The organism is Acinetobacter indicus CIP 110367 (genome assembly GCF_000488255.1).
GTDB classification, from domain to species: domain Bacteria; phylum Pseudomonadota; class Gammaproteobacteria; order Pseudomonadales; family Moraxellaceae; genus Acinetobacter; species Acinetobacter indicus.
Genome location: NZ_KI530759.1, coordinates 57,672 through 110,000, shown reverse-complemented (window position 1 = coordinate 110,000; position 52,329 = coordinate 57,672). Strand labels below are relative to the sequence as shown.

General features: G+C 45.7%; 45 protein-coding genes, 2 rRNA genes and 1 pseudogene (1 of these 48 cut by a window edge). 25 read left to right on the top strand and 23 right to left on the bottom strand.

What is annotated here, in order from left to right:
* Positions 1-313 precede the first annotated feature (313 nt).
* Positions 314-3,204 (top strand): 23S ribosomal RNA (locus P253_RS14910).
* Positions 3,205-3,395: 191 nt separating this feature from the next.
* Positions 3,396-3,510: ribosomal RNA gene (rrf, locus tag P253_RS14905) — 5S ribosomal RNA — on the top strand.
* A 122-nt stretch (positions 3,511-3,632) separates the two neighbouring features.
* On the opposite strand, the gene P253_RS14900 is transcribed toward rrf, so the two are convergent.
* Positions 3,633-5,009 (bottom strand): dihydrolipoyl dehydrogenase, encoded by a 1,377-nt coding sequence (locus tag P253_RS14900; RefSeq protein ID WP_016659556.1) that lies wholly within the window; start codon positions 5,007-5,009, stop codon positions 3,633-3,635.
* A 206-nt stretch (positions 5,010-5,215) separates the two neighbouring features.
* Here P253_RS14900 and P253_RS14895 point away from each other — a divergent pair, with 206 nt between their 5' ends.
* Positions 5,216-9,643 (top strand): hypothetical protein, encoded by a 4,428-nt coding sequence (locus P253_RS14895; protein ID WP_035363674.1) that lies wholly within the window; start codon positions 5,216-5,218, stop codon positions 9,641-9,643.
* Between the two features lie 154 nt (positions 9,644-9,797).
* Here P253_RS14895 and P253_RS14890 read toward each other — a convergent pair whose 3' ends face one another.
* Both P253_RS14890 and P253_RS14885 read right to left on the bottom strand, forming a co-directional pair.
* Positions 9,798-10,220, bottom strand: coding sequence for a protein tyrosine phosphatase family protein (locus tag P253_RS14890; RefSeq protein ID WP_016659554.1), 423 nt, complete (start codon positions 10,218-10,220; stop codon positions 9,798-9,800).
* Positions 10,213-10,548: a protein tyrosine phosphatase family protein gene (locus tag P253_RS14885; RefSeq protein WP_005182227.1), complete on the bottom strand. Its 336-nt coding sequence runs from the start codon at positions 10,546-10,548 to the stop codon at positions 10,213-10,215. Before P253_RS14885 ends, P253_RS14890 begins: the two co-directional genes overlap by 8 nt.
* Before the next feature lie 124 nt (positions 10,549-10,672).
* Here P253_RS14885 and P253_RS14880 point away from each other — a divergent pair, with 124 nt between their 5' ends.
* The 3 genes from P253_RS14880 (at position 10,673) to P253_RS14870 (ending at position 12,441) form a co-directional block, all read left to right on the top strand.
* Positions 10,673-11,569: an alpha/beta hydrolase gene (locus tag P253_RS14880; protein ID WP_016659553.1), complete on the top strand. Its 897-nt coding sequence runs from the start codon at positions 10,673-10,675 to the stop codon at positions 11,567-11,569.
* A complete protein-coding gene (gene trxC / locus P253_RS14875; RefSeq protein ID WP_016659552.1) occupies positions 11,570-12,001 on the top strand; it encodes a thioredoxin TrxC in 432 nt (143 codons plus the stop codon).
* A gap of 71 nt (positions 12,002-12,072) precedes the next feature.
* Positions 12,073-12,441, top strand: a complete 369-nt coding sequence (locus P253_RS14870; RefSeq protein ID WP_171525181.1) for an acyl-CoA thioesterase — start codon at positions 12,073-12,075, stop codon at positions 12,439-12,441.
* A 66-nt stretch (positions 12,442-12,507) separates the two neighbouring features.
* Here the strand turns inward: P253_RS14870 and P253_RS14865 are convergent, their stop codons facing one another.
* Together P253_RS14865 and P253_RS14860 are read right to left on the bottom strand one after the other, a co-directional pair.
* Positions 12,508-13,014, bottom strand: a complete 507-nt coding sequence (locus P253_RS14865; RefSeq protein WP_016659551.1) for a DUF4442 domain-containing protein — start codon at positions 13,012-13,014, stop codon at positions 12,508-12,510.
* Between the two features lie 28 nt (positions 13,015-13,042).
* Positions 13,043-13,531, bottom strand: a complete 489-nt coding sequence (locus P253_RS14860) for a YajQ family cyclic di-GMP-binding protein (protein ID WP_005182257.1) — start codon at positions 13,529-13,531, stop codon at positions 13,043-13,045.
* Positions 13,532-13,622: 91 nt separating this feature from the next.
* Between P253_RS14860 and P253_RS14855 the strand changes: the two genes are divergently transcribed.
* Positions 13,623-13,937, top strand: a complete 315-nt coding sequence (locus tag P253_RS14855; protein ID WP_005182260.1) for a rhodanese-like domain-containing protein — start codon at positions 13,623-13,625, stop codon at positions 13,935-13,937.
* A 186-nt stretch (positions 13,938-14,123) separates the two neighbouring features.
* Here P253_RS14855 and mnmC read toward each other — a convergent pair whose 3' ends face one another.
* Genes mnmC through P253_RS14835 form a run of 4 tightly spaced genes read right to left on the bottom strand, consistent with a single transcriptional unit; the run spans position 14,124 to position 17,465 of the window.
* Complete coding sequence (mnmC, locus tag P253_RS14850) at positions 14,124-16,001, bottom strand: bifunctional tRNA (5-methylaminomethyl-2-thiouridine)(34)-methyltransferase MnmC2/FAD-dependent 5-carboxymethylaminomethyl-2-thiouridine(34) oxidoreductase MnmC1 (RefSeq protein WP_035363677.1); 1,878 nt, start codon at positions 15,999-16,001, stop codon at positions 14,124-14,126.
* A 30-nt stretch (positions 16,002-16,031) separates the two neighbouring features.
* The gene (locus P253_RS14845) at positions 16,032-16,514 is read right to left on the bottom strand and encodes an SH3 domain-containing protein (protein ID WP_005182267.1); all 483 of its coding nucleotides are present in this window, start codon (positions 16,512-16,514) and stop codon (positions 16,032-16,034) included.
* A gap of 5 nt (positions 16,515-16,519) precedes the next feature.
* A complete protein-coding gene (locus P253_RS14840; RefSeq protein WP_016659549.1) occupies positions 16,520-16,822 on the bottom strand; it encodes a YciI family protein in 303 nt (100 codons plus the stop codon).
* 31 nt (positions 16,823-16,853) lie between these two features.
* Positions 16,854-17,465, bottom strand: a complete 612-nt coding sequence (locus P253_RS14835; protein WP_005182273.1) for a septation protein IspZ — start codon at positions 17,463-17,465, stop codon at positions 16,854-16,856.
* 44 nt (positions 17,466-17,509) lie between these two features.
* On the opposite strand from P253_RS14835, the gene P253_RS14830 reads away from it, so the two are divergent.
* Positions 17,510-18,385, top strand: a complete 876-nt coding sequence (locus P253_RS14830; RefSeq protein ID WP_016659548.1) for a PHP domain-containing protein — start codon at positions 17,510-17,512, stop codon at positions 18,383-18,385.
* Positions 18,386-18,433: 48 nt separating this feature from the next.
* On the opposite strand, the gene P253_RS14825 is transcribed toward P253_RS14830, so the two are convergent.
* Both P253_RS14825 and radC read right to left on the bottom strand, forming a co-directional pair.
* On the bottom strand, positions 18,434-19,345 hold the full coding sequence (locus tag P253_RS14825; RefSeq protein ID WP_005182277.1) for a bestrophin family protein: 912 nt from the start codon (positions 19,343-19,345) through the stop codon (positions 18,434-18,436).
* 70 nt (positions 19,346-19,415) lie between these two features.
* The gene (radC, locus tag P253_RS14820) at positions 19,416-20,111 is read right to left on the bottom strand and encodes a RadC family protein (protein ID WP_005182279.1); all 696 of its coding nucleotides are present in this window, start codon (positions 20,109-20,111) and stop codon (positions 19,416-19,418) included.
* Positions 20,112-20,224: 113 nt separating this feature from the next.
* Between radC and coaBC the strand changes: the two genes are divergently transcribed.
* Positions 20,225-21,499, top strand: a complete 1,275-nt coding sequence (gene coaBC / locus P253_RS14815) for a bifunctional phosphopantothenoylcysteine decarboxylase/phosphopantothenate--cysteine ligase CoaBC (RefSeq protein WP_005182280.1) — start codon at positions 20,225-20,227, stop codon at positions 21,497-21,499.
* Between the two features lie 73 nt (positions 21,500-21,572).
* Here coaBC and secB read toward each other — a convergent pair whose 3' ends face one another.
* The 4 genes from secB to rsgA all read right to left on the bottom strand — a co-directional run bounded on the left by secB (position 21,573) and on the right by rsgA (position 23,912).
* Positions 21,573-22,031 carry a protein-export chaperone SecB gene (secB, locus tag P253_RS14810; RefSeq protein WP_005182282.1) on the bottom strand — a complete coding sequence of 153 codons (459 nt, stop codon included), beginning with the start codon at positions 22,029-22,031 and terminating at the stop codon, positions 21,573-21,575.
* 40 nt (positions 22,032-22,071) lie between these two features.
* On the bottom strand, positions 22,072-22,329 hold the full coding sequence (gene grxC, locus P253_RS14805) for a glutaredoxin 3 (protein ID WP_005182284.1): 258 nt from the start codon (positions 22,327-22,329) through the stop codon (positions 22,072-22,074).
* A gap of 20 nt (positions 22,330-22,349) precedes the next feature.
* The gene (locus P253_RS14800; protein WP_005182291.1) at positions 22,350-22,757 is read right to left on the bottom strand and encodes a rhodanese-like domain-containing protein; all 408 of its coding nucleotides are present in this window, start codon (positions 22,755-22,757) and stop codon (positions 22,350-22,352) included.
* A 96-nt stretch (positions 22,758-22,853) separates the two neighbouring features.
* Complete coding sequence (rsgA, locus tag P253_RS14795; RefSeq protein WP_016659547.1) at positions 22,854-23,912, bottom strand: small ribosomal subunit biogenesis GTPase RsgA; 1,059 nt, start codon at positions 23,910-23,912, stop codon at positions 22,854-22,856.
* 125 nt (positions 23,913-24,037) lie between these two features.
* Here rsgA and orn point away from each other — a divergent pair, with 125 nt between their 5' ends.
* The 4 genes and pseudogenes from orn to P253_RS14775 form a co-directional block, all read left to right on the top strand.
* Entirely contained in the window at positions 24,038-24,592 is a 555-nt protein-coding gene (gene orn, locus P253_RS14790) for an oligoribonuclease (protein ID WP_005182297.1), read from the top strand.
* A gap of 255 nt (positions 24,593-24,847) precedes the next feature.
* Positions 24,848-25,582 (top strand): Bax inhibitor-1/YccA family protein, encoded by a 735-nt coding sequence (locus P253_RS14785; protein WP_016659546.1) that lies wholly within the window; start codon positions 24,848-24,850, stop codon positions 25,580-25,582.
* 148 nt (positions 25,583-25,730) lie between these two features.
* A complete protein-coding gene (locus P253_RS14780) occupies positions 25,731-26,534 on the top strand; it encodes an enoyl-ACP reductase FabI (RefSeq protein WP_005182307.1) in 804 nt (267 codons plus the stop codon).
* 139 nt (positions 26,535-26,673) lie between these two features.
* Positions 26,674-28,800, top strand: a pseudogene (locus tag P253_RS14775) (type VI secretion system Vgr family protein); the annotation flags it as partial.
* Positions 28,801-28,853: 53 nt separating this feature from the next.
* Here P253_RS14775 and P253_RS14770 read toward each other — a convergent pair.
* From P253_RS14770 to P253_RS14735, 8 genes are all read right to left on the bottom strand, one after another.
* A complete protein-coding gene (locus P253_RS14770; RefSeq protein ID WP_081402527.1) occupies positions 28,854-29,786 on the bottom strand; it encodes an IS5 family transposase in 933 nt (310 codons plus the stop codon).
* Positions 29,787-29,851: 65 nt separating this feature from the next.
* Positions 29,852-31,270, bottom strand: a complete 1,419-nt coding sequence (locus P253_RS14765; protein WP_016659543.1) for an efflux transporter outer membrane subunit — start codon at positions 31,268-31,270, stop codon at positions 29,852-29,854.
* A 10-nt stretch (positions 31,271-31,280) separates the two neighbouring features.
* The gene (locus P253_RS14760; RefSeq protein WP_005182346.1) at positions 31,281-33,260 is read right to left on the bottom strand and encodes a MacB family efflux pump subunit; all 1,980 of its coding nucleotides are present in this window, start codon (positions 33,258-33,260) and stop codon (positions 31,281-31,283) included.
* A 2-nt stretch (positions 33,261-33,262) separates the two neighbouring features.
* Complete coding sequence (locus P253_RS14755; protein WP_016659542.1) at positions 33,263-34,606, bottom strand: MacA family efflux pump subunit; 1,344 nt, start codon at positions 34,604-34,606, stop codon at positions 33,263-33,265.
* Between the two features lie 118 nt (positions 34,607-34,724).
* Positions 34,725-35,714: a DNA polymerase III subunit delta gene (holA, locus tag P253_RS14750; protein WP_005182351.1), complete on the bottom strand. Its 990-nt coding sequence runs from the start codon at positions 35,712-35,714 to the stop codon at positions 34,725-34,727.
* A complete protein-coding gene (locus P253_RS14745) occupies positions 35,711-36,238 on the bottom strand; it encodes an LPS-assembly lipoprotein LptE (protein WP_005182353.1) in 528 nt (175 codons plus the stop codon). Before P253_RS14745 ends, holA begins: the two co-directional genes overlap by 4 nt.
* A 196-nt stretch (positions 36,239-36,434) precedes the next feature.
* Complete coding sequence (gene leuS / locus P253_RS14740; RefSeq protein ID WP_016659541.1) at positions 36,435-39,056, bottom strand: leucine--tRNA ligase; 2,622 nt, start codon at positions 39,054-39,056, stop codon at positions 36,435-36,437.
* A 127-nt stretch (positions 39,057-39,183) separates the two neighbouring features.
* Positions 39,184-39,537 (bottom strand): DUF4124 domain-containing protein, encoded by a 354-nt coding sequence (locus tag P253_RS14735; protein WP_016659540.1) that lies wholly within the window; start codon positions 39,535-39,537, stop codon positions 39,184-39,186.
* A gap of 707 nt (positions 39,538-40,244) precedes the next feature.
* Here P253_RS14735 and P253_RS14730 point away from each other — a divergent pair.
* The 12 genes from P253_RS14730 to rlmN all read left to right on the top strand — a co-directional run.
* Entirely contained in the window at positions 40,245-41,972 is a 1,728-nt protein-coding gene (locus P253_RS14730) for an acetolactate synthase 3 large subunit (RefSeq protein WP_035363671.1), read from the top strand.
* The gene (gene ilvN / locus P253_RS14725) at positions 41,969-42,460 is read left to right on the top strand and encodes an acetolactate synthase small subunit (protein WP_005182370.1); all 492 of its coding nucleotides are present in this window, start codon (positions 41,969-41,971) and stop codon (positions 42,458-42,460) included. Before P253_RS14730 ends, ilvN begins: the two co-directional genes overlap by 4 nt.
* 104 nt (positions 42,461-42,564) lie before the next feature.
* On the top strand, positions 42,565-43,581 hold the full coding sequence (gene ilvC, locus P253_RS14720; RefSeq protein WP_005182373.1) for a ketol-acid reductoisomerase: 1,017 nt from the start codon (positions 42,565-42,567) through the stop codon (positions 43,579-43,581).
* A gap of 1,143 nt (positions 43,582-44,724) precedes the next feature.
* Positions 44,725-45,246 (top strand): hypothetical protein, encoded by a 522-nt coding sequence (locus P253_RS14715; protein ID WP_016659538.1) that lies wholly within the window; start codon positions 44,725-44,727, stop codon positions 45,244-45,246.
* Positions 45,247-45,315: 69 nt separating this feature from the next.
* Entirely contained in the window at positions 45,316-46,020 is a 705-nt protein-coding gene (locus tag P253_RS14710) for a fimbrial biogenesis chaperone (RefSeq protein WP_016659537.1), read from the top strand.
* 20 nt (positions 46,021-46,040) lie between these two features.
* Positions 46,041-48,332, top strand: coding sequence for a fimbria/pilus outer membrane usher protein (locus P253_RS14705; protein WP_016659536.1), 2,292 nt, complete (start codon positions 46,041-46,043; stop codon positions 48,330-48,332).
* 14 nt (positions 48,333-48,346) lie between these two features.
* Positions 48,347-48,766, top strand: a complete 420-nt coding sequence (locus P253_RS14700) for a hypothetical protein (protein ID WP_005182377.1) — start codon at positions 48,347-48,349, stop codon at positions 48,764-48,766.
* Between the two features lie 167 nt (positions 48,767-48,933).
* Entirely contained in the window at positions 48,934-50,217 is a 1,284-nt protein-coding gene (locus P253_RS14695; RefSeq protein ID WP_016659535.1) for a glycosyltransferase family 4 protein, read from the top strand.
* Between the two features lie 32 nt (positions 50,218-50,249).
* Complete coding sequence (locus tag P253_RS14690; RefSeq protein ID WP_016659534.1) at positions 50,250-50,801, top strand: phosphatase PAP2 family protein; 552 nt, start codon at positions 50,250-50,252, stop codon at positions 50,799-50,801.
* 94 nt (positions 50,802-50,895) lie between these two features.
* Positions 50,896-51,096 carry a Fe-S cluster assembly protein IscX gene (gene iscX / locus P253_RS14685; protein WP_005182385.1) on the top strand — a complete coding sequence of 67 codons (201 nt, stop codon included), beginning with the start codon at positions 50,896-50,898 and terminating at the stop codon, positions 51,094-51,096.
* 108 nt (positions 51,097-51,204) lie between these two features.
* Positions 51,205-51,636, top strand: a complete 432-nt coding sequence (gene ndk, locus P253_RS14680) for a nucleoside-diphosphate kinase (protein WP_005182388.1) — start codon at positions 51,205-51,207, stop codon at positions 51,634-51,636.
* 122 nt (positions 51,637-51,758) lie between these two features.
* Positions 51,759-52,329: the beginning of a dual-specificity RNA methyltransferase RlmN gene (rlmN, locus tag P253_RS14675; RefSeq protein ID WP_016659533.1), read on the top strand. It continues 665 nt past the right edge of the window; 571 of the gene's 1,236 nt are visible here — the first part of the coding sequence; its start codon is at positions 51,759-51,761; its stop codon lies beyond the right edge, outside the window.

Here is a 52,329-nt window from a genome sequence, read left to right as displayed (position 1 = left end):
TCTGTGATTTATCACAGTTGACTGCAGTCCGACGAGGATGCAGTGAATCATTAACAGATTGGCAAAATTGAGTCTGAAATAAATTGTTCACTCAATCAATATACGTTAACGCGTTGTTATGACGGGTTGATGAACGTAGATTGAATTGAGAACTAGCAAATTAACTGAATCAAGCGTTTTGGTATATGAATTTAGATTGAAGCTGTACGGTGCTTAAGTGCACGAGACTTCGAACTGTAGATTAAATAGATCATTGATTTATTTAATTGTCTTAATCCTACTTGTAGGGATTAACGACTGTTTGGGGTTGTATAGTCAAGTAATTAAGTGCATGTGGTGGATGCCTTGGCAGTCAGAGGCGAAGAAAGACGTGATAGCCTGCGAAAAGCTCCGGGGAGGCGGCAAATATCCTTTGATCCGGAGATGTCTGAATGGGGAAACCCACTTACCATAAGGTAGGTATTGCAACATGAATACATAGTGTTGCAAGGCGAACGAGGGGAAGTGAAACATCTCAGTACCCTTAGGAAAAGAAATCAATTGAGATTCCCTCAGTAGCGGCGAGCGAAAGGGGAACAGCCCATTAAGTTATGTGTGTTTTAGTGGAATGCTCTGGGAAGTGCAACCATAGTGGGTGATAGTCCTGTACACGAAAGGGCACACATAATGATGACGAGTAGGGCGAGGCACGTGAAACCTTGTCTGAATATGGGGGGACCATCCTCCAAGGCTAAATACTCCTGACTGACCGATAGTGAACCAGTACCGTGAGGGAAAGGCGAAAAGAACCCCTGTGAGGGGAGTGAAATAGATCCTGAAACCGCATGCATACAAGCAGTGGGAGCCGACTTGTTCGGTGACTGCGTACCTTTTGTATAATGGGTCAGCGACTTACATTCAGTAGCAAGGTTAACCGCATAGGGGAGCCGTAGGGAAACCGAGTCTTAATAGGGCGTATAGTTGCTGGGTGTAGACCCGAAACCAGGCGATCTATCCATGAGCAGGTTGAAGGTTGGGTAACACTAACTGGAGGACCGAACCCACTGTCGTTGAAAAGCCAGGGGATGACTTGTGGATAGGAGTGAAAGGCTAATCAAGCCTGGTGATAGCTGGTTCTCCCCGAAAGCTATTTAGGTAGCGCCTCGGACGAATACCATTGGGGGTAGAGCACTGTTTCGGCTAGGGGGTCATCCCGACTTACCAAACCGATGCAAACTCCGAATACCGATGAGTACTATCCGGGAGACAGACTGCGGGTGCTAACGTCCGTAGTCAAGAGGAAAACAATCCAGACCGCCAGCTAAGGCCCCAAAATCATAGTTAAGTGGGAAACGATGTGGGAAGGCATAGACAGCTAGGAGGTTGGCTTAGAAGCAGCCACCCTTTAAAGAAAGCGTAATAGCTCACTAGTCGAGTCGGCCTGCGCGGAAGATGTAACGGGGCTAAAACTATGTGCCGAAGCTGCGGATGTATACATTGTATACGTGGTAGGGGAGCGTTCTGTAAGCCGATGAAGGTGGATTGAGAAGTCTGCTGGAGGTATCAGAAGTGCGAATGCTGACGTGAGTAACGACAAAACGGGTGAAAAACCCGTTCGCTGAAAGACCAAGGGTTCCAGTCCAACGTTAATCGGGGCTGGGTGAGTCGACCCCTAAGGCGAGGCCGAGAGGCGTAGTCGATGGGAAATTGGTTAATATTCCAATACTTCAGTGTAATGCGATGAGAGGACGGAGAAGGTTAAGTCAGCCTGGCGTTGGTTGTCCAGGTGGAAGGCTGTAGGCATGCATCTTAGGCAAATCCGGGGTGCTCTATGCTGAGAGCTGATAGCAAGCTAGTTTACTAGCGAAGTGGCTGATACCATGCTTCCAGGAAAAGTCTCTAAGCTTCAGTTACACTGGAATCGTACCCGAAACCGACACAGGTGGTCAGGTCGAGTAGACCAAAGCGCTTGAGAGAACTCTGCTGAAGGAACTAGGCAAAATGGTACCGTAACTTCGGGAGAAGGTACGCTGTTGACGGTGATGGGACTTGCTCCCTGAGCGGTTGACAGCCGCAGAAACCAGGCCGCTGCAACTGTTTATTAAAAACATAGCACTCTGCAAACACGAAAGTGGACGTATAGGGTGTGATGCCTGCCCGGTGCTGGAAGGTTAATTGATGGGGTTAGCGTAAGCGAAGCTCTTGATCGAAGCCCCAGTAAACGGCGGCCGTAACTATAACGGTCCTAAGGTAGCGAAATTCCTTGTCGGGTAAGTTCCGACCTGCACGAATGGCATAATGATGGCGGCGCTGTCTCCAGCAGAGGCTCAGTGAAATCGAAATCGCTGTGAAGATGCAGTGTACCCGCGGCTAGACGGAAAGACCCCGTGAACCTTTACTGCAGCTTGACATTGAACTTTGACCTTACTTGTGTAGGATAGGTGGGAGGCTTTGAAGTTGGAACGCCAGTTCCAATGGAGCCGTCCTTGAAATACCACCCTGGTAATGTTGAGGTTCTAACTCTGTCCCGTGATCCGGGACGAGGACCATGTCTGGTGGGTAGTTTGACTGGGGCGGTCTCCTCCTAAAGAGTAACGGAGGAGTACGAAGGTGCGCTCAGCGTGGTCGGAAATCACGCGTAGAGTATAAAGGCAAAAGCGCGCTTAACTGCGAGACCCACAAGTCGAGCAGGTACGAAAGTAGGTCTTAGTGATCCGGTGGTTCTGTATGGAAGGGCCATCGCTCAACGGATAAAAGGTACTCTGGGGATAACAGGCTGATACCGCCCAAGAGTTCATATCGACGGCGGTGTTTGGCACCTCGATGTCGGCTCATCTCATCCTGGGGCTGAAGCAGGTCCCAAGGGTATGGCTGTTCGCCATTTAAAGAGGTACGCGAGCTGGGTTTAGAACGTCGTGAGACAGTTCGGTCCCTATCTACCGTGGGCGCTGGAAATTTGAGAGGATCTGCTCCTAGTACGAGAGGACCAGAGTGGACGAACCTCTGGTGTACCGGTTGTGACGCCAGTCGCATCGCCGGGTAGCTATGTTCGGAAGGGATAACCGCTGAAAGCATCTAAGCGGGAAGCCTACCTCAAGATAAGATTTCCCTAGGACTTCATGTCCTCTAAAGAGCCGTTCGAGACTAGGACGTTGATAGGTTGGGTGTGGAAGCATAGCGATATGTGAAGCTGACCAATACTAATTGCTCGTGAGGCTTGACTATACAACACCCAAACAGTTGTTGTATCAAGCTGAATTCTAAACTAATCCTTGATTTAGTTAATGCGACACAATAAAATTCAGACCCAATGGCCAATCCGTTAATAACTCATTTGGAACAAAGTAAGGCATTACATGCAAAAGCATCAAGCTTAAGCAAAGTAACTAAGACCCGAACAAGTCCATAACAGTTGTGCTGGCGACAATAGCAAGAGTGAACCACCTGATCCCTTCCCGAACTCAGAAGTGAAACCTCTTAGCGCTGATGGTAGTGTGGGGTTACCCATGTGAGAGTAAGTCATCGCCAGCTCATTAATTCAAAATCCCCCTAGCTTAAACAGCAGGGGGATTTTTTTATGCAGAAAATTTGTGTGAGAAATAATGACAGTGAAATGAGAAAAATAGAGCAAAGAGAGAAGATTAACTTTCCTCTTAATCTCTTAGCTGTCGGCGAGCATGTTTTAAAGCCGTTCTTAAACCTTCTTCAAGCGTCGGGTGATAGAAAGGCTTAGCAAGAAGTTCATCTAACGTTACCCCTTCATCAATTAGCCAGGCAAAAGTATGGGCAAAATGTTCGGCAGATTTTACAAAGAGTTCTGCGCCTAATAACTGGCGTGTACGTTTATCAATATAAATTTCAACAGCACCCTTATTTTTAGCCAGAACCATCGCCCGACCTTGGCGCTCATAAGACACTTTTCCAATCACAAAGTCGATGTTCTTGTTTTTAAGCTGTTTATAGCTTTGGCCAGCAATTGCCATTTCCGGTTGACTAAACACAATACTCAGCGGTGTTAAGTCTTTTAAACTCTTCAGTTTTGGATAATTAAGGCAGTTATGCACTGCACCTCGGCCTTCATGGGCTGCTTCATGCTGAATGGGGGTAGAAGTATGCGCATCACCAACCACAAAAATTGGGTAATTTCCCAGTTGTTTGGTTTGTGGATCAATCGGTAGCTCTTTAAGATTACCAAATTGAGAGTCAATCTGTTGTAGATTCAGCGAATCTAAATGACTACGACGGCCGGTGGCCACCAATACATAATCAACCATAAGGTGCTGCGTTTGACCTTGCTCGCTAAACTCAAGCTTGACCTGATTGCCTATCTTTCGCACGTTTTGCGGTAAGACTTCAAACTTAATCTTTAATTCATTGCTGAGAAGTTCTTGGGCGAGTTGTTGCAGATCAGGGCTGGTCAGGGCACCAACACGACGGCTTCGTGCGAATATTGTCGTATCACAGCCCAACCTTTGCATGGCTTGAGCCAGCTCCAGTGCAATGACACCACTGCCAATCACGGCTAAAGATTTAGGGATGGCGTCTAGTTCAAAGATTTGATCTGAGGTAATCAGTCGTTCACCGAGCTGCTGCTTCCATTCAGCGTCATAGGTTGGGGTAGAGCCGACAGCCAGAATAAAGGCTTTGGCCTGATATTGCTGTTGGTTCACCTGTACGGTTTGAGCATCAATAAACTCTGCCTTGCCTTGAATTTTGTGTTGTGCATCCCAGCTTTCAACTTCTTTTAAAGTGGCCTGGGTGAAATGGTCACGTAAAGCGCGGACATGCGGCATCACCTGTGTGGTATCGACCTGGGCTTTGATGTTGAGACCAACTTTATCTGTTTCTTGCAAATCGTGTAGGCGATGTGCAGCAGAAATCAGCACTTTACTGGGCATACAGCCCACTCGGGCACAGGTCGTATCCCAGGAACCGTCATTAATAATAAGAATATTTTGTGTGTGCTTGATGGCTTCTTGATAAGCAGTGATTCCTGCTGTGCCTGCACCAATAATAATAATGTCGTACATGATAATTACGCTTATTTTATGAATAGTTAAATAATATGAATTTATTAAGTTTAATGTGAAATAGCTATGATTAAGCATAGATAAATGGCTTTAATTTGTAGTTTAGAAGATTTACATTGAATATTTTTGTAATTTTGAGTAAATTCCGTTAAAAGCCGTAACTTTAATGCGGAACTGTGACATTTATAAAAACTATGGGTACTTATATGACATATTTAATTAACTTAAAAAAATTAGGGGCAAAGTCTACAATATTGGCTTCTTCTATCGCATTGGTTGCATGTGGCGGTGGAGGAAGTGATGGTTATTACAATACGGATAATAGTAGTACAACTAATCCTCCAAATAGTGGTGGAGACAATACCTCAACAACAGACACGTCACAGGTAGCAACACATTTAACAAGAGATTTACAGAGTGCGAGTAGTCAGGAAATTCAATTTGCACCAGATAATTCAAAAGTTTACTTGGCGGTTAAAGCTTTAAATGAAGATAATGGTGGTATTGCCAACAAAAATATTCGCTTATCAATTGCGACAAATGAGTTTGGTGTAAGCAGTACCAACTCTGTAGTTGCGACTGATGAAAATGGTGTAGCTGTTTTTGAAATTAATGTTCCTGCATTAACAGAAGCTGAAGGTTCAGTACAATTAACAGCTACTGTTGATGGCACTTCAGTCAGTATTCCATACACTTTAAATATTAAAAAAAGTAGTACGATTGTCAGTGACTATAGAATCAATGTGACTCAGGGCACAGTATTAAATTTACCAAATGGCAGTGTGGATGTCACTGCGACTGTAACAGATGCTAAGGGTGGTATTAAAGCGAATCAGTCTGTTACTTTAAATATGCCTGAAGCGATGCACGGTAAATTTATTATCACTAATGGCGCAGCAACTCAACAAACAAATGCTCAGGGTGAGGTGAAATATACACTTAAAGCGAGTAGTAATTTTACATCAGCTGATCTTGCTACTTTTGCAGGTAAGTCTGAAACATTAAGTTTTTTGCTAATTGATGAACATAAGGCGGAAAAAACCGCAACAGCAGATTTAACATTTAAAGACACATCTCAGATTGTCTCAACTCTTTCAGTAATTAAGCCAGATCAGGCTGTTGCTGCGAAAAGTACAACACCCGTAAAAATCAAAGTATTAGCAAAGAATGATCAACATGAGCCATTAAGTGGAAAAGAGATTCGTTTGAGCTTTACAAAGGATGAACTCGCGTATGGCGTTAAACTCAATAATGCGACTGCTAAAACGAATGCGCAAGGTATTGCAGAATTTACGATTAGCACGGCCGATGTTACACATCCACTTGCTTTATCTAACACAGGGATGTCGTTAAGTGCAACCTATACAGATGGTATTAACCTTGCCTCTGGTAGCGTTATTGTTGATGTAGTAACAGAAAATACAAATGCTTCAGATGCGGAGGCTATTCAGCGTTTAGAAATTGCATCTTCATATAAAATGAATGCAAAAAATGACTCTGTTGCTGTAACTGTTAAGGCGATTAATAATAAAGGCTTAGCAGCAACTAAAGGTAAGGTTAAACTTGACTTAAATACTGAGGCGACATCAAATGGTGTAACATTCGAAGGGGCTGCGGAAAAAGACTTGGTGAACGGGTTTGCCACTTTTAATATTGAGACTAATGCCCAAACACCTGCTGCAGTAGAAGCATTGGTAAAAGCAGGAATTAAAGCTAATTTTACGACTGACAATGGTGTAAGCAATTCAATTGCTATTACAGTTTCTGATGAAGAAGTTTCTGAACAAGCGGTGCGCTATTTAGCTATAGATCCAATTACTTCTTCGACAGATCCAAAACTAGCGGTATTTGATTATACAAAAACTCAAACTTTCACAGTTAAAGTGAAGGCAGTCGGTGTAAACGGTAGTGCACTAATTGGCGAAACTGTGTCTTTAAATATTGCAGGGTCTTTAAGTGATGAACAGTTGCAAGATTTAGGCTTGAGTCATACAGGTCAGTCTTCCAAACAGACCGGTGCAGATGGATATGCAACTTTTACTATTGACTACAAGGCAAATTTATCGCCTGAGCAAGCTGCTTTAGCGATTCAAGGTGTACCGTTAGTTGCGACTTCAGCAAATGGTAAGACACAAACATTGCGTCTGAATTTCAAAGCACCGACAGAGCAAGGTGTGATTGATCTAGATCATTTTACTGTTGATATGTTGGGAGACATGACTTTAACAGTTGGTCAAGAGCAAACATTAACTGTTAATGTCACCGCAAAAGGTACAGATGGCGAATTACTTAAAAATCAGCTGATCAGTATTGGTTTAAATGATGCAGCATTAAATAATGGTGTGAGTTACGTTTCTACGCAAGCTATTCGCACAGATGAAAATGGTCATGCAAAATTTACAATTAAAGTAAAAGCGGGCAATGTTACTGAACTCACGAATCTAATTGCGAATGGTTTAACGGTAGTTGTTAAATCAACTCGTACAGATGGTTCCGCATTTACTGTTACAAAGAAAGTTGATGTTGCACAACCACCAGTCGTTTTACCAGACTTGGCTAACTTTCTGTTTACTACAATAGAAGATAAGCCATTAGATCCTATTTCTGTTCTCGGTGGTGAGACTCGCGTCAAAATTACAGCAGTTGATGAAAAGGGTAAGCCTATTCCAAATACACCAATTGCAATTGCTTTATCTAGTCTCACTTCTAGTCGTGTGTCATTAAGCAATATACCAACTCAAACGAATAGTGATGGTGAAGCTGAATTTACCGTGACCGTAGCCGAGGGAGAGTATGACCCTAGTTTGATCAAAAATGGCATTATCTTTGCTGTAGTAGGTACAAACTTAAATAATGGTGACCGTTTACAGCAAACAGGTGCAATTAATATTACTGCTCCTGCAAATGCGTTAAACCCACGTTTAACCTCAGATGTAAAAACAGTGACAGCTGGGCAAACAATTAAAGTGTATGCAGCTGTTAAAGATGAAATGGGAGTTAATACTGTTACAGGTACACCGATGCGATTAAGCTTGAATAAAGAAGCCATCGATGCTGGTGTTAAGTTAAAAGCCAATGGTGTTGATATAGAGGGTGTGCTTATACCAGCAAATAGTTCAATTGAATTTGCCTTAGAGGTACCAAAAGGTATAACGACGGATATATTACACTCTATTCGAGTTACAGGCGTAATTAGAGATCCAAAGGGTAATGAAATTCCTACTATTTTAACGTTTACAGTTGAAGATGTGGAAAATCCAAATCATCTCGAAATAACTAGTTTTAAAAACAATTTAAATCCAGGCGGAGACAGAACTATAGTCGTTGTGCGTCTACTTGATGCTTCTAATAACCCTGTTAGGAATGAAACCGTCAGCTTAGCTGTACGTAAGACAAATACGACAACAGGGAAAAATGTAGGGTTTATTACTGAAGAAAATACTTCTGATGAAAATAATCATCCTTTACCAGAAAATATTGCTGAGAAATGGACTGTCAAAACTGACGAAGATGGTCGAGGATTTTTCACGCTCTATATTCCAACAGAAGGTTTTGATAAGGATGCATTAATTGCTAGTGGTATTACATTAGATGCTACCAATACTACGAATGGTATTGATGTTAACCAAGTTATTCATTTAAATGTAACAGATCCGACATCGACTACACCAAGATACAGTCTGTTCATTAAACCTAGTCAATCAACTATTAATGTTGTAGATGGAACCGCCACAATTAATGTGAATTTACGTGATCAGTTTGGTGGTGCAGTGGCTAATGAATATGTTACATTGGCTTTAAAGAATTCAAACTTTAATGGGGCTTATATACAAGGTCCATCTGGGCTTGTAACTGATAATAATGGGGCAGCTACATTTAACATTAAAATTGATGAAAGTTTACGTCGTAATTATACTGAGACTGCTTTTATCAATGAAGATTTGGAGCTGAGTGCAAGTTTTTCAGGTGCTACCCAAACTTATATACTGGATGTAGTCAGAAAATCTCTTAACAATCTAGTAATTAATATTACAGATAATCATTTAGAACCTGTAGCCAATGGTAATGCTTATGAGCAAACGTTAAAAGCTACAGTAAAAGATGAACTTGGAAATTTAGTAAAAGAACAGAATGTAAGCTTTAAAATTAAACCTCAAAGTTATATTAGAGGGCAAAATTTATGGGCATTAGCACCAACAAATTCCATAACTCCTCCAACTAGTGAAATGAAATGGGTATTTGTTGGTCAAAATTATTATCAAGGTAATAATATTAATAACCCTGTACTAGTCAATCAAAGCTTGCTCTGTAACTTTGCTGTAGATGTTACCCACGTCACAAATGCGAATGTAGCATTAGATGTTGTTAAGTTTAAGGCAAGTAATGATGCGACATGGACTGGGGTTACAAATAATTCAGGTGAAATTAATTTTGTAATAACTTATCCAAAAACGTATGCTCAATGGTTAAATGTACGTATTGATGCTACAGCAGAATCAAATTCGTATAGAATGTCAAATAGTTATCCTCATCTTCTACGTAACCAGCAAGGTAATGATAAGGATTTCAATGGCATTTATTCGATTAATGCAATTAGTCCATTTGGTACAAATACCTCGGAGTGTACGCCATAATAATGAAATAAAAACAGCGCCTCGGCGCTGTTTTTTTATGGGAGTTGTCCTTAAAAATTAAAGGGCCGTTCCCACACTCACACCCACAGTCGGCTTGATATTCATTGAGCTGCAGCCCACAAATGTCAGACTTAAACAAAGAAGTAGTAAAACTTTATTCATGTATTAATCCTTGAGCTTTCGCCTGATTAAACAACGCTGCCGAGCGTGAACCACTACGACAGACCATTAAAATCGGTTTCGGTAGTTCATTATAGTATTTCGCAAACTCTTGCACATCGGCCTGGGAAATTGCACCGCTGCTGACCGGTTGATAAATCACGCTAACCCGTGATTTCTCGGCGATGTCACGCAATTGGTTCACTTTGACTGTGTTGCCTGCTTCCTGATCAGGGCGGTTTACAATCACCGATTTAAACCCATCTTGCAGCAAGATCTTAAATTTCTCAGGTGTCATTTGCCCAGAAACACTAAGATTGGCATTTAACGCACGGCTAAAATCACTGGTAGCAACGCATAGGGAGGTCGTGGTCATTGAGAGTGCCAAAACCATCCCCATCCACAACGACTTAGTCATCTAACAGGTCCATTTGTTTGGCCAGTTGATATAAGTTGTTTGAGCGGTTGCCGGTACGGCAGAACATCAGAACCGGTTTTGGCAATTCATTAAAGTGATTGGCAAAGGTGCGGACATCCAACTCGGTAATTTGCCCAGCCACCACCGGCTGATAGACATAATCTAGTCCTGCATTACGCGCTGCATCTTCAATTTGTGCGCTGGTCGGTTGTTCCGGGCCACCTTCCATGTCTGGACGGTTGTTAATAATTGATTTAAAGCCTTTTTCAACCACTTGGGTTACGTGTTCCGGGCCAATTTGACCTGCAAAGCCAACATGCTCACTCATAATGCCACTCCATCATCCATATCTGAATATTATGCTCTATAATACCACTAGCCAGATTTTCGCGCAGATTGTTCTGAAATATTTATAAACGATTACAACCATAAAACAACGCACTGGAGCAGCCATGCATGCCTATACTGTCGAGCCTCTCTATGTCAAAAGCGGTCAGGAGGTCATTGCTGCCGATTTTTACCTGCCAAAAACTTCCACTAAACCAGCCGTGATTTTAATGGCGCATGGTCTGGCCGGCCTGCGTCAGTTCAAGCTGGTGCAATATGCCAAACGCTTTGCCCGCGCCGGTTATGCGGTGGTGCTGTTTGATTATCGCTATTGGGGCGGCAGTACCGGGCGTCCGCGGGAGCTGGTGTCGTTGTCGTGGCAGCTGGATGACTGGCGTACCATGATTTCACATGTACAGGAACGGCAATCGGTGGATGGGCGGCGGATTATCCTGTGGGGTACAGCGCTAAGTGGCGGCTATGTTTTAACTTTGGCTTCGCAGTTAAACCATTTAAAAGCGGTGATGGTGCAGGTGCCATTTGTGGATGGTGCGGCCAGTGCCAAGCTGTATCCGATTCAGCAGCTGCCACGTGCCTTAAAAATTTCCAGTCAGGATTATATGGGCGCTAAAGTCGGCTTAATGCCAAAAACCTTGCCGGTAGTTGATCCGAAAGGGCTGTGTTTCTTACCGACGGCGGATAGTTATGAAGGTTATCTGTCGATTTTACATCCAGATTTTTACTGGAGTGGCGAGATTCCGGCACGGGCGCTGTTTCATCTGATCCGTTATCGGCCGATTCAGGATGTGCGCCAGATTAATATTCCGGTGCTGTTTATTGCCGCCAAACGCGACAGCCTGATCCCGATTGAATCGAGTCGTGAAACAGCCACCAATATTGCGCCTTATGTGCAATATCATGAATGGGATATGCAGCATTTTGATGTTTATCATGGCCAATATTTTGAAAAAGCCGTCAAGACTCAATTAGAATTTCTACATCAGCATATTGGAGTAAGCTAAATGATTGTTGTCTGTCCAGCCTGTAGTGCCAAAAACCGTGTTCCGGAGGATAAGCTAACTGCCCATCCAACATGCGGACAATGTCATCAGGCTTTAATTCCACTGGCGCCGATTGACCTGAATGAGCAGAATTTTAGCCAGTTTATCCAGCACAGTGATTTGCCAATCCTGATCGACCTGTGGGCAGAGTGGTGTGGACCCTGCAAGATGATGGCGCCGCATTTTGCCCAGGTTGCGGCGCAATATCCGCAAGTAATTTTTGCCAAAATTAATACTGAAGAAAATCCGCGTTTAAGCAGTGCTTTTAATGTGCGCAGTATTCCCACGCTGGTGTTGATGAATAAGACCACCGAAATTGCTAGAATAAGCGGCGCGTTAAGATCGACCGAACTGAAACAGTGGTTAGATCAGCACTTAACTTCAAACCCTTAATCACGCCCGGAGCGAATGTGTCAGATTCTCAACTAAAACCGGAAGGGACGCTCTCTCTTCAAACCATTGCTATGCCTGCCGATACCAACTGGAGTGGAGATGTGTTCGGGGGCTGGATTGTTTCGCAGATGGACTTGGCCGGGGCAATTCATGCCGAGCGTTTTACCCAAGGTCGCTGTGCCACCATTGCCATTAACCAGATGACCTTTCTGGTGCCTGTGAAAGTGGGTGATGTGATCAGCTGCTATACCAAAATCCTGAAACTGGGCAATACCTCAATTCAGATGCAGATTGAAGTCTGGGACAGCCATGACAGTTCACGTGCAGCAAAACGCGTTACCGAAGGCGTCTTTACCTTTGTCGCGGTAGATGTCAAAGGCAACAAGCGTCAGATTTCCGAGGAAGTGAAGCAGAAGTATCTGGAATCGCAAGCTGTATAATTTGTGCACTCAAAGATCAAAAATCCCAGTTCTGAAACTGGGGTTTTTTTTATGGTTTAAAGCGGGTTAACGGGCTTTTTTAAGCTGATCTTTACTGACCCAGGCCCAGAGCATTTCACATTGAATTGGTGCTTCACCCGATTCATCGGTCACTTCGACCGCAACCAGCGTTTCACCTTTTTCGGTGTGTTGCATCAAGTGCTGCTGTTCTGCTGTCAGTGTTGCGACTGCGGTCATGGCGCCTTGCGTCGGGCGTTTAAAATCAACTTTAAAGCTTTTAATTAACACAATCGAGTGATCGGGCACATTCATGCCGGTCACAAAGCCGGTGGCAGTTTCTGCAATTAGCGCCATTGCACAGGCATGTACCTGGCCAATATGGTTTTGCATGGCTTTATGATTGTCAATTTTCACCACCACTTTGGCCGAACTGACTTCGAGATATTTTAATTTGGCTGTCCCCACCATAGGCACGATCCGGCCAAAGGCTTTGCTCCACAAAGTGGTGCGAATCACCTGTGGAAATTTTGCTGTCGCTTTGACTAGTTTTGCTAAACGATTCGCTTGTGCCATGATCGATTCCTATGCGGGAGCAAAGAGCTTAATCTTTGAAGTTGTTAAATTGCAGTGGCAGGCCAAATTGCTGTTCTTTTAAAAACGCCATCACTTGCTGTAAGGTGTCGCGTTTTTTATCCGTCACACGGATTTTGTCGCCCTGAATAGAAGATTGCACTTTAATGCCGCTTTCTTTAATGGCTTTATTAATTTTTTTCGCGGTATCAGAGTCAAGACCATCTTTGAGCTTCACCGTCTGAATCACGTTTTTACCTGAGGCCGTGGCTTTTTGCGGGTCTAGCGCCTGCACATCAATCTTACGTTTATAAAAATGATTCTCCAGCATGGTATATACTTGCTCACATTGGAAATCACTTTCGGTTTTGATTTTGATCTCTTTGGCTTTCTCATTCAGTTCGATAGAAACATCTTGACCACGGAAATCGAAACGTGTTGCGATTTCTTTTTGAGTATTCTGAACTGCATGATTTACTTCAAAAATTTCTAATTCTGAAACAATATCGAAAGATGGCATAGTTTAGACCTTTACAAATGGAAAGAATATCTGAGATGCTAGGGATGTTTTCTTCATTTGCCAAGTGTTGTTTACATCAAAGGAGTGCACAATGATCCGTAAGCAAGAAATTACAACATTTGAGTTCCCAGAAAATGCAATCATCTGGGATGTCCGTGATGCAAGTGCTTATGCTGAAGCGCATATTCAAGGCGCAGTCAATCAGCCAATTGCCAACTTGTCAGCAGATAGCTTGACTCAGGTGTCAGCGGATCAACCGATTTACATCTTATGTGGCGGTGGCAGCAAAGCGCCGCGCGCGGCTGAATTGTTAGAAGAGCTGGACAGCTCACGTGAATATGTGGTGCTGATGGGCGGTACCCGTGCTGCACGTGATGCCGGTTTGCCTTTGGTTCAAGGGCAATAAGCAAAAAGCGCCGTCAGGCGCTTTTTTATGAACACTGTTGATCATTGACTAAAAAGATCAGAACATTCCCTCATATGATCAAGCATTTTAAATGAAGAAAATAAATGCTCTCCTCGACTTCCACACTAAGCCTGATCTTTCAAACTAAACCGGGCCATCATTCTCGATCTATACAACGTTTTTAGCTTAGGCCTTAAAATACGGTTTCTTGGCTTTGGCTTTCTTTTGAAAACGGCGGATGTTAAGTTTCTCCAGTACCTGCATCGGCACCGGGCAGGCCTCATTTAAAATCTGTGCGGCCAGAATTTCACTGCATAGCGGTGCAAACAGAAAACCTTTGGAACCGAGTCCAGTCAGGCTATAGACTTGCTGTCCGGTTTCAAGTGCTCCAAGCAGCGGGAAATAATCCTGACTTTGCGCACGGATTGACGCACGGCCTTGCCAGCTGTGTGGATCAGGCAGGGTGTCCGCATAGTCGGGGAAGACGCTACGGATCAGCGCCAGATTATGTTCATGATCTTCTCGTAAGACTTCGGCATCATCCCGACCCGGATAAAAAGACGCGCCTAAAATCAACTGCTCTGCATCGAGCTGCATACAGTAACCGCCATAACTATAGGCGCTATCTAAACGCAGCGGTTGCTGGGTATTCTTCAGCCAGCTGACCTGACCCCGAATCGGTTTTAACAGCGGATAATGTTCAAAAAACTGGCCAGATTCACGGGCTGTGCAGACAAAGACATGATCAAACTGGCCCAGAGATTGGTTGTCACTGAACAGTTCCGGTCGATCTGTCGGGTGAATCTGGGTGATTTTGGCCTGCTGATATTGAATCCGCTCATGCGCCAGAATCTCCGCACACAGTTGATGTGGCGACACCGCGCCAGCCTGTAGCAGACGCAGGGCAGGAAATTCTGATCGCAGCTGTGCGTCTAAATCTTTTTCCAGAATACCTGGCGGATATTCATCGGCCAGTGCCAGCAGCTGTTCCGGATTTTTTAGCCCAAGCTGATTGACCTGAATCGGGCGGAAGGCCTGAAACTTTGCATAATGATTTAAGGCATGTTGCCAGGCCAGGGTCATTAAATGGGTATGGCTCTGTTCAATAGCACAGAGCTTCGGATTGAGCAGGGCCAGTGGATTGCCCGAGCCACCCGCCAGTGGCGCGCTTTGATCATACAGAGAAACTTGATGCCCACGCTGAGCAAAAGCCCAAGCCAGACTTAAACCGGCAATACCGGCACCAATAATGGCAATATGCCGTTGCTGTACAGAGGTCGAAGGAACTGAGGTTGCTGGTTCAGTTTCCCGTTCTGGGCTAAGCGGTTCTTCTGGCGCTAACCAGATGCCTTTTAGCATTTCGCGTTTATGGCCAAACCCGCGCGGCCGGGAAATATGAATCCCGTGCTGTCTTAAACCTCGCTTTAACACCCCGGCTACACTAAAGGAAGCGAAGGTAGTGCCGACATCTGACAGGCGAATAATATGATTGAGCACCTGTTCTTCCCACATATCCGGATTGCAGGAGGGCGCAAAGCCATCTAAAAACCAGGCATTGACCTGTGTGGTTTTGGCCATCATCGGAAAGACATCGTGCGCATCACCGAGCCAAAGGTCGATAGAAAAACGCTGCTCCGGAAACGACAGGCGATGACAGCCGGCCAGTGGTAATGGGTACTGGGCAATCAGCTGATCGGCCTGAGGTTTTAGTTCCGGCCAGGCATTTAAGGCGCGAATTAAATCGGCTTTGGAAAGCGGAAATTTCTCCACCGAAATGGCATGTAAAAGGCTGTGATTATTCGGACGCACCTGTTGCCACAGTTGCCATAAGGCCAGAATATTCAGGCCAGTGCCGAAGCCGGTTTCTCCGACACAGAAATATTCATAATCTTGCAGGTCTGCCAGACGCTCGGACAGGTCATTACCGTTTAAAAACACATGCCGGGTTTCCAGCAGGCCATTGTCCTTGGAAAAGTAGACATCCCCAAACTGTTTCGATACCGGGACATCAATGCCCTCAATATGTTGCCAATCGAGATCGGCGGTTTGAATGCGATTAGACAACACCCAGATTACCTTTAATGAAGCAGAACATTACCACTGACGGCGACGTTTGGTATACACATAGCTGGCCACCAAAAAGCCCAGCAATACGCCGACAGCCAGCGTGGCAGCGCCGTAAAGAAACATCTGTGCGCTACGTTCACTTTGTAAGACCTGAACCTGTACACCCAGATTGTCATTTTTCAACTGCAGTTCCTGGTTTTGCGCCAGTGCTTCCAGATTGGCTTTTTCCAGCTGTTGCAGGCGGCTTTCCTGATCTTTGACCAGGGCCTTGATTTTAGCTTCCTGTGCCGCTTTATTCTTGGCTAGCTGCTCAGCGGTCAGCGGCTGGTTGGCCGTTGCCGGCGCTGTGGTGGTGGCCACAGCCGGTATAATCGCCGGTTTGGCTGGCGTTGCGACCGCTGGCGTGACTTGAGCCGTGGTATTTACAGCAGCGGGTGCAGCCGGTTCAACGGCCCACAGTGCAGAACAGAAGAAGGATAGACCCAGTAGACTCGGGACAACAACGCGCATGCAGCTTATCCTTTAGGAAATGCTTTATTAAAAGGTTTGACTTCAATCTGGCCATAGACGCCTGCTTTCAGGAATGGCTCATCTTGTAGCCAAGCATCAAGGGCTTCACGAGACTCAAAATCGACAATAATGGTACTGCCATAAAAGCCCGCTTGCGGATTGGTCGGATCTTTCGGCATCGCACCGGCGACAATCAGACGGCCTTCATCATCTAGCTGTTGCAGACGTTCAAGATGTTGCGGACGAATGGCCAGACGTTTTTCGACGGTTCCTTCGTTATCGGTACAGGTCACCACAAATAAAGGCATAAGGTATTCTCGCTCAAGCGGACTGAAGGATTTATTCGGCAGTTTTAAAGTATTTACGCAATACAATAAACTGAATAATGATAAAGGAAAACATCACAATCATGTCACCAAAAGCAGTGAATTCTCCCCAGTATTTTCCACCCATAAAGATATAGGCAAAGAAGCCGTGCAGGAAGGACATTAGCAGAAACATCCCGACCCAGGCATAGTTCAGTTTCATCCAGCCTTTGTCGCTTAAATTGAACACTGGTCCAAACAGGCGTTGGATTAATGGCTTACGATCTTTGCTGAACCATGGTGACAGCAGGAAGGCGCCAGCAAAGACCAGATTCAGCAAGACAGCTTTTAGGCGAATATAGAAGTCATCGCTCAGCATTAGGGTAATACCACCAAAAATCACGGTCATAAACAGCACAATCCACTGCTGTTTGTCCAAACGGAATTTTTGAGAGACAAATAATGCGCCATACACCACTAACATGGAAATGATCAGACCAGTGGTGGCCACAAGAATGTTATTGTTATCCACACCACCGGCAGAGCCGATCATTTGCAGCAAAGGATGGTGGGTATCTTTTGGATCTACAGTTTTATATAAATAAAAGAAAATAATGAGTGGCACAAAGTCTAAAAGTGCTTTCATGTTAGAGTATCTAAATCTGATCAAATAAATGTCATAGTATAGAGATGCACGGCGTAGATTTACATACACATAGCAATATTTCTGATGGAACTTTAAGTCCGCAGCAATTGATTGCAGCAGCAGCTGAACTGTCGATCCATACGCTGGCATTGACTGATCATGACAGCATGGATGGAATTGCACTGGCTCAGGAAGCGGCGAAAAATCACGGGATTAAGCTCATATCTGGCGTAGAAATTTCCAGCCAGTGGTCACGACCGGCGACCAAAAAAAGCTATGCTGTGCATATTGTGGCCTTGAATATGCAAAATCCGGCGCCGATGGCGGCACTACTGGCCCAGCAAAAAAATATTCGTGCTGCGCGCTCCAAACAGATTTGCGAGCTGCTAATTCCGCTGATTGGTGAAGATATTTATACCGATGTGATTGCCAAGGTAGATAATGTCCCGGATCGGGTGACCCGTACCCATATTGCCAAAACCCTGGTGGAAAAAGGCTATGTCAGCCGGCCGCAGCAGGCCTTTGATAAATACATTAAAGAAGGCAAAAAAGCCTATGTGAAATTTGAAGGCTTGGGCTTGGAGGAAACTATTCAGGTGATTCATGCCAGTGGCGGTTTTGCGGTGCTGGCGCATCCGACCCGTTATGATCTGTCGGCGACCAATATCCGTTACCTGATTGAAATTTTTGCCAAATTTGGTGGAGATGCCGTCGAGTTGCCGCCGGCGATTGATCCAAGTTCTACCCGGCAGATGGTGGACCGGATGATTGCCGAGCATGGCTTAAAAGTCTCGGTCGGTAGCGATTTTCATGGTGAAAATATGCCGTGGATGAAACTGGGCAATATTCCCAGCCTGAAACCGGGGCAGGTCGGAATTTGGGAAAGTTTTGTCAATCCATCACCGGCGCTGACTGCGTAAACGTATTTCAGCATCAAAAAAACCTCAGCTGGGCTGAGGTTTTTTGCTTTAGAGCAGGTTATTGTCCTGTGCCTGAATTGGTGGTGGTGTCGGTTTCCCCAAAGTCGAGAGTAATTCGATTTCAATGGTGCGCACCATCGCATCTAAAGGCAAGTCATTACTTTGCGTACCAAATGGCTCTTCAATTTCCGAGCTTAGGGCGTCCAACCCCAAGAAGGTATAAGCCAGAATCCCGACCAGCAGCGGTGTCGCCAGCCCCAGCGTCGAGCCCAAGCTAAACGGCAGCATAAAGCAGAAAAAGTACACGGTACGGTTTAGCAATACCGAATAGGCAAACGGCAGCGGGGTGGTGGCAATCCGGTCACAACCGGTTTGCACCAGGCTGAGTTCCATCACATGCTGGTTCATCTGGCTGTAAATAATATCGGAAATTTCACCTTCTTTTAGGGCCTGCATCAGTTCCCATTGAATCAGGCTGAGGGTATATTGCGGCGCATTGGCCTGTTGATACAGCTGGGTTACGGCCTGCTGGCTCATACCGCTGGTTTCTACCAGTTCAGTCGGATTGGCAGTTTGATGGCGCAGACGGTCACGCAACACATTGGCAAACACAATCACATGCTGAATCACCCGTTCCCGGCGGCCTTGGGCCAGCATCCGGCAGTCGCGGTCAAAATGGCGCGCATTGGCAATTAACATGCCCCACAGTTTGCGGGCTTCCCACCAGCGGTCATAACAGGCCGAATTTTTAAAGCCAAGGAAAATCGACAGCACCACCCCAATTAAGGTAAAGCCGATCAGGGGGAAATCAGAGAAGTGAAAATACCCGACATAGGACAGGCCGCCGACAATCGCCGACAGCAACATGACCACGCCCAAAGGTGGTAACACCTTCGGTAAGATGGTACCTCGCCAGGAAAATAACAGCCTAAATACGCTCGGTTGGTCACGTACAATCATGTCTGGGAATCAGCTTAAGTTTTTCATGATCTTCTGTGCTGGCCGGGTTTTTGTCAATATGTTGCGCTGCTTAAAATGTCGACTTGATGAGTTGATGTTCAGCAAAGGAAAAACTGCCTTCGGGAGCAATAATACAATGATCAATCAGGCGGATATCAACCAGCTGGCAGGCCTGCTGGATGCGCTGGGTCAATTGTAAATCGGCCGGTGAGGGCTGTGGCTGTCCCTGAGGATGATTATGACTGATCACCAGCGCCGTAGTGTTTTTCTGGATGGCAAAGCGTAGCAGCTGGTTGATCGAAATTTCACATGAATTGAGCGCGCCAAAAAACAGTTTCTTAAAACAGATTTTGCGCAGCTGCGCATCCAGACACAATACTGCAAATACTTCCTGAGTTTCACCGAGCAGTTCAAAGCGTAAATAGTCCAGTAGCAGCCGGGAGGAGCTGAGTTCCAGTTTGTCCTGCTGCAAATGCTGGGCGGTATAGCGCCGGCCCAATTCCTTGACCGCCATCAGCTGGCTGTATTTACTTGGACCCATGCCATGAAACTGGCTTAAATCGGGCAGGGCGGCATCGAGTACCGCATTCAGGCTGCCAAAGGCCTGTAATAAATGACGGGCCAGTTCAACGGCAGAGTACTGCTGGGAGCCGGAGCGCAGGAAAATAGCCAGCAGTTCGGCATCGGAAAGACTGTGCGCGCCGTACTGGATCAGGCGTTCACGCGGACGCTCCTGTTCCGGCCAATGTTTAATACTGAAGTTCATTGTTATTAGACTTATTGGTGATGAATTGTTATGGATTTCGCCCAGACATGTCTTGGGAATGACAATATTTAATGCTATTGTGAGCCCCACTGCAACAGAAAGGTAAGCTGTTCGTGAGTTTTGATTTAAGTGTCATTCCTAATAAAAATATTATTGTGGGTATTACTGGCGGTATTGCCGCCTACAAAAGTGCCATTCTGGTTCGCCGTTTAAAGGACGCTGGCTTTAACGTCCGGGTGGTGATGACCGAAGGGGCACAAGCCTTTATTACACCGCTGACCTTTCAGGCGTTGTCGGGCAATCCGGTGCATACCCAGTTGCTGGACCCGGAAGCCGAGGCCGGCATGGGGCATATTGAACTGGCACGCTGGGCCGATCTGGTGCTGATTGCACCGGCCAGCTGTGACACCCTGGCCAAATTTGCCGCCGGTCTGGCAGATGACTTGTTATCGACTTTATATCTGGCCACCAGTGCCCCGGTCTGGGTGGCACCGGCCATGAATCAGCAGATGTGGGCGGCCAAAGCTACGCAGCGCAATCTGGCGACGCTGGTAGACGATGGCGTGCATGTGATTATGCCGGAATCCGGCTCACAAGCCTGTGGTGATGTCGGTCTGGGCCGTATGCCTGAGCCGGAAGAGCTAGCGCGTCAGGTCACCGATTATTTCCATAAAGCGCAGCGTGCGATTGCTGAAAAATTTGGCTTACTGGCCAGCAAGCATGTGGTGATTACCGCCGGGCCAACCCGTGAAGCAATTGATCCGGTACGTTATATTTCCAATCATAGTACCGGGAAAATGGGCTTTGCCCTGGCAGCAGCCTGCTATGCAGCTGGCGCCAAAGTTACGCTGATTGCCGGGCCGGTCAGTCTGGATACACCAAACGGGGTCCGCCGTATTAATGTATCTTCAGCCGTGCAGATGCTGGACACCAGTATGCAGTTGCTGGATGAAGGCTGTGATGTGTTTATTGCCACCGCGGCGGTTGCCGATTATCGCGTGGCTGAAGTTGCAGAACACAAAATCAAAAAATCCGGAGATGAACTGGATATCGCCTTAATCAAGAATCCGGATATTGTGGCGACTATCGCGCAGCAGGACAAACGTCCGTTTATGGTCGGCTTTGCCGCTGAAACGCGCAATGTGGAAGAATATGCGGCCGGCAAACTGGTGGCGAAAAAGCTGGATATGATTGCCTGCAATGATGTGTCCCGTGCAGATATCGGCTTTGCCTCTGATGAAAATGCCATGACGGTGTTCTTTGCTGAAGGCTATCATCTGCCAAAACGCGATCTGGAAAAAGCCTCCAAGCAGGAAATTGCCCAGCAGCTGGTCGAAGCCATTCATGATGCCTTGCACCATGATCCGGCGCAGGATGAAGCCTTCTGATCTTGTCAGAACAAATAAAAAAGCCCTGCAAGTGCAGGGCTTTTTCGTGTTGGACTTAAATGCCTGAATACAATTAAGCCTGACCTTCTGCAGCAGCGGCTTGTGCGCGTTGCATGTTGGCTTCAAATTCAGCATCAAAGTTGATTGGCGTTAACAGCAATTGCGGGAAGCTGCCTTTGGTAACCATATCATTCACTGCTTCACGCAAGAACGGGAACAGGATGTTCGGGCAGTAGGCACCCAGAATATACGGCAGACGTTCTTCTTCTACGCCATCAATCAGGAAAATACCTGCTTGAGTGACATCTACAATAAATGCTGTATCACCGGCATTGTTAGCTTGAACAACAACTTTTAAAGACACTTCAAAGTGGGTTGGATCAATCTTTTCTGCAGAAGACGACAGATTGATATTCAGTTCAGGCTGCCATTCTTTGGTAAATACTTGTGCCCCTGGAACTTCAAAAGAAATATCTTTTGTATAAATACGCTCTAATGCCAATTGTGGTTGAGCTTGTTGTTGTTCACTCATTATTTATTCCTTAAAAATATGAACAGAAAATTAACTGAAATTATGACGCCAGTAAGTCATCGAGTTTGCCTTCACGCTCAAGGGCGTAAAGTTGGTCGAAACCACCAATAAACTGCTCGTTAATGAAAATTTGTGGAACAGTACGATGGTTGGTGCGCTGCATCAGTTCAGTGCGGACTTCTGGTGCTTCGTTGGATAAATTGATTTCTTTATAGACAACGCCTTTACGCTCAAGAAGCTGTTTTGCACGTACGCAATATGGACATACAGTTGTTGAATAAATCGTTACTTCAGCCATTGCTAATCTCCTCAAGCGGATTATTTGCTTTTTACTAAAGGTAAGCCTTGTGCTTTCCAGTTACTGATCCCACCATCCAGACGATAGCTATCTGCGTGGCCTACCTGTTGCAGGGCAGTGCCGGCAATTTGACCTAAATTGCAGATAAACACCAATGGACGGTCAGCGGTTTTTAACTCTTCAATATGGCTTGAAATTTTGCTGTAAGGAATGTTGCGGCTGCCGCTGATATGGCCTTCACGGAAGTCTTTGGCATCACGTAAATCAATCAGCATGGCATTTTTGGCTTTCACCAGAATCCCTAAAGATTGTGGGGAAATTTTACGCCCGTTACGTTGGCCTTCCAAAATGAAGAATAAAACCACCAAAACTGCCAGTGTTCCAAACAAGAAGGGGTGATTCCCCATAAACTCGAACCAACGTTCCACAAGTCACCTAAATTACAATTTCAAAAATTGTCACAGAGTATAGCCTATAAATATGGTGATCAAAATCACCGCTTCAAGGGTCGGGCTGCAATTAAACTAATTTTTTTGCTGGGCTTCGTTGACTTCATCAATCAGACGTAAATAACTGTCGAGCCGGCGCGTTAAAATCTCACCCGCTGCTGCCGCCTGACGCAAGGCACATTGCTTTTCGTGCTTATGGGTACAGTTACGGAATTGACAGTGACCGAGCAGATTTTCAATTTCCGGAAAACCCTGCTGGATTTTTTCAGTCGTCAAATGCCACAGGCCAAATTCACGGATGCCCGGTGAGTCAATGAGCGCCGAACCTTCACCAAACGGAATTAAGCGGGTGGAGGTGGTGGTGTGCTGACCCAGGGCCGAGTTTTCTGAGATGATATTGGTTTTCTGCGCCGCTTCCGGCACGATGGCATTAATCAGGGTGCTTTTACCCACGCCAGACTGACCGACAAAGGCCACAGTTTCATTTTTTAAACGGTTGGACAGTTCGGTCAGATCTGCATCAGACTGGGTCTGCATCACTTCATAACCCAAATCACGGTATTCTTGCAGTAAATCCAGAATCGGATCATTTTCGGTAAGTAGGTCGGATTTGTTCAGGATCAGCAGCGCCGGAATATTGGCATCGGCACAGGCCACCAGATAGCGGTCAATCAGACCTGGTGCCGGTTCTGGCAGCGGTGCAAACACAATCACAATCAGCGAGATGTTGGCCGCCACCGGTTTGACTTTGTGGTAACGGTCCGGGCGCGTGAGCAAAGACTGACGCGGATGAATCGCGCTAATAATGCCCAGACCGGTATTTGGATCGGCCTGCCATTTGACCCGGTCACCGGTGACCAGCAATTCCAGGTTGGTGCGGGTATGACAGCGCCAGATGCTGCCCAGTTCAATCGGTTTCCAGAACGGTTCAGGTTCACCTTCAGCCACCACGGGTTTTTCAGGATGCTGCTCCGGCATGGAGAGGGCTTGTACTTCCAGTTGGCGTCCATAATGCTGCACCACCAGACCTTCCAGATCATTGGAGCTGTCTATCTCTTCCTGCCGGGTTTGCTGCTGTTTCTGAATGCGGCGTTGTTGCTGTTCAGTCAGGCGACGCTTACGAATTAAAGCCATTCATATCCTAAAAAAACCATGAAATCTGGAGTGCAAAAATAGCATGAAGCACGGGCAGAATGACACCCAAGAACACAGAAATTTGCTACTATAGCCGTTTTTAAGACGAATAAGATTGCACATTTATGAGCAGCACGCCTGATACCCGCTTAATTTGGATTGACCTGGAAATGACAGGTTTAGATACCGATAATGATCAGATTATTGAAATTGCCACCATTGTGACAGACGATCATTTAAATATTCTGGCGGAAGGTCCGGTACTGGCCGTGCATCAATCAGATCGTATTTTAAATGCCATGGATGAATGGAACACGCGTCAGCACGGTCAGTCTGGCTTAATTGAGCGTGTACGTCGCAGTAAACTGAGCGCGCAGGATGCCGAGCAGCAAACCTTGGAATTCCTGAAAAAATGGGTCAATCCAAAAACCTCGCCGATGTGCGGTAACTCGATCTGTCAGGACCGACGCTTTTTACACCGGTTAATGCCGGAGCTGGAGCAGTTCTTCCATTACCGTAATCTGGATGTGTCTTCAGTCAAGGAACTGGCCAAACGCTGGCGTCCGGAAATCATGAGCGGCTTAAAGAAAAATGCTTCTCACTTGGCCATGGATGATATCCGTGACTCGATTGCCGAGCTAAAATACTATCGTGAATATTTCTTTATTATGAATAAATAAGTATCTGTTCATCATCCATCTATTTGCACTGTGGGGACTAGCGTATCCACAGCGCTTAAGAAGAGGCTTTGGGCCTCTTTTTTTATCTCTATCGTTTTTCATTTGCTGTTATTCGGATGTGATCCAGAGATATTACCCGTTATAAAGATGTAATCTTTTTGGTGATTATTTAGACAGGATGCAGCTGCGCGCTTATGATAGGAGCAATGAGTATTTCAAAACCCATTTGCCGCAATGATCGGAGTACCTTAAATCATGCAAAGTAATAACCCGATCCTGACACGCGTTGAGGTGTCGAGTGATTATGCCCAGCCGATGAGCGTGCAGGGAGCAATCCAAAAATCTGTCCTGCTGACTTTAATTGCCGCCGTGGTGGGCATCGGCCTGTTTTTCTACAGTTTCCTGACCGCCAATCTTTCTATTGCCTATGCTGGCGCAATTGTCGGTGCCATTGGCGGACTGATTCTGGCTTTGGTGGCCACCTTTAAGCCAAATACAGCGCGCACGCTGGCCATTCCCTATGCGCTGTTTGAAGGGGCCTTTCTGGGCGGGATTTCAGTGATCTTCCAGTTGCAGTTTCCGGGTGTGCCATTACAGGCCTTGCTGGCTACCTTTGTGACCACATTGGTGATGTTTGTGCTGTATCGTACTCGGGTAATTCGCGCCACTGAAAAATTTAAGGCGGTGGTGATGTCGGCCTCAATTGCGATTGCGATGGTGTTTGTGGTGCAAATCTTTCTGAGTCTGGCTTTGGGGTCGAGTATTCCTTATCTGTTTGAAAGCAACTGGCTTGGAATTGGCTTTGCAGCATTTGTGGCCGTGATTGCCTCTTTAAACCTGATTCTAGACTTTGACCTGATTGAAACCGGTGCAGCACAAGGTGCACCGAAAAGCATGGAATGGCTGAGCGCCATTGCCTTATTGGCCACCTTGGTCTGGATGTATTATTCCTTCCTGCGTTTGCTGGGCTTATTGCAAAGCAATGATTAACTTCCCGGCATTTATCGACATTAAAATCGCGCAACCTTTGCGCGATTTTTACTTTCTTCGGAGGAATTGAAAAAAAGGCGCATTATGCAATTTCCGAATTGGCTCAGAATTGGCATGATACTGCAAAATCAATATGAGTGAGATTCACATGGCACAAGGACTATTAGCGGGTAAACGCTTTTTAATCGCGGGTATTGCGAGTAAATTATCCATTGCATTTGGTGTTGCTCAGGCTTTACATCGTGAAGGTGCAGAGCTGGCTTTTACCTATCCGAATGAAAAATTGAAAAAACGTGTGGATGAATTTGCAGAACAGTTTGGTTCTAAAATTGTTCTTCCTTGTGATGTTGCGGTAGATGCTGAAATTGAACAGGTCTTTGTCGATCTTGCTCAACATTGGGATGGTCTGGATGGCGTGGTGCATTCAATTGGTTTCGCACCAGCCCATACCTTAGATGGTGACTTTACTGATGTGACCGACCGTGAAGGTTTTAAAATTGCGCATGACATCAGCGCCTACAGCTTTGTTGCGATGGCGCGTGCCGCAAAACCATTATTACAGGCGCGTCAAGGCTGTTTATTAACCCTGACTTATCAGGGTTCTGAGCGTGTAATGCCAAACTACAACGTGATGGGCATGGCCAAAGCTTCGCTTGAAGCAGGGGTGCGTTATTTAGCCTCTAGCTTGGGTGCTGAAGGCATTCGTGTTAATGCCATTTCTGCCGGTCCAATCCGTACATTGGCTGCATCAGGAATTAAATCATTCCGTAAGATGTTGGATGCCAATGAAAAAATTGCCCCATTAAAACGTAATGTCACCATTGAAGAAGTGGGCAATGCCGCTTTATTCCTGTGCTCACCGTGGGCCAACGGGATTACCGGTGAAATTCTGTATGTAGATGCTGGCTTTAATACCGTGGGTATGAGCGCCGCCATGATGGACGCAGAATAAGTCGGAATGTTTCAACCTGTGCCGGCTTTTTATCGGATAGTTACATATTGATAAACAAGCGGCCGGGTTGAAGCGATGTTTTATGTGGTTATTTTGTATAAAATAGCCACACTTTTTTTTAGCTATTTATTACAGAACAATGATGCCAAGCAATATATTTGCAGCACTAGAAAAATTAGGCCTCAGCCCACAAAAACGTGCCCTCCATATTCAATTTTCTCAGCCTGCCTTAAATACCGATGTTTTTTTACAGCGCATCGACGGTGAACACCAGCTCAATGACGGTTTACATGCCGAACTGATCTGTCTTTCGACCAATGCCCAGATTCCGTTAAAACAGTTTATCGGCGCGCAGGTTGCCGTCGATCAGGTCACTGACCAGGGCCAGCTATTTCGCAGCAGCGGTATTATCACCGCAGCCGCGCAAGGCCAGAGTGATGGCTCTCTCACCCTCTATAAACTTACGCTAGAAGATCCAACCGCACTCTGGCATAAACGCCGTAACAGCCGTGTGTTTATGAATAAAAGCGTGCGTGAGGTCAGCGAGATCTTATTTAAAGAATGGCAAAACAAAAGCCCGCTCTTTGCCGCCAGCCTGACCCTGGACTTAACCGGACTGACCCAGGAACTGGATGTGCGTCCCTTTATCATGCAGTCCAATGAAACCGACTATGACTTCCTGACCCGGCTCTGGCGCAGTGAAGGCATTAACTGGCTGATTGATGAAGCCCAGTTACAGGTCGTACATTCCAGCAGCCCGATACAGGCCCAGAAACTGCGCCTGATTGATGACAACAGCCAGTACAGTGCCTTAAATCGTCGCAGTATCCGCTTTCATCGCTCCAGTGCCACCGAACAATTAGACAGCATCACCCAGTTGATTGCCCAGCGCAGCCTGCAACCGACCGCCGTACATCTGCAACGCTGGCAGTCAGATAGCCTGAGCCAGGAAGAAGGCGCCGGTTCAGTGCAAAGCAAACACCAGCACAGCCATAATCAGGACAATGCCAGCTTGAGCCTGGAACAAGCCTGGCAGATCAGCCCGGCCTGGATGCAGGATTTAAATGGCGAAGACCAGGCCACCGCATCCTCTAATAACCAGCTGGACAAACTGAACCAGAACCTCAGTCACTACAACGACCTGCAATCCAAATACTTTAGTGCCCATTCCACCGTCCGTGATGCCCAGGTCGGCTACTGGTTTGAACTGAATGAACATCCCGAAATTGACCAGCACAGCGCAGCCGACAAAGAATTCTTAATCACCGGCAAACAGTTCTATAACCAGAACAACTTACCCAAAGACCTCAATCAGCAGATTAACCAGCTACTCAGCCAGAGCCACTGGCATAGCCATTTTAGTTTTCAACAAAAACAACACCCGGATGAACGTCAAGGCAATACCTTAACCTTACAACGTCGCAACATCCGCACCGTACCGGAATACCATCCACTACAGCACCGACCGGCGGCTCATCCACAGCGCGCCCGGGTAGTCGGTCCTGCTGGCGAAAGCATCCATGTCGATGAATGGGGACGGATTAAAGTCCGCTTCCTGTTTACCCGCAGTGATGACCATCAGCATGATGGTGGGGCCGGTAGCAATGACAATGACACCGATTCCGCCTGGGTCGATGTACTGACACCTTGGGCCGGAGAAGGCTACGGGGCACGTTTCCTGCCACGGATTAATGAAATTGTGGTGATCGACTTCTTTGACGGTAACATCGACCGGCCTTTCGTGGTTGGTCGTTTACATGAAGCAGAACGCTCGCCAACCCAATTCGACCAACAAGGCCAACTACCCGACACCAAAAAACTCAGCGGGATCCGCTCACAGGAAATTGAAGGCAGTGGTTTTAACCAGCTGCGTTTTGATGATACTCCGAAGCAGATTTCAGCCCAGCTGCAAAGCAGCCATGGTGCAACACAACTAAATCTGGGGAACTTGAGCCATCCCAAAGCCAGCGCCGAAAGTGACGGTCGTGGTGAAGGTTTTGAACTCAGAACCGATCAGTGGGGGGCGGTTCGTGCTGGAGAAGGATTACTAATTTCCACCCATCCACAGACACAAGCCGAAGGCAATCATCTCGATGCCAATGAGGCCAAGAGTCAGATTGAAGGCTCACTGAACAATGCCCAAGCCTTAAGTGAAGTGGCCAAAAACCAGCAGACCGATCCTTTAGAAGTTCTCGATAACTTAAAGAACTTCTTAGAGCAGATCGAACAGCAGGATGAAAATAAAGCTGCTGCTTTTAAACAGGCACGGTTTTGTTGCACAAAGATTTGAAATGCAAAGCGCCCCTAATTGAGCCAAATTTAAGGCGTAACTTGGGTAAGTGGTCGACCTAATTCCGTAAACCTGTTGAGGACTGCTACACGTGCATGAATTTCATTCACCTGACTAGGAAAGCTTCTTGCCATTAATTTATCGCCTAATAATTTAATGCAATGCATCTTGGTTTCCACCAAACTTCGTCGATGATAGCCTGACCATTTTTTCCATAGTCTCCTGCCTAAGCGTTTAACTGTTCGAAGTAATTCATTTCGTTCTAGCGAGCTGATCTTTGTATCTTTCCATGGTTTCGCATTTTTTCTAGGTGGAATCACCGCATGCGCTTGCCGATCTGCAATGACCTGACGGCATTGCTTGGTGTCATAAGCTCCATCGGTATAAACAGAGTTAATCTGCTCATCTTGTGGAATCTGATTAAGTAAATCACCAAGCACCTGTGAATCACTGATATTATTGGTTGTAAGCTGAACTGCTCGTATTTGTAGGGTTTTAGCATCTATACCAATATGAAGTTTACGCCATTGGCGACGATATTCAGGTCCATGTTTCTTGCGTTTCCATTCGCCCTCACCTAGAAACTTCATGCCTGTAGAGTCCATGAGTAGATGCAGCCCATCGCTACTTTTTTGGTAGCTGATTACAATATCAATATGCTTTTGTCTTCTACAAAGCGTGGTGTAATCTGGAGCTATCCAATTTAATCCGCAAAGTTTAATCAGACTTTGCACAAAGCCAGTGACCATACGTAAAGACAGACGGAATAAGGATTTAATCATTAAGCAGCATTGGATGGCTGCGTCGGAGTAGGTTTGATTTCGCCCTTGTTTGCCTTTTGATGGAGCATACCATTGCGTAGCAGGATCAAACCAAATGGCAATATTTCCGCGACTCATGAGTGCTCGGTTATATGCGGGCCAATTGGTTGTGCGGTAGATTTTGTGTGTAGGCTTCTTCATTTGAAAATTATATCGCTGAAAAAGCCTTTACAGATAGGTTTGTGCAACAAAGCCTTCTATAAAATTTAAGGCAACTGCTGAATCGGACTCCCACCCAGCGCTTGTAACAAGGTCACATAAGCATTGTATTGGCTCTGACGGGTTTGCACCAAAGATAGACGGGCATTACGCGTGGTTTCCTGTGCATCTAACAGATTTTTTAATGCCACTGCGCCGTTACGATAACGAACTTCAGTCAACCGTTCAGACTTTTCCGCCAGTTCAACATTACGTGCCTGCAAGGCAAGCTGCTTATCCAGCTCATTACGTGCCGATAATGCATTTTCCACATCTGCAAAGGCGGCATATAGGGTCTGGCGATACTGCAAAATCGCTTTTTCATATTCCAGTTCGTTGACCTGTAAATCGCGTTTCATGTCATTCCATTGTAAAAATGGCAGACTTAAACCTGCACCCAAGGTCAAGGCCGGATTTTGCAATGCACTGCTTAGTGAGGTAGAGGCACCCACACCAGTCGATAGCACACCAGTCAAACTGATCGATGGATAATAGCTGGCCCGATTGGCATCTTTATTGGCCAGGGCTTTGCGCAGGCGCAACTCAGCGGCCTGCAAGTCCGGACGACGCGCCAATAATTCTGCCGGCAAACCGGCACTAATCTCCGGCAGCGCCGTGCGTGGTAAACGCGGCGGTTCCTGAACATTCAGTTGCTGCACCGGCATGTTTAATAAAACTGCCAAGGCCGTCCGGGTTTCTACACGCTGCTGCTCAATCTGGCTTAAGGTCGATTTCTGGTTTTGTACCGCCTGTTCTGCCTGGGTTACATCCAGACCCGATACCGCGCCAGCCCGATACTGTACTTGTACCAGTTCATAGGTTTTTTGTGCGGTCGCCAGGTTTTGCTGCACCACCTGATAACGTTCATTTAAATAGCCCAGCTGCCAATACAGCTCTGCTGCTGTACCAATCAAACTCTGTGCTGTGGCCTGTAAATCCTGCTCGGTGGCTAAGGCTTCCCAGCGCGCAGCTTCGGTCTGGTTGGCCAGTTTGCCAAATAAATCCAGTTCATAACTCAAGCGTGGATAGCCCAGAGAAATTCCGGTCGAGGCATTACCATCGCCATCCAGACTAAAACGGTGCCCGGTTGAAATACTGGCATCTCCAATCCGGATTCCTTGCTGGCTTTGAGACTGTCCCGCCTGTAGACGGGCCTGTTGCAGATTAATCCCGGCAACCGCCAGATCGCTATTGCGCGTCAAGGTTTGTTCAACCAGGGCATTCAGCTGGGCATCCTTAAACAGCGTCCACCACTGATCGGCCTGAACCTGAGCATGCACCTGCTGGCTAACCGCTTTACTGTTCTGGAAACTGCCCGGAATAGTCACAGCGGGTGCCTGATATGGGGTTTTCACCACCGCCGCACAGCCGACCAAGCTGCTGCTCAATAGCAAGGCGGTTGTAAGCTTACTGAAATTCAATTGCATGAAAGTATCCTTATTCTCGAGACAGGGCATCGACGGGGTTTAAACGGGCAGCGTTACGGGCAGGAATAAAGCCAAACACAATCCCGATCAGGCTGGAACAGATAAAGGCCGCCACAATGGAGGTGGTCGAGTAGGCCATTTGGAAAGTCCCGCCGGCGAACTGGGTAATCAGTTGTCCAATCCCTAAAGATAAGAGCACCCCGAGAATACCACCTAAAATACAGACCAGTACGGCTTCAATCAGGAACTGCTGCAAGATGTCACTTTGTCGGGCACCCACCGCCATACGAACGCCGATTTCCTGCGTCCGCTCTGTAACCGATACCAGCATGATGTTCATCACCCCGATACCACCCACCACCAGAGAAATCACGGCAATGGCTGAAATTAGCAGGGTCATCGTCGCAGTGGTCTGCTGGATAGTTTCCCGAATACTGTCGGCATTCTGGGTAAAGACATCCTGCGCACCGTGGCGTTGGACCAGCAGGCTTAAAATTGCATTTTCTGCGGCGGCACTTGGATATTCATCTTTAATCCGGACAATGATGCTGCGCACATGCGATTGCCCCAGCATCCGGCTTAAAACGGTGGAGTAGGGTAGATAGACATTCAGGCTATCCGCATTACCGCCCATACCTTGCTGGGCATCGACCACCCCAATGATCCGACTGGGTACGCTGCCCAGTAAAATCACCTGACCTACCGGGTTAGAGCCGTCACTAAAGAAAGTCTTTTGGGTGTTGGTATCAATCACCACGTCTTGGGCTTGAGTGCGGACACTGCTCCGGTCAAAAGGTTGACCGCTGTTAAAATCCAGACCGCGTACATAGAAGAAGTCTTCACTCACACCATTCACGGTGGTCGAGGCTTCAATTTCCTTAAAGCGTCCGGTCACGCTGGTATTCACCGACGGGCTGACCCCATCGACATAGGGCTGTTCCGCCAGCGCATCGGCATCTGCGGGAATCAGGGTTCTGACCTGAGAGGAACGTGAATTGTCCCCGAAGCCCCGGCCCTGATACACGGTGATGGTATTGGTACCCAGACTGCTGATGTTTTCCAGAATCTGTTTTTGTGAACCATTGCCGAGTGCCACCACTGAAACCACCGAGGCAATCCCGATAATAATCCCGAGCATGGTCAGAAAGGTTCGCATCCGGTGTGCATTCATGGCCAGTAAGGCCATACGGAAAGCTTCTCCCAGACGGTCCACCGCAGAACGCCAAGACGAAATTTTCTTTTGTGTATTGCGTTGCAGTTGCTGTTTTTCTAGGGGCGCATCTTCAGTTTCTGGCGTATTCGGCTGATCGGAAATAATATTCCCGTCACTGATTTCAATAATCCGGCTGGCACTTTTGGCGACATTGTGGTCATGGGTGACCAGAATAATAGTATGACCCTGGGCATTCAGCTCGCGCAGAATCCGCATCACCTCGATGCCGCTATTTTTGTCCAGTGCACCGGTTGGTTCATCGGCCAGAATCACATCGCCGCCATTCATTAGCGCACGCGCAATCGAAACACGCTGTTGCTGACCACCAGAAAGCTGGCTTGGACGGTTCTGGGTTTTCTCACCCAGACCCAAATCGGTCAGCAGTTTTTCTGCACGCTGATGACGTTCATCGGCATCGGCACCAGCATAAATCGCCGGCACTTCGACGTTTCCCGCTGCGGTTAAATCGCCCAGCAGATGATAGCGCTGGAAAATAAAACCAAAATATTCACGGCGTAACTGGGCCAGTTCATCGGGTTCCAGTTCACGGGTTTCGCGGCCATTGACGCGGTAGCTGCCCGAGGTTGGTTTATCCAGACAGCCTAAAATATTCATCAGAGTCGATTTGCCCGAACCGGACTGGCCGACAATCGCGACCAGTTCGCCGGGGTAAATCGCCAGATCGACACCCTTGAGAATCTGCACCGTTGATTCACCTGCCGGGAATTCACGAGTCAGATTCTTGACCTCGAGTAGAGGTTGCTGTTGTTGACTCATGCTTACATTCTCATTGGGCCGGAAGGACCACCACGGTTACTACGTTTGGCGCCATCGTTTGAAGTATCTGAACCATCGGCAATAATGACCTGATCACCTTCTTTCAAACCTTTGATGATTTCAACGCTAACGCGGTTATTTAAGCCGGTCAGGACCTGTTGCGGTTTGGCGCTGCCATCGGCCTGTAAGACACGTACCATTGCCAGTGCAGCTTTGCCTTGATCAATCAGGGCACGTTCCTGTTCGGTCAGGGTTAAGCGCGCAGGACGGTCACCGGCCGGGCGTTGACCACGAGCTTCAGATGCACCGCGTTCAGCCGGCGCCTGATCTGCACCCGGGGCACGGCTACGCTGTGGACGGTTAGAGGCCTGAATGGCTGCGGCTGGAATCATCAGGACATTTTTCGCTTCATCCAGCACAATCGACACCTGTGCGGTCATGTCAATACGCAATTTGCCATCTTCATTCGGAACATCAAACAGGGCGTTGTAATACACCGCAGAGCTTGAAGTGGATGAACTGTTATTGGTCTCGGTATTGATTGAATTTGGTGCCGGTTCAACCTGACGCAAGGTGGCGTAGTGTTTTTTCTCACTGTTGCCCAAGGTGGTGAAGTACACACGCTGGCCTTCTTCCACTTTCATAACGTCGGCTTCAGAAATCTCCGATTTTACGGTCATGGTGTTGAGCTTGGCCAGTTTGACAATAGTCGGCGCACTCTGGTTGGCGTTTACAGTCTGACCTTCTTCCGTAACAATCGCCACGACCGTACCATCCATGGGTGCAACAATACGGGTATAGCCTAAATCTTCACGTGTGGTGGCTAAGGTTAAGCGGGACTGTTCAATCTGGGCATTGATAGCAGCAATATCGGCCTGTGCGGTTTTGTAGCTGGCCAGTGCGGCTTCCAGTTCTGCACGTGAGGTCGCATCCTGATCATACATGGCCTGTTGTCGGCGATATTCAGCTTCGACTTTGGCAAGATTGGCCTGACGCACCGCCAGTTGAGCCTGTTGGTTTTTAATGCTGGCTTCTGCGGTTTTTAATTCGTTTTCCTGACGTACCGAATCAATCTGGGCAATCAGCTGGCCCTGTTTGACCTGATCGCCGAGTTCGACATACATTTTTCTGACCTGTCCCGACACCTGGGCGCCGACACTGACCATTTTGGTGGCTTCCAGGACACCGGTGGCCAGTACTGAATTTTCAATATCGCCACGACTGACAGCAGCGGTAATGTACTGTGGCTGTTCCTGTTTAGGTTTTAAAAAGAACCAGGCTGCAGCAATAAGTGCCACAATGGCCAGCGCAGCAAGCGCGAGTTTGGTTGGTTTTATTTTAGGCATGATCATCGAAACAGGTAAAAAGAATTAAACGGAATTATAAAAGCGAATTAAGGATAAATCGTGAATATTTTGAAGACATTGCAAATGATAATTATTCTATGCAGGTCCGGATATCCGGTTAAACAGCAAATAAAGGCCGACCACAGAGACTGGCAATGGCTTGCTGCACCAGCTGTTCCGGGTTGTCCTGACTGACGCCTTTAATAGCCGCATCAATATTTAATAACAGCGCTGGCCAGCTTAAAAACGTCTGTGGCGATAAACGGCGTACTGCCTGCTGGTAAGTGCTGACCTTGTTTTTCCAGATGCCCAGTTGCAAGGCATTCTGTGGTTGCTCGAACAGTTGCATCAGAAGTCGCATTTCCTTGCTGATACTCCATAAGATCAGGCTCATCGGCTCGCCAGAGGCGGTCAGATACTGAAAAATCTTGATAGATTGAGCCAGATTTCCGGCTAAAAGGGCATCGCTTAAATCATAAGTGGTATAGCGTGACTGGTCTTGCAGGCAGGCATATAAATGCTCAATCTGAATCTGTTCAAGGTCCGGAAACGTATCGCGCACCCGCATCAGGCTGTTTTTGGCGGCCAGCAGGTTGTGTTCATGATGCTGTTCCAGCCATTGCCAGGCATCATTGGCCAGTTGAATCCCGAGTTTCTGCGCTTCAACCGCTAAAATCTGCTGCCGGTCACGTGGGTAATTTGCCGTTAAGGCGACGCAAACGCCATTGGCTTCCACTGTCTGGAAAAAGCTCGACTTGAGGCTACTGGCATCTTGCTTGGGCATGACCACCAGCAGCAGGTTATTGCTGTCTTGTTGTAAGTAGCTTTTCAGCAGTTTTAAGCTGCTGGCATCAGGCTTGATGTTGCCATGCACTTCAACTGCCAGTTGAGTGGAAAATAAAGACAGGCTGTTTAAGGCATTAAAGACATTTTTCCAGTCACTGACGCTGCTAATATCATAGCGCTGACGTTCAATGTCCTGCTTCTGCCAGCTTTGGCGAAAAGCATCAATCAGGTTTTGTTCCAGCAATGGCTCTTGACCATGCAGCACCCAGGCCCCCCGGGCATCATCAATCCGTTTCAGGGCCTGTAAGTAATCCAGTTTCATGGTGCAGCAGTTTGGCTGGTCGATGCGGCAGGTAAGCGGTTTGATGAAATCTGACGTACGATTTGCTGGGCCACGTCATCAATGATCACATCACGCAGGAATTTCTGTTCCTGATCATCGGTGTTCACTGTTGCGACATCATATTGATAGCTTCGGGTGGCGACTACGGTACGTGGTTCAGTTACCGGATTGCCTTGTGCATCTTCAATACGGAAAGTGACATTTAAACGCAGCATGGTTTCCACCAGCTTACCATTCAGTTCCAGACGACGCGGGCTATAGTCGAGTACCCGCAGCAGATAGGCATCATTACTATTGCTGAGCTGGACACCGGCGGCACCCAAATAAATCGACAGTTTTTCCTGTAATTCTTCCGCTTGGGCAGGCAGCGCCAGACGCATTTTCGAATAGGCCACTGGGGCGACGGTTGGGTTGGTGCCTTTCAGATGAAAACCACAACCGACCAGGCTAGTAGCTAAACCGCATGTAAGTACAATAGCTGCGACACGTTTGCCCAAATGCATGTGTTGTCCTCTGTGTTGGCCTGAATCAAGCGAAAAATAAAATGAGATTTTGATTGTATGTGCAAAGCCCGTTGACTGGCAACGGGCTTTGTGTTTTTTAAGCCTCCCTTTCTTGCGCTTCGATCTAAAGCGGTGCTTTATCTCTTGCTCAGGGAGGCTTTTCCCCTCTTTTTTAAAGAGGGGGTAGGGGAGATTCTTAAACCACCAAATTCACTAACTTATTCGGTACCACAATTTCTTTCTTGGTCGGACCAGTCAAGAATTGTTGCACTTCAGGCAATGCTTTCGCTTGTGCCAAAATGTCATCTTTCGATGCATCGACAGACACTTCTAATTTGCCGCGAAGTTTACCGTTCACCTGAACCACGATGGTTTGGGTATTACGTGTTAACGCAGATTCATCCACAGTCGGGAATTGAGCAGATGTTAACTCGATCCCAAACTGCGCCAATAAAGTCTGGCTTAAGTGTGGTGCAAATGGTGCCAGTAAAGTCAGAAGTGTGGTGATGGATTCACGAGCCACAGCCACGTCATTGTCATCTTTCGCTTCAAACTTGTTGTTTACATTTAGAAGCTCCATCATCGCTGCAATGGCAGTGTTAAATGCATGACGACGTTCGATGTCATCACCCACTTTTTGGATGGTTTCATGGGTTTTACGACGTAAGTCTTGCGCTGCTGTAGAAAGCGCAGCTTTGTCGATGTTTGATGCATTGTTGCCTTGTTCAAGGAAACCAGTTGCCAAACGCCATACACGTTTCAAGAAGCGGTTTGCACCTTCAACACCAGCATCAGACCATTCAAGAGATTGATCAGGAGGGGCTGCAAACATCATGAATACACGAGCCGTATCTGCGCCGTATTGGTCAATAATCGCTTGCGGGTCGATCCCGTTATTTTTCGATTTCGACATTTTTTCTTGGCCGCCAACAATGACGTCTTGACCATCACCTTTGTATTTCGCAGACGTGATACGACCTTTTTCGTCTTTTTCAAGTTCGATGTCGGCAGGGTTGAACCAAGTTTTCTTACCTGATTCAGACTCGCGGTAATAAGTATCGGCAAGTACCATACCTTGTGTTAACAAGTTGGTGAATGGTTCGTTGCCTTGTACCACGCCTTCGTCACGCATCAATTTGTGGAAGAAACGTGCATATAACAAGTGCAGAATCGCGTGTTCAACACCACCGATGTATTGGTTCACAGGCAACCAGGTTTGACCCGCTTCAGGTTTCACCATGCCATCTGTAAAGTCTGGAGAAGCATAACGTGCATAGTACCAAGAAGATTCTACAAACGTATCCAGTGTATCTGTTTCACGACGTGCGTCGCCGTTACAGCTTGGACATTTTGTTTCATAGAATTCAGGCATTTTGTTGAGTGGGTTACCTGAACCATCAGGTACAACATCAGTTGGAAGTACCACAGGAAGTTGATCTTCAGGTACTGGTACTTGACCACAGGTTGGACAGTTAATCATTGGAATTGGACAACCCCAATAACGCTGACGAGATACACCCCAGTCGCGTAAACGGAATTGAACTTTGACATTGGCAAGACCTTGTGGTTCAAGTTTTGCCAAGAATGCATCAAATGCACCCTGGAAGTCTAAACCGTCAAACTCGCCTGAATTAACCAGTTCGCCTTCTTTCGAGCCATACCATTCTTGCCATTCAGTTGCGTCAAATTCCGCATCATCTGCGCCTTTGGCATCAATCACTTGTTTGATGGTGAGGCCATATTTATTGGCAAATTCGAAGTCACGTTCATCGTGTGAAGGCACTGCCATCACCGCACCTGAACCGTATGACATCAGCACATAGTTTGCGATCCAAACAGGAACTTCTTCACCAGTCACAGGGTGTTTTACAGAAAGACCTGTTGCCATGCCTTTCTTCTCAGCAGTGGCAAGATCCGCTTCTGCAACTGAACCCATCCGACATTCTTCGATAAATGCAGCAAGTTCTGGATTCGTTTCAGCTGCTTTAAGCGCCATCGGATGTTCTGCTGCAATAGCAACATAAGTCACACCCATTAAGGTGTCGGCACGTGTTGTGAAGACTGTTAAGCCATCTGCATACACGTCTGGATTCGCTGAAGGGAAAGTAATTTCCATACCCTGTGAGCGACCAATCCAGTTACGTTGCATGGTTAACACTTGTTGTGGCCAACCGTCTTTCAGCGTGTCTAAATCGTCCAGTAATTCTTGCGCATAGTCAGTAATGCGGAAGTAGTACATTGGAATATCACGTTTTTCAACCAATGCACCTGAACGCCAGCCACGACCATTTTCAACCTGTTCGTTGGCAAGTACTGTTTGGTCGACTGGGTCCCAGTTCACCGTTGAAAGTTTACGGTAGATCAGACCTTTTTTATAAAGCTGAACAAATAACCATTGTTCCCAGCGATAGTATTCTGGTGTACAGGTTGCAAATTCACGATCCCAGTCAATCGATAGACCAAGTTTTTTCAACTGATTACGCATGTAATCAATGTTTTCAAAAGTCCATTTTGCTGGTGCAACCTGGTGTGCAATGGCTGCGTTTTCAGCAGGCAGACCGAAGGCATCCCAACCCATTGGTTGCAGTACGGTTTCGCCTTTTAAACGGTGGAAACGGCTGATCACGTCACCAATCGTATAGTTACGCACATGACCCATATGCAGTTTGCCACTTGGGTAAGGGAACATCGAGAGGATATAACGACGTGGACCTTCTACAGTGTCGGCAACTTTAAAGGCTTTGCGAGTTTCCCAGTCGCTTTGGACTTGAGGTTCAATCGCACTGGCTTGATATTCAGGGTCAATATGAGTAGTCATAAACGGATTAATGAATTACGGTTAAAAGTTTGTTGCACAGCATAGCGCAAAATGCAGCGAAAAGTGAATTTTGCGCGGCGGTTTCTGCTGGAAAAATTTAACTGATCAGGCCAGAGCAAGCAGAAACTTAAAAAACTTGCGGATTGGCACGTTCCTGTTGGGCTTGCTGCAGGGCAGCATTGGCTTCACGTTGCTGTGAATCCATCTCGGGAGCGGTTGCTGGCGTGTTCGCTGTCTGTGCTGTGGTTGGACTGTGGGTATTATTCGCTGCCGCCGTTTGCGCTGAAGTCGTTGGGGCAGAGTTGCGCCAGCCGTAAGTATCGACTTTGCCGTGTTTCTTGGCATTTTTCGGTGGCGGGGTGGTGGTGTAATGAGTTGAACCATTGGTATCGACCCATTTGTAGTACTGTTTGGCCATCACATTGGCGCTGGCCAGTGCGACTACTGAACATAATCCCCAAGTTAAAATAGAGCGATTCATCTTGTTATCCTCATGCTGTATTCAGCTGATCAATCTGCGCGTTTATCTTAGCAATAATTGGCGCCAAAGTTGATGAATTTTTAGGCTGGAAGATGAAAAATAACAGCATGAATCTGCGCCTGAATATCCTCGGCTGTTGTATCTGAAAGAACCATTTTACTGCTGCAGAATTATCCATTTTGATGGGTGAATTATAAATAAACGATTTTTTATTTAATAAAATTCATTCATTTTTTTTATGTATTTTATATTTAAAATTTATGTGAAATAAAGGCAAACACATGAAATATCATGTTTTATAACGGAAATTTAAATTTTTCTATGTAATGCTTGAAAACCAGATGTGTTTAAAAAACAGGCACACAGCCAAGTTTAGGAAAAAAGCCAATTTTTAAACTTGACTTTAGGGGACGAAACTACAAAAATGCTGTCTTTAGTTTTATATGCCTTAGATCGATCACCCTTCGAATAAGTGTCATGTCATGCAATGGGCAACTTCTCTAGCCGAGAAGCTGAACAAAGCTGTGAAACGTGTTTATCCCAACATGTTTTTAGATCTCATATTGCTCAATCAGCAATCAGATCACAAATTTTTCCTATTGCGATGAAAACTATGAAATATGTGTGCTATAACAGTGCAACAATGAATTAATGAAACGCTGCAAATGCCTCCCATTTCGCAGTGATTAAGATTAGGGTGAATCACGTTGGAACTTTTATCTGGTGGTGAAATGCTCGTTCGTGCATTAGCGGACGAAGGCGTTGAACATGTATTTGGATACCCAGGCGGCGCCGTTTTACACATTTACGACGCGTTCTTTCAACAAGACAAAATCAATCATTACCTTGTGCGCCATGAACAGGCAGCAGGCCATATGGCTGATGCTTACTCGCGCGTAACCGGTAAGACCGGTGTGGTGCTGGTGACTTCAGGTCCAGGTGCAACCAACACCGTTACCCCAATTGCAACAGCCTATATGGACTCCATTCCAATGGTGATTCTGTCAGGTCAGGTTGCTTCTCATTTAATTGGTGAAGATGCGTTCCAGGAAACCGATATGGTGGGGATTTCCCGACCAATCGTAAAACACAGTTTCCAGGTGCGTCATGCCAGCGAAATTCCATCAATTATTAAAAAAGCATTCTATATCGCGTCATCTGGCCGTCCTGGTCCGGTTGTGGTTGATATTCCAAAAGATGCGACCAATCCGGCAGAAAAATTTGCCTACGAATATCCTGAAAAAGTGAAGATGCGTTCGTATCAACCACCACATCGTGGTCACTCAGGTCAAATCCGTAAAGCGATTGATGAACTGATTCATGCCAAACGTCCAGTGATTTATTCAGGCGGTGGTGTGGTGCAGGGCAATGCCGCAGCACAGTTAACTGAGTTGGCGCATATTCTGGGTTATCCTGTGACCAATACCTTAATGGGCTTGGGCGCATTCCCGGGTGATGATCCGCAATTCATCGGCATGCTCGGTATGCACGGTACCTATGAAGCCAACATGGCCATGCACAATGCAGACGTGATTCTGTGTGTCGGTGCGCGTTTCGATGACCGTGTCACCAACAATCCGGCAAAATTCTGTCCGAATGCTAAAGTCATTCATATTGATATTGACCCGGCAACAATTTCTAAAACCATCATGGCGCACATTCCAATTGTGGGCGCAGTTGAACCTGTACTCCAGGAGATGCTGGTACAGCTGAAACAGATGAATGTGTCGAAGCCAAATCCTGAAGCGATTGCAGCATGGTGGGAGCAGATCAATGAATGGCGTAAAGTTCATGGTCTGAAATATGAAAAGCCAACTGATGGCACCATGAAGCCACAACAGGTGGTGGAAGCTTTAGATAAAGTGACCAATGGTGAGGCCATTATTACTTCTGACGTTGGTCAGCATCAGATGTTTGGTGCGCTTTACTACAAATACAAGCGCCCACGTCAATGGATCAACTCGGGTGGCTTGGGCACCATGGGTGTAGGTTTGCCTTATGCAATGGCTGCGAAACTGGCATATCCAGACCAGCAGGTGGTGTGTATTACTGGTGAAGCATCCATCCAGATGTGTATCCAGGAGCTGTCGACCTGTAAGCAATACGGCTTGAACGTGAAAATTCTGTGCCTGAATAACCGTGCCTTGGGTATGGTAAAACAGTGGCAAGATATGAACTATGAAGGTCGTCACTCAAGCTCATATGTAGAGTCTTTACCTGACTTTGCCAAGCTGATGGAAGCGTATGGTCACGTGGGAATCCAGATTGACCATGCCGATGAGCTTGAATCGAAGTTGGCTGAGGCCATGGCCATCAATGATAAATGTGTATTTATTAACGTGATGGTTGACCGTACTGAACACGTTTATCCGATGCAGATTGCCGGTCAGTCCATGAAAGATATGTGGTTAGGAAAAGGGGAGCGTACAGAATGAGACACATTATTTCCGTTCTCGTTGAAAACGAAGCTGGTGCGCTTTCTCGTTTAGTGGGCTTGTTCTCTCAACGTGGTTATAACATTGAGACGCTGAACGTAGCACCGACTGAAGACCCGACTTTGTCACGTTTGACACTCACTACTTATGGTGATGACCACAAAATTGAGCAGATTACCAAGCAGCTGAACAAGCTGGTTGAAGTGGTCAAAGTGGTAGATTTGTCTGAAGGCGCGCATATTGAGCGTGAACTGATGCTGATTAAAGTCAAGGCACTGGGTTCAGCACGTGATGAAATCAAGCGTACTGCCGATATTTTTCGTGGTCAGGTGGTCGATGTGACACCAACGACCTATACCATTCAAATTGCCGGTACCACAGAAAAGCTTGATGGCTTTATTGATGCGTTGGCTGAGAACACCATTCTGGAAGTGGTGCGTTCAGGCGTATCGGGTATCGCACGTGGCGAAAAAGTTTTAACTATTTAATTTAACAACGAATTCATCTCTCCCGGCTGGGAGAGGCGCTAGCAAGCTGAATAAAGAAATTGCCCTAGCGGACAGGAATCAAAAGCATTTAAGCGGAGACAGCAATGCAAATTTTTTACGATAAAGACTGCGACTTATCTATCATCCAATCTAAGAAAGTAGCGATCATTGGTTACGGTTCACAAGGTCACGCGCATGCGCTTAACCTTAAAGATTCTGGCGTTGACGTAACTGTTGGTTTACGTGCTGGTTCAGCTTCTTGGAAAAAAGCTGAAAATTCAGGTCTTAAAGTTGCTGAAGTTCCTGCTGCAGTTGCACAAGCTGACGTGGTGATGATCTTGACTCCAGACGAGTTCCAAGCGCAACTTTATCGTGACGTGATTGAGCCAAACATCAAGCAAGGCGCGACTTTAGCATTTGCTCACGGTTTCTCTGTTCTTTATAACCAAGTTGTTCCACGTGCTGACTTAGACGTAATCATGGTTGCACCTAAAGCACCTGGTCACACTGTACGTTCTGAATACCAACGTGGTTCAGGTGTTCCTGATCTTATCGCGATTCACCAAGATGCTTCTGGTAACGCACGTAACCTTGCACTTTCTTACGCTTCAGGCGTAGGTGGTGGCCGTACAGGTATCATCGAAACTTCTTTCCGTGAAGAAACTGAAACTGACCTGTTCGGTGAGCAAGCGGTTCTTTGTGGTGGTGCCGTTGAACTGGTTAAAATGGGCTTCGAAACTCTGGTTGAAGCGGGTTATGCGCCTGAAATGGCTTACTTCGAATGTCTACACGAACTTAAATTGATCGTTGACTTAATGTTCGAAGGCGGTATCGCGGACATGAACTACTCTGTATCAAACAACGCTGAATACGGCGAATACGTAACAGGTACTGAAGTCATCAACGAACAGTCTCGTGAAGCAATGCGTAATGCGCTTAAACGTATTCAATCTGGTGAATACGCGAAGATGTTCATCCAGGAAGGTGCGTTGAACTACCCATCTATGACTGCTCGTCGTCGTCAAAACGCTGCTCACGGTATCGAAGTGACTGGTGCTAAATTGCGTGCCATGATGCCTTGGATTCAAGCAAACAAAATCGTTGATAAAGAAAAGAACTAAGTTCTAATTTCTGAGCCAAAAAGCCCTTGTGTTTCACAGGGGCTTTTTTATGTCATTTAAAAATAGAGCTTACTGAGTTAAGTTAACTTCCGTGCCTTAAAGAAAAGAAAGCAGTGCTTTTCTTTCTTTGCACTTCACTCAGAACAGTGTTCTGAGCTTGCTCATACCTTGGATTCAAGCAAACAAAATCGTAGACAAAGAAAAGAACTAATTTCTCGAATCATTTGATTTGAACGCGAAGACCCACTCACTAGAGTGGTTTTTTTACATTTAATATTGTGTGCCTTGCTTCATTCAAAGGAGTGCTTTTCTTCCTTGTACTTCATACAAAACACTGTTTTTTTACTTCTTACGCTTCACTTAAAGTGCTGCTTTGACGTCGCTGCCAGATCATCTGCCCCAAAAATAACTACTGTACTGAGTGAGATGGCTAATCACGCTGGGTCACTAAATTGGCTGAAAAATACTTTTATTTAGAAGAATTATTTTTTACTCAGATTAAAAGTCGAGTGAAAAATGAATAAATGCAAAAAAAGTAAAAAATGAATCAGGAATAAAACAGATTGGGCTGCTTTGGTTTTTTCTGATGGGGTTTATGTATTTTATTATTTCTCCCTAACAGTTTATTGAATAAGGCTATCCCTATTACTAAGTATTTTATATTTAAAATAACAATCAAATAATCTGTTTAAATTGTCAGGCTTCTTAAGAATATGTGAAATTTCAACTAATTTTTGGTGGAAAATTCTAATATTTCGAGGAAAACTAAAAAAAAATGTAATAAATGTAAAGGAATGTTTATTAAGGGTATTTAATATTTTTTATAAAAAACATCTATTTGTTTTTATCTTAAAAAACTAGGTAGAAAAAAATCCCTAAAAATAGTGACCCAAGTAGCAAGGAGAATTTGGGTCACCAAAAAAAGAGAATTAGTCCAAAAACAGTCGATTAAAAAAGAAAAATAATTTTAAAAAATAAACACTTAGTCTTGTGTGAAAAATCCCGTATAGATGGTTTTTTCTGTGGAATACCTACAATAAAAGGACTTGCTCAGGATCGGGTTTTAATCAGTCTAAAGACATTCTGGTTTGGGTGAGTGATTAGAAAAATGGTTCTTATATTAAAGTTATGGAGAAACACGACATGTCTACATTAATTAAAACAGCTATGGCGGTATTATTTGCAGGTACTTGCTCATCAGCAATTTATGCAACAGAAGCTGAAACAGCTGGTAAACCAGGCGGTAAACATAACTGGAATAGCTGTACAGCTTTAGGTTGTGAAAAAGATATTCCAATTAAACTAGAAGTTCCAAAAAAATGTGAAATTAAAGGCGGATCAGCAATTGAGTTGAGCAAAGCCGGTGGTACCAAAACATCTAACTATACGGTAAGAAGTAATACTCACTATGTATTAAATATTACAACTGCAAACAATGGTACCAATGCAAGTACATATGTTAAGCATGAAGATGATGGCACAGTACGTATTCCAACTACAATCACAACAACAAAAACAGGTGGTGGTGCGATTGCTTGGGGTAGCAGTAACCATGATGGTCTAGCAGATGATGTCTATACTGTTTCGGTTACTAACTCGGCAGTAGCTCCATTCCAGCGTGCAGGTACATATTCAGACACTTATAAAATCAAAGTGTTCTACTAATTTGGTGTTTCGCCTAACTTGGTCTTCGGACCAAGTTGGGCTTTTTCGTTATAAAAGCTGGGGAATAATATGAAAAAAATAATAGCCTTTTTAGTTTCATCGCTGTGTTATGCATCTGCAAGTTATGCAGGTGTTTCTATTGACCCGGTTCAGATGTATATCAACAGTCAGGCTAAACAAAGAACCACAACGCTTACTTTAGAATCTACAGATGAAACTGAAGCAAAAATTTTTGAAATTAAAGCCTTTAAATGGACGCAACAAGGCAATGGTGAGAATGTTTTAGTACCAGATGACACCCTTATTTTAAATCCCAAAAACTTTATTCTGCAGCCGAATGGCAAACAGACTATCCGTGTTGGTTTTAATCGTCCTTTAGAGTCGGTACTCACCGGTAATCAGGAGGGTGCATGGCGCATTCTGGTGGAAGAAATTCCACAGGCCGTGAAAGAAACCTCAGTTAACTTTCTGCTCAGCTTTAACCTGCCTTTATTTGTCGGTAAGCAGGAAGATACGAACGTTAAATTTAATATTGAGAATAACCGGCTGGTTGCACAAAATCAGGCCAATTCGCATGTTCAGATTAATAATTTGAAGATTGTTGATGCCAATAAGAAGGAAGTGTTTAAGGCCGATACTATGGCTTACTTATTGGCCAAAATGAATTACAGCTATGAGTTAAATGGAACCAAGATTGCAGATCCAAAAAAGTATACTGTCCAATTTTTTACGGATAAGAACGATAACATGGTGGAGCTTAAATTCTCGGACTAGCGGTATAAGGGGAATTTGCGATGAATATAAAAAATCGGTGGTTTATTGTTGTTCATATTTTATTTAGCTTCGCAGCGAATGCGAATGAAAATCCGATAGAAGAAAGTCTTGCCAATCTGTGGATTAATGAACTTGATCATCATACTGATATTATTTTAATCACAGAAGGGCAGCATTATTATATGGGTTGTGATGTGCTGTCCGAACGGCAAATTCAAGTGCAAAAGTTAAAGAAACATCAGCAGCGTGCGGATTTCTGTCTGGTCAGTGAAGGCGATATTCAAGCGGTTTTTGATAGTTCATCGCAGTCCATTAAATTAACCATCCCCACTCACTATTTTCAATCCGATTTAAACGTTTTTAACCAGAAAGTGATTCCTGAAAAAGCCAGTTTTGGTGGCTTTATGAATTATGACTGGGTCTATGCCAACAGCGATTCAAATGAAGCTTATAGTGGTCTGGCCGAGTTGGGGATCTTTAAAGATTACTGGATTCTCAAGAATTCGGTGCTGTATCAGAATACCTCTGTCGAGGAGCAGGTGGTACGTTTAAATAGCAGTTTTGATCTGGAATTTCCTGAAAGCATGACCCGTCTAACCCTGGGCGACACCACAACAACCTATAACCCGTTAATTAACTCTTTGCGTTTTGCCGGTTTAAACTGGGGAACCAACTACACCGAGCGACCAAGTTTTGTCTATTGGAATATTCCAACCTTACAGGGTAGCGCGCGTATTCCATCTACTGTTGAGCTGTTTATTAACGGGGTGAGTATTTATAGCCAGAAAGTCAGCCCGGGTGATTACATGCTGGAAACAGGGGCGCAAATTCAGCAGGCGGGTGATGCACAAATTGTAGTTGAAGATGTTTTAGGTAATCGCAGTGTGCAAACTTTTCCGGTGCTGGTCACTAACCGTTTATTACGTGATGGCCTGGATGAATATAATATTGCCTTAGGTAAGCTGCGTTATAACTACAATCTGGACAGTAGCGATTATCGGGATTTCTTTGTTAATGGCTTTTACCGCAGGGGGCTGTCTAACGCAACCACTTTGGGAACCAACCTGTCCTATAGTGAAGATATTCAGAATGCGGGGGTTATGTGGACTCAGGCCATTAGTAATATTTTAATTGTAGACAGTGTGGTCATGGCCTCGCATGATGACCGGAATCAGATGAACTATTCCTATGGTTTATCCGCCAGCAAAGATTTCGGGAATTTTTCACTGGGTGCCAGTTCCAAGTATACCGAACGGGATTTTAAGTTTTTAGGCGATGATCTGGACAATGTTTCGAATTATCCAAAATTTGAAAATCTGGTGTATTTAGGGCTGACCAATGTACCTTATGTGCACAATATTAATCTGAACTATGCTGAACAGAAATACTATGATCATCCTGAATTTGAACAGCAGAACCAGCGGGTGATCAATGTCGGATTTAACCGGAATTTTGGACGCCGATTTGCTGTCGGGCTCAGTTATTTCAATGCCTTTGGCGATCGTAAAGATTCTGGCGGGATATTATCTCTTAGTTATAATTTTGATAATGATAAATCCGTCTATTTTAGTCAGTCTGCAGACCAGAACACCAACCTGCAGCTGGTAAAAAGTGACTCGAGTCAGGTCGGCTTTGACTATGCTGTCGGTGTGAATCATCGCAATGATGACACACTTTATAATGTAAATGGCCTGCTGAAAACCAAGGTGGGTGATCTAGATTTTTACCATGTTCAGGGCAAGGAAACGCGTGACTCGCAACTGGCTTATCGTGGTGCTGTTGTCTGGTTGGGTAATCAGCTAAGTTTTACCAAAATTGTTGAACATGCTTTTGGTTTGGTCAAAGTCGGGGATTATCAAGATATTGATATTCTACGCTCACTGGTTTATGTCGATAAAACCAACAAAGACGGCTATGCCTTTGTGCATGACATTATTCCTTATGTGAAATACGACATTGCCTTTGATGAAAATCAGTTACCTATCGAAGATAAAATTCTTTATTCAAGTAAACAAATTACCGCGTTAAACCAGCGCGGCTACAAAATCAATTTCCCGGTTTTCCATGCTAAACAGGTTCGTATCCGGCCGGTAGATGTCCAAAATCGCAGTTTTGTACCGGGATCAGAGCTGCATATTAACAATGAAGGTGGCGAGGTTTATCCGATTGGTTCGGATGGAACGGTCACTTTATATGGCTTGATTCCAGGGAATTATAGTGTCCGGATTAAAACCCGAGAGGCGCAAACCTGTAGCGCTGTATTACAGGTTTCAGCTCAGGCACAAGATATAACTGTACTTGTGTGTAAATAAAAGGAGTAGGGGTGATGAAAGCGAGTGTACTGTTTTTAGTCTGTTGTATCAGCAGCAGTCTGTCTCTGGCACATGCGAGACAATGCCAAATTGAGCGTTTAACGGCAACCCAATTGAATTTGAATGCCTCTTATTTAAGTCAGGCTGCGACTTCCTTTTCGGTGAATTGTGATAGTCGTTATGCTATTAAATTTAATAGCCGAAATCTGGTGAATAGTACAGGCAGCAGTTATCTGGTGAATGAGAAGAATTATAAGCTCAGAACCCAGATGAATATTAGTGGCGCCAGTTCTTCACGCTGGAATGTTCCGCTTAGTCAGGCCCCTACTGGTCAAGATAAATTTGTGGTGTTGGTTCAATTAATGGAACGTCCAACGGCAAGAACACCTGCCGGTGTATACCGGGACAGTCTATATATTAATTTGATGTTTTAATTATGCTTTAAATATTGGAAATATCGAATATTTTTCCAAACCTTTAACTAGGCGGGTGCAATACCACGAGTTTGATACAAGTATGAAATTAATTTCATGAATTTATCATAAAACTGCAAACTGTAAGGATTATGCTGGGCAGACAACAACAACAGAGGAATACGCGGATGTCGGCGTCTTCACGCACACTGGTATTAAAGTCGCCTAATATTCCTGAGAATTTTAAATTTTATTTTAAACAGGAAAAACAAAAAAACGCGATTAATGAAGTCATTGAAATTGAAGAGCTGGTGCGACCTCGTTTAAGAATTGCGTTAGTGACAGAAACCTGGCCGCCAGAAATTAATGGTGTGGCCAATTCATTATTACAACTGTGCAAAGGATTGCAAAAACTGGGACACAAAATTCTACTGATTCGTCCTGAACAAAAACAACCTTGTACCGATTTTAGTCCCAACAAAGAATGTCTGGTCAAGGCGCAGTCTATTCCGAAATATGGCCATCTGCAGTTTGGCTGGCCACAGCTGTATAAACTCTCTACCGCCATGGATGAGTTTGAGCCAGATATCGTGCATATGGTGACCGAAGGGCCGCTGGGTCTGGCTGCGTTACAGGTAGCAAAATCCAAGCAGATTCCGGTGTCTAGCGGCTTCCACTCTGCTTTTCAGGACTTTAGCCGCTTTTTTGATCTGGCTTTTCTGGTCAAACCGATCCAGCGTTATCTGTGCTGGTTCCATAACAATACGCAACTGACCTGTGTACCCAGTACTGATACCGAGCAGTCTTTACGCCAGTTTGGTGTGGAAGGTCCACTGGTGGTCGTTGGTCGTGGGGTCGATGTCGACAGGTTCTCACCACAACATCGTTCAGAGGCCTTACGTTCACGTTGGGGCGCCGATGAACAGACCCGGGTCCTGATTTATGTGGGCCGGGTGTCGCCAGAAAAAGAAGTGAACGTGGTGATTGATGCCTATCGGGCCATGCAGTCCATTGCCAAATATCCAACCAAGCTGGTGGTAGTAGGCGATGGTCCGGACCTGAAACGTCTGGAAGGGCTGAACACCGATGGCGAAGTCATTTTTATGGGCAGCTTAAGCGGACAAAAACTGGCTGAAGCTTATGCTAGTGCCGATGTGTTTGTCTTTGCCAGTCAGGTAGAAACCTTTGGTAATGTGGTGCTTGAAGCCATGGCCAGCGGCTTGCCAGTCGTGGCGTATGACTATGCTTGTGCCAATTTGCATGTCAAGCAAGATGAAACCGGCTGGCTTAGTCCACTGGGTGATGTCGCCGGAATTATGCGTTCGATTTATCAGTTACCGAGCGCAAAAGTATTAAGACAGATGGGTAAAAAAGCCCGTGAATCTACCCAGCATATCGGCTGGCAATATCCGATCCAACAATTTGAACAGGCACTTTATCGGGTGGTGCAGGAGTCGCATATGACGACCTAGATTTTAAGCTCAAGCTTAAAGGAGAGCATAGAATGAAACTTAAAAATGCAAAAATAAGAATACTTGATCTCGACTTGAAAGGCTGTTTGTATCTCAATCATTTTTCCCACTCCGAACGGGTGGCTTATTTCTTTAAAGTGGTGAGCCGCTTAGGCGACGGTTTATTCTGGTATGTCATGTTGGCCACAGTCTGGTTATGGCAGGGTCTGCTGTATGGATTACAGATTATCTACTTGCTGTTAGGTGGATCGGTCGGTACGGGCATCTATAAACTGCTTAAAAGCAAAACGGTGCGTCCCCGTCCTTATCAGGTACATCAGGTGATTCGCTTGGGCGAGCGTCCGCTTGATCACTTTAGTTTTCCTTCCGGTCACACTTTGCACGCGGTCATGATTACCACAGTGCTGGGCTATATTCAGCCGCTACTGCTGGTGTTGATGTTACCTTTTACCATTCTGGTGGCGCTATCACGTATGGTGCTGGGGCTGCATTATCCAAGTGATGTGGCGGTCGGTGCACTAATTGGCGGTCTGGTGGCCAGCTGCATTATTTCGGCTGCGCCGTATCTGGAAATTGCGCTATAGCCCATTCACCGGCGGTACGGCCTGTCAAAGCTGGTACAGCATTTGCAAAATTTGCTAAAGTAGTGCATCACACTAAACTGCCTTAGGAATAGACATGGGTTTACGTTGGACAGATAGCATCGATATCGCCATTGAATTGTATGAAGCACATCCAGATGTCGATCCGCAATGGATCCGTTTTACTGACCTGCATGCCTGGGTTTGTGCGCTTCCAGATTTTGAAGATGATCCGACCAAGTCAACCGAAGGTCTGTTAGAAGCCATTCAAATGGCATGGATTGACGAAGCACGTTAACAGCGACCTCAAAAAACCGATTTTTTTACAGATTAAACGCAGAAAAAAGCCCATTTTTCGGTATAATGCGGCAAAATTTCTGTCAACTTTGACTTTAAGGAGCCAATCATGGCTATCGAACGTACATTATCTATCGTTAAACCAGACGCAGTTGCTAAAAACGTAATCGGCGAAATCTTCGCACGTTTTGAAAAAGCGGGTCTTAAAATCGTTGCAACTAAAATGAAACACTTGACTCAAGCTGAAGCTGAAGGCTTCTACGCTGAGCACAAAGAACGTGGTTTCTTCGCTGACTTAGTTGCGTTCATGACTTCTGGTCCAGTTGTTGTTTCAGTTCTTGAAGGTGAAAACGCAGTTCTTGCTCACCGTGAAATCCTGGGCGCAACTAACCCTAAAGAAGCGGCTCCTGGCACTATCCGTGCAGACTTCGCTGTAAGCATCGACGAAAACGCTGCTCACGGTTCTGACTCTGTAGCATCTGCTGACCGTGAAGTTAACTACTTCTTCGCTCAAACTGAGATTGCTCCACGTACTCGTTAATACGCAGTATTCAAACCAGATAAGTGTTATTATACTTATCTGGTTTTTTTATTCTCTGAATACTCCCTCGCTCAGATCTTGAGCATCTCCTTTCATCCTCAGACATGATTTAGGTAATACACATGAGTAATGAAGTGGTCGCTTCATCTGCAACATCTGATGAGCAGCAACAATCTTTGTCCACTCCAGCGCAATCAACTTCTGTGCAGAAAGTGAATTTACTGGGCATGTCGCGTGCTGAGCTGGAAAAATTCTTCGAAGATTTAGGTGAGAAGAAATTTCGTGCCGGCCAGGTGATGAAATGGATTCACCAGTATTTCGTGACCGATTTTGCCGAAATGACCAATATTTCAGGCAAGTTGCGCGCAAAACTGGAACAGATATGTGAAATTAAAGCACCCGATGTGGTGCATAAAAACTATTCTAAAGATGGTACGCGTAAATGGGTGTTCCGTGTCGGTGATGGTGCCGGTTCCTTGGTTGAAACCGTGCTGATTCCTGCGGAAGATAAAACCGGTTCGCGTAAGACTTTATGTATTTCCTCACAGGTCGGCTGTGCGCTGGACTGTTCATTCTGCTCAACCGGTAAACAGGGCTTTCAGCGCGACCTGACCCAAGCTGAAATTATTGGTCAGCTGTGGATGGCCAACTATTCCTATATGGAAGATGTGCCGGTTGCAGAGCGTGAGCGTT

Excerpts from the sequence above, each read along its gene's own strand:
- P253_RS14900 (WP_016659556.1), bottom strand. The coding sequence starts at position 5,009 with ATGTACGACATTATTATTATTGGTGCAGGCACAGCAGGAATCACTGCT.
- P253_RS14895 (WP_035363674.1), top strand. The coding sequence starts at position 5,216 with ATGACATATTTAATTAACTTAAAAAAATTAGGGGCAAAGTCTACAATA.
- P253_RS14890 (WP_016659554.1), bottom strand. The coding sequence starts at position 10,220 with ATGACTAAGTCGTTGTGGATGGGGATGGTTTTGGCACTCTCAATGACC.
- P253_RS14885 (WP_005182227.1), bottom strand. The coding sequence starts at position 10,548 with ATGAGTGAGCATGTTGGCTTTGCAGGTCAAATTGGCCCGGAACACGTA.
- P253_RS14880 (WP_016659553.1), top strand. The coding sequence starts at position 10,673 with ATGCATGCCTATACTGTCGAGCCTCTCTATGTCAAAAGCGGTCAGGAG.
- trxC (WP_016659552.1), top strand. The coding sequence starts at position 11,570 with ATGATTGTTGTCTGTCCAGCCTGTAGTGCCAAAAACCGTGTTCCGGAG.
- P253_RS14870 (WP_171525181.1), top strand. The coding sequence starts at position 12,073 with ATGCCTGCCGATACCAACTGGAGTGGAGATGTGTTCGGGGGCTGGATT.
- P253_RS14865 (WP_016659551.1), bottom strand. The coding sequence starts at position 13,014 with ATGGCACAAGCGAATCGTTTAGCAAAACTAGTCAAAGCGACAGCAAAA.
- P253_RS14860 (WP_005182257.1), bottom strand. The coding sequence starts at position 13,531 with ATGCCATCTTTCGATATTGTTTCAGAATTAGAAATTTTTGAAGTAAAT.
- P253_RS14855 (WP_005182260.1), top strand. The coding sequence starts at position 13,623 with ATGATCCGTAAGCAAGAAATTACAACATTTGAGTTCCCAGAAAATGCA.
- P253_RS14845 (WP_005182267.1), bottom strand. The coding sequence starts at position 16,514 with ATGCGCGTTGTTGTCCCGAGTCTACTGGGTCTATCCTTCTTCTGTTCT.
- P253_RS14840 (WP_016659549.1), bottom strand. The coding sequence starts at position 16,822 with ATGCCTTTATTTGTGGTGACCTGTACCGATAACGAAGGAACCGTCGAA.
- P253_RS14835 (WP_005182273.1), bottom strand. The coding sequence starts at position 17,465 with ATGAAAGCACTTTTAGACTTTGTGCCACTCATTATTTTCTTTTATTTA.
- P253_RS14830 (WP_016659548.1), top strand. The coding sequence starts at position 17,510 with ATGCACGGCGTAGATTTACATACACATAGCAATATTTCTGATGGAACT.
- P253_RS14825 (WP_005182277.1), bottom strand. The coding sequence starts at position 19,345 with ATGATTGTACGTGACCAACCGAGCGTATTTAGGCTGTTATTTTCCTGG.
- radC (WP_005182279.1), bottom strand. The coding sequence starts at position 20,111 with ATGAACTTCAGTATTAAACATTGGCCGGAACAGGAGCGTCCGCGTGAA.
- secB (WP_005182282.1), bottom strand. The coding sequence starts at position 22,031 with ATGAGTGAACAACAACAAGCTCAACCACAATTGGCATTAGAGCGTATT.
- grxC (WP_005182284.1), bottom strand. The coding sequence starts at position 22,329 with ATGGCTGAAGTAACGATTTATTCAACAACTGTATGTCCATATTGCGTA.
- rsgA (WP_016659547.1), bottom strand. The coding sequence starts at position 23,912 with ATGGCTTTAATTCGTAAGCGTCGCCTGACTGAACAGCAACAACGCCGC.
- orn (WP_005182297.1), top strand. The coding sequence starts at position 24,038 with ATGAGCAGCACGCCTGATACCCGCTTAATTTGGATTGACCTGGAAATG.
- P253_RS14785 (WP_016659546.1), top strand. The coding sequence starts at position 24,848 with ATGCAAAGTAATAACCCGATCCTGACACGCGTTGAGGTGTCGAGTGAT.
- P253_RS14780 (WP_005182307.1), top strand. The coding sequence starts at position 25,731 with ATGGCACAAGGACTATTAGCGGGTAAACGCTTTTTAATCGCGGGTATT.
- P253_RS14770 (WP_081402527.1), bottom strand. The coding sequence starts at position 29,786 with ATGAAGAAGCCTACACACAAAATCTACCGCACAACCAATTGGCCCGCA.
- P253_RS14765 (WP_016659543.1), bottom strand. The coding sequence starts at position 31,270 with ATGCAATTGAATTTCAGTAAGCTTACAACCGCCTTGCTATTGAGCAGC.
- P253_RS14760 (WP_005182346.1), bottom strand. The coding sequence starts at position 33,260 with ATGAGTCAACAACAGCAACCTCTACTCGAGGTCAAGAATCTGACTCGT.
- P253_RS14755 (WP_016659542.1), bottom strand. The coding sequence starts at position 34,606 with ATGCCTAAAATAAAACCAACCAAACTCGCGCTTGCTGCGCTGGCCATT.
- holA (WP_005182351.1), bottom strand. The coding sequence starts at position 35,714 with ATGAAACTGGATTACTTACAGGCCCTGAAACGGATTGATGATGCCCGG.
- P253_RS14745 (WP_005182353.1), bottom strand. The coding sequence starts at position 36,238 with ATGCATTTGGGCAAACGTGTCGCAGCTATTGTACTTACATGCGGTTTA.
- leuS (WP_016659541.1), bottom strand. The coding sequence starts at position 39,056 with ATGACTACTCATATTGACCCTGAATATCAAGCCAGTGCGATTGAACCT.
- P253_RS14735 (WP_016659540.1), bottom strand. The coding sequence starts at position 39,537 with ATGAATCGCTCTATTTTAACTTGGGGATTATGTTCAGTAGTCGCACTG.
- ilvN (WP_005182370.1), top strand. The coding sequence starts at position 41,969 with ATGAGACACATTATTTCCGTTCTCGTTGAAAACGAAGCTGGTGCGCTT.
- ilvC (WP_005182373.1), top strand. The coding sequence starts at position 42,565 with ATGCAAATTTTTTACGATAAAGACTGCGACTTATCTATCATCCAATCT.
- P253_RS14715 (WP_016659538.1), top strand. The coding sequence starts at position 44,725 with ATGTCTACATTAATTAAAACAGCTATGGCGGTATTATTTGCAGGTACT.
- P253_RS14710 (WP_016659537.1), top strand. The coding sequence starts at position 45,316 with ATGAAAAAAATAATAGCCTTTTTAGTTTCATCGCTGTGTTATGCATCT.
- P253_RS14705 (WP_016659536.1), top strand. The coding sequence starts at position 46,041 with ATGAATATAAAAAATCGGTGGTTTATTGTTGTTCATATTTTATTTAGC.
- P253_RS14700 (WP_005182377.1), top strand. The coding sequence starts at position 48,347 with ATGAAAGCGAGTGTACTGTTTTTAGTCTGTTGTATCAGCAGCAGTCTG.
- P253_RS14695 (WP_016659535.1), top strand. The coding sequence starts at position 48,934 with ATGTCGGCGTCTTCACGCACACTGGTATTAAAGTCGCCTAATATTCCT.
- P253_RS14690 (WP_016659534.1), top strand. The coding sequence starts at position 50,250 with ATGAAACTTAAAAATGCAAAAATAAGAATACTTGATCTCGACTTGAAA.
- iscX (WP_005182385.1), top strand. The coding sequence starts at position 50,896 with ATGGGTTTACGTTGGACAGATAGCATCGATATCGCCATTGAATTGTAT.
- ndk (WP_005182388.1), top strand. The coding sequence starts at position 51,205 with ATGGCTATCGAACGTACATTATCTATCGTTAAACCAGACGCAGTTGCT.